Source organism: Virgibacillus halodenitrificans JCM 12304 (assembly GCF_001310895.1).
In the GTDB taxonomy this organism is placed as follows: Bacteria; Bacillota; Bacilli; order Bacillales; family Amphibacillaceae; genus Virgibacillus_Q; species Virgibacillus_Q halodenitrificans.
The window spans coordinates 55713-113074 of sequence record NZ_BAZS01000005.1 but is presented as its reverse complement, the minus strand read 5'-3'; the positions used below and the strand labels follow the sequence as shown (position 1 = coordinate 113074).

Annotated in this window: 80 protein-coding genes and 4 pseudogenes (2 of these 84 cut by a window edge); 3 read left to right on the top strand and 81 right to left on the bottom strand. The window is 34.8% G+C overall.

Going from position 1 to position 57362, the window contains the following annotated elements; translation table 11 throughout:
* The 21 genes from JCM12304_RS04795 to JCM12304_RS04700 all read right to left on the bottom strand — a co-directional run.
* Positions 1–45 carry the beginning of a hypothetical protein gene (locus JCM12304_RS04795; RefSeq protein WP_060678768.1) on the bottom strand. Its footprint begins 309 nt before the window's first position, so 45 of the gene's 354 nt are visible here — the first part of the coding sequence; its start codon is at positions 43–45; the stop codon falls past the left edge of the window.
* Between the two features lie 111 nt (positions 46–156).
* Positions 157–597 (bottom strand): hypothetical protein, encoded by a 441-nt coding sequence (locus JCM12304_RS04790; protein WP_019376139.1) that lies wholly within the window; start codon positions 595–597, stop codon positions 157–159.
* Positions 598–1086: 489 nt separating this feature from the next.
* Positions 1087–2223, bottom strand: a complete 1137-nt coding sequence (locus JCM12304_RS04785) for a serine hydrolase (protein WP_060678766.1) — start codon at positions 2221–2223, stop codon at positions 1087–1089.
* A 271-nt stretch (positions 2224–2494) separates the two neighbouring features.
* Positions 2495–3109, bottom strand: a complete 615-nt coding sequence (locus JCM12304_RS04780; protein WP_060678764.1) for a ParB N-terminal domain-containing protein — start codon at positions 3107–3109, stop codon at positions 2495–2497.
* A 244-nt stretch (positions 3110–3353) separates the two neighbouring features.
* A complete protein-coding gene (locus JCM12304_RS04775; protein ID WP_369813134.1) occupies positions 3354–3962 on the bottom strand; it encodes a biotin transporter BioY in 609 nt (202 codons plus the stop codon).
* Between the two features lie 52 nt (positions 3963–4014).
* Positions 4015–4716 (bottom strand): dethiobiotin synthase, encoded by a 702-nt coding sequence (gene bioD, locus JCM12304_RS04770; protein ID WP_019376673.1) that lies wholly within the window; start codon positions 4714–4716, stop codon positions 4015–4017.
* Positions 4717–5089: 373 nt separating this feature from the next.
* Complete coding sequence (gene bioA / locus JCM12304_RS04765) at positions 5090–6484, bottom strand: adenosylmethionine--8-amino-7-oxononanoate transaminase (RefSeq protein ID WP_019376672.1); 1395 nt, start codon at positions 6482–6484, stop codon at positions 5090–5092.
* 121 nt (positions 6485–6605) lie between these two features.
* Positions 6606–7598, bottom strand: a complete 993-nt coding sequence (gene bioB / locus JCM12304_RS04760) for a biotin synthase BioB (RefSeq protein WP_019376671.1) — start codon at positions 7596–7598, stop codon at positions 6606–6608.
* Positions 7599–8360: 762 nt separating this feature from the next.
* Complete coding sequence (locus JCM12304_RS20290) at positions 8361–8471, bottom strand: hypothetical protein (RefSeq protein WP_476691340.1); 111 nt, start codon at positions 8469–8471, stop codon at positions 8361–8363.
* Between the two features lie 347 nt (positions 8472–8818).
* The gene (locus JCM12304_RS04755; RefSeq protein ID WP_040954831.1) at positions 8819–9871 is read right to left on the bottom strand and encodes a serine hydrolase domain-containing protein; all 1053 of its coding nucleotides are present in this window, start codon (positions 9869–9871) and stop codon (positions 8819–8821) included.
* Positions 9872–9923: 52 nt separating this feature from the next.
* On the bottom strand, positions 9924–10571 hold the full coding sequence (locus JCM12304_RS04750) for a 2TM domain-containing protein (protein ID WP_256200767.1): 648 nt from the start codon (positions 10569–10571) through the stop codon (positions 9924–9926).
* Entirely contained in the window at positions 10568–10972 is a 405-nt protein-coding gene (locus JCM12304_RS04745) for a permease prefix domain 1-containing protein (protein WP_019376668.1), read from the bottom strand. Before JCM12304_RS04745 ends, JCM12304_RS04750 begins: the two co-directional genes overlap by 4 nt.
* Positions 10969–11298: a PadR family transcriptional regulator gene (locus JCM12304_RS04740; RefSeq protein WP_019376667.1), complete on the bottom strand. Its 330-nt coding sequence runs from the start codon at positions 11296–11298 to the stop codon at positions 10969–10971. Before JCM12304_RS04740 ends, JCM12304_RS04745 begins: the two co-directional genes overlap by 4 nt.
* Positions 11299–11609: 311 nt before the next feature.
* Positions 11610–11849 (bottom strand): hypothetical protein, encoded by a 240-nt coding sequence (locus JCM12304_RS04735; protein ID WP_019376666.1) that lies wholly within the window; start codon positions 11847–11849, stop codon positions 11610–11612.
* A gap of 17 nt (positions 11850–11866) precedes the next feature.
* A complete protein-coding gene (locus tag JCM12304_RS04730; protein ID WP_019376665.1) occupies positions 11867–12082 on the bottom strand; it encodes a hypothetical protein in 216 nt (71 codons plus the stop codon).
* A gap of 304 nt (positions 12083–12386) precedes the next feature.
* Complete coding sequence (locus JCM12304_RS19495; protein WP_172675254.1) at positions 12387–12623, bottom strand: hypothetical protein; 237 nt, start codon at positions 12621–12623, stop codon at positions 12387–12389.
* Between the two features lie 47 nt (positions 12624–12670).
* A complete protein-coding gene (locus JCM12304_RS04720) occupies positions 12671–13537 on the bottom strand; it encodes an alpha/beta hydrolase (protein WP_060678758.1) in 867 nt (288 codons plus the stop codon).
* A gap of 231 nt (positions 13538–13768) precedes the next feature.
* Positions 13769–14548 (bottom strand): class I SAM-dependent methyltransferase, encoded by a 780-nt coding sequence (locus tag JCM12304_RS04715; protein WP_060678756.1) that lies wholly within the window; start codon positions 14546–14548, stop codon positions 13769–13771.
* An 81-nt stretch (positions 14549–14629) separates the two neighbouring features.
* Complete coding sequence (locus JCM12304_RS04710; protein WP_060678754.1) at positions 14630–15286, bottom strand: Type 1 glutamine amidotransferase-like domain-containing protein; 657 nt, start codon at positions 15284–15286, stop codon at positions 14630–14632.
* A 318-nt stretch (positions 15287–15604) separates the two neighbouring features.
* A complete protein-coding gene (locus JCM12304_RS04705) occupies positions 15605–16138 on the bottom strand; it encodes a hypothetical protein (protein ID WP_060678752.1) in 534 nt (177 codons plus the stop codon).
* A 102-nt stretch (positions 16139–16240) separates the two neighbouring features.
* A complete protein-coding gene (locus JCM12304_RS04700; RefSeq protein WP_060678751.1) occupies positions 16241–16945 on the bottom strand; it encodes a CPBP family intramembrane glutamic endopeptidase in 705 nt (234 codons plus the stop codon).
* Between the two features lie 88 nt (positions 16946–17033).
* On the opposite strand from JCM12304_RS04700, the gene JCM12304_RS04695 reads away from it, so the two are divergent.
* Positions 17034–17774: a MerR family transcriptional regulator gene (locus JCM12304_RS04695; protein WP_060678749.1), complete on the top strand. Its 741-nt coding sequence runs from the start codon at positions 17034–17036 to the stop codon at positions 17772–17774.
* Between the two features lie 95 nt (positions 17775–17869).
* On the opposite strand, the gene JCM12304_RS04690 is transcribed toward JCM12304_RS04695, so the two are convergent.
* The 12 genes from JCM12304_RS04690 to JCM12304_RS04640 all read right to left on the bottom strand — a co-directional run bounded on the left by JCM12304_RS04690 (position 17870) and on the right by JCM12304_RS04640 (position 24688).
* Positions 17870–18349: a hypothetical protein gene (locus tag JCM12304_RS04690; protein ID WP_060678747.1), complete on the bottom strand. Its 480-nt coding sequence runs from the start codon at positions 18347–18349 to the stop codon at positions 17870–17872.
* The gene (locus JCM12304_RS04685) at positions 18350–18544 is read right to left on the bottom strand and encodes a helix-turn-helix transcriptional regulator (RefSeq protein ID WP_040954821.1); all 195 of its coding nucleotides are present in this window, start codon (positions 18542–18544) and stop codon (positions 18350–18352) included. It abuts the gene before it with no gap.
* 195 nt (positions 18545–18739) lie between these two features.
* Positions 18740–19297: a hypothetical protein gene (locus tag JCM12304_RS04680; RefSeq protein WP_060678745.1), complete on the bottom strand. Its 558-nt coding sequence runs from the start codon at positions 19295–19297 to the stop codon at positions 18740–18742.
* Positions 19298–19317: 20 nt separating this feature from the next.
* Positions 19318–20337, bottom strand: coding sequence for a DUF2268 domain-containing putative Zn-dependent protease (locus tag JCM12304_RS04675; RefSeq protein ID WP_060678743.1), 1020 nt, complete (start codon positions 20335–20337; stop codon positions 19318–19320).
* A gap of 464 nt (positions 20338–20801) precedes the next feature.
* On the bottom strand, positions 20802–20969 hold the full coding sequence (locus JCM12304_RS19305; protein ID WP_157360432.1) for a hypothetical protein: 168 nt from the start codon (positions 20967–20969) through the stop codon (positions 20802–20804).
* 87 nt (positions 20970–21056) lie between these two features.
* Complete coding sequence (locus JCM12304_RS19300; protein WP_157360431.1) at positions 21057–21212, bottom strand: hypothetical protein; 156 nt, start codon at positions 21210–21212, stop codon at positions 21057–21059.
* Positions 21213–21353: 141 nt separating this feature from the next.
* Positions 21354–21875: a GNAT family N-acetyltransferase gene (locus JCM12304_RS04665; RefSeq protein ID WP_019376650.1), complete on the bottom strand. Its 522-nt coding sequence runs from the start codon at positions 21873–21875 to the stop codon at positions 21354–21356.
* Positions 21876–21927: 52 nt separating this feature from the next.
* Complete coding sequence (locus tag JCM12304_RS04660; RefSeq protein ID WP_019376649.1) at positions 21928–22287, bottom strand: VOC family protein; 360 nt, start codon at positions 22285–22287, stop codon at positions 21928–21930.
* A 105-nt stretch (positions 22288–22392) separates the two neighbouring features.
* Entirely contained in the window at positions 22393–22788 is a 396-nt protein-coding gene (locus tag JCM12304_RS04655; protein ID WP_060678739.1) for a VOC family protein, read from the bottom strand.
* A 54-nt stretch (positions 22789–22842) separates the two neighbouring features.
* The gene (locus tag JCM12304_RS04650) at positions 22843–23700 is read right to left on the bottom strand and encodes an aminoglycoside phosphotransferase family protein (RefSeq protein ID WP_060678737.1); all 858 of its coding nucleotides are present in this window, start codon (positions 23698–23700) and stop codon (positions 22843–22845) included.
* Between the two features lie 120 nt (positions 23701–23820).
* The gene (locus tag JCM12304_RS04645) at positions 23821–24018 is read right to left on the bottom strand and encodes a hypothetical protein (RefSeq protein WP_060678735.1); all 198 of its coding nucleotides are present in this window, start codon (positions 24016–24018) and stop codon (positions 23821–23823) included.
* A gap of 229 nt (positions 24019–24247) precedes the next feature.
* Entirely contained in the window at positions 24248–24688 is a 441-nt protein-coding gene (locus JCM12304_RS04640; RefSeq protein ID WP_019376645.1) for a MarR family winged helix-turn-helix transcriptional regulator, read from the bottom strand.
* Positions 24689–24996: 308 nt separating this feature from the next.
* On the opposite strand from JCM12304_RS04640, the pseudogene JCM12304_RS04635 reads away from it, so the two are divergent.
* Both JCM12304_RS04635 and JCM12304_RS04630 read left to right on the top strand, forming a co-directional pair.
* Positions 24997–26666: pseudogene (locus JCM12304_RS04635) on the top strand (alpha-keto acid decarboxylase family protein).
* A 214-nt stretch (positions 26667–26880) separates the two neighbouring features.
* Positions 26881–27249 carry a thiol-disulfide oxidoreductase DCC family protein gene (locus tag JCM12304_RS04630; RefSeq protein ID WP_060678733.1) on the top strand — a complete coding sequence of 123 codons (369 nt, stop codon included), beginning with the start codon at positions 26881–26883 and terminating at the stop codon, positions 27247–27249.
* An 85-nt stretch (positions 27250–27334) separates the two neighbouring features.
* Here JCM12304_RS04630 and JCM12304_RS04625 read toward each other — a convergent pair whose 3' ends face one another.
* The 48 genes and pseudogenes from JCM12304_RS04625 to JCM12304_RS04415 form a co-directional block, all read right to left on the bottom strand.
* Positions 27335–27655 (bottom strand): hypothetical protein, encoded by a 321-nt coding sequence (locus tag JCM12304_RS04625; RefSeq protein WP_060678731.1) that lies wholly within the window; start codon positions 27653–27655, stop codon positions 27335–27337.
* A gap of 460 nt (positions 27656–28115) precedes the next feature.
* Positions 28116–28508: a retropepsin-like aspartic protease gene (locus tag JCM12304_RS04620; protein ID WP_019376641.1), complete on the bottom strand. Its 393-nt coding sequence runs from the start codon at positions 28506–28508 to the stop codon at positions 28116–28118.
* Complete coding sequence (locus JCM12304_RS04615; protein WP_060678729.1) at positions 28505–28753, bottom strand: hypothetical protein; 249 nt, start codon at positions 28751–28753, stop codon at positions 28505–28507. Before JCM12304_RS04615 ends, JCM12304_RS04620 begins: the two co-directional genes overlap by 4 nt.
* Positions 28754–28877: 124 nt before the next feature.
* Positions 28878–29606, bottom strand: a complete 729-nt coding sequence (locus tag JCM12304_RS04610; RefSeq protein WP_256200766.1) for a metallophosphoesterase family protein — start codon at positions 29604–29606, stop codon at positions 28878–28880.
* Between the two features lie 117 nt (positions 29607–29723).
* The gene (locus JCM12304_RS04605) at positions 29724–30320 is read right to left on the bottom strand and encodes an alpha/beta fold hydrolase (RefSeq protein WP_082387979.1); all 597 of its coding nucleotides are present in this window, start codon (positions 30318–30320) and stop codon (positions 29724–29726) included.
* Complete coding sequence (locus JCM12304_RS18965; RefSeq protein ID WP_082387978.1) at positions 30311–30571, bottom strand: alpha/beta fold hydrolase; 261 nt, start codon at positions 30569–30571, stop codon at positions 30311–30313. The genes JCM12304_RS04605 and JCM12304_RS18965 overlap by 10 nt, the downstream gene beginning before the upstream one ends.
* A gap of 117 nt (positions 30572–30688) precedes the next feature.
* Positions 30689–31504 carry a lipid II flippase Amj family protein gene (locus tag JCM12304_RS04600; RefSeq protein ID WP_060678726.1) on the bottom strand — a complete coding sequence of 272 codons (816 nt, stop codon included), beginning with the start codon at positions 31502–31504 and terminating at the stop codon, positions 30689–30691.
* 102 nt (positions 31505–31606) lie between these two features.
* Positions 31607–32116 carry a GNAT family N-acetyltransferase gene (locus JCM12304_RS04595; RefSeq protein ID WP_060678724.1) on the bottom strand — a complete coding sequence of 170 codons (510 nt, stop codon included), beginning with the start codon at positions 32114–32116 and terminating at the stop codon, positions 31607–31609.
* A 51-nt stretch (positions 32117–32167) separates the two neighbouring features.
* Positions 32168–32542, bottom strand: a complete 375-nt coding sequence (locus JCM12304_RS04590) for a VOC family protein (RefSeq protein WP_060678722.1) — start codon at positions 32540–32542, stop codon at positions 32168–32170.
* 151 nt (positions 32543–32693) lie between these two features.
* The gene (locus JCM12304_RS04585; protein ID WP_060678721.1) at positions 32694–33080 is read right to left on the bottom strand and encodes a hypothetical protein; all 387 of its coding nucleotides are present in this window, start codon (positions 33078–33080) and stop codon (positions 32694–32696) included.
* A gap of 56 nt (positions 33081–33136) precedes the next feature.
* Complete coding sequence (locus tag JCM12304_RS04580; RefSeq protein ID WP_060678720.1) at positions 33137–33682, bottom strand: DUF4871 domain-containing protein; 546 nt, start codon at positions 33680–33682, stop codon at positions 33137–33139.
* Positions 33683–33952: 270 nt separating this feature from the next.
* Positions 33953–34620, bottom strand: a pseudogene (locus tag JCM12304_RS04575) (5'-methylthioadenosine/S-adenosylhomocysteine nucleosidase family protein).
* Between the two features lie 378 nt (positions 34621–34998).
* Positions 34999–35205 (bottom strand): DUF2281 domain-containing protein, encoded by a 207-nt coding sequence (locus tag JCM12304_RS04570; RefSeq protein ID WP_060678719.1) that lies wholly within the window; start codon positions 35203–35205, stop codon positions 34999–35001.
* Between the two features lie 90 nt (positions 35206–35295).
* Positions 35296–35379 (bottom strand): annotated as a pseudogene (locus JCM12304_RS18960) (class I SAM-dependent methyltransferase); the annotation flags it as partial.
* 51 nt (positions 35380–35430) lie between these two features.
* Entirely contained in the window at positions 35431–35931 is a 501-nt protein-coding gene (locus tag JCM12304_RS04565) for a DUF4871 domain-containing protein (RefSeq protein ID WP_060678718.1), read from the bottom strand.
* Positions 35932–36053: 122 nt separating this feature from the next.
* The gene (locus JCM12304_RS04560; protein ID WP_019376629.1) at positions 36054–36890 is read right to left on the bottom strand and encodes a hypothetical protein; all 837 of its coding nucleotides are present in this window, start codon (positions 36888–36890) and stop codon (positions 36054–36056) included.
* 40 nt (positions 36891–36930) lie between these two features.
* Positions 36931–37488 carry an isochorismatase family protein gene (locus tag JCM12304_RS04555; RefSeq protein WP_060678717.1) on the bottom strand — a complete coding sequence of 186 codons (558 nt, stop codon included), beginning with the start codon at positions 37486–37488 and terminating at the stop codon, positions 36931–36933.
* Between the two features lie 197 nt (positions 37489–37685).
* Positions 37686–38171 (bottom strand): tetratricopeptide repeat protein, encoded by a 486-nt coding sequence (locus JCM12304_RS04550; protein WP_060678716.1) that lies wholly within the window; start codon positions 38169–38171, stop codon positions 37686–37688.
* Positions 38172–38236: 65 nt separating this feature from the next.
* Positions 38237–38440, bottom strand: a pseudogene (locus JCM12304_RS04545) (alpha/beta fold hydrolase); the annotation flags it as partial.
* A gap of 55 nt (positions 38441–38495) precedes the next feature.
* Positions 38496–39353, bottom strand: coding sequence for an alpha/beta fold hydrolase (locus JCM12304_RS04540; protein WP_082387983.1), 858 nt, complete (start codon positions 39351–39353; stop codon positions 38496–38498).
* Positions 39354–39440: 87 nt separating this feature from the next.
* The gene (locus tag JCM12304_RS04535) at positions 39441–39875 is read right to left on the bottom strand and encodes a GNAT family N-acetyltransferase (RefSeq protein WP_060678714.1); all 435 of its coding nucleotides are present in this window, start codon (positions 39873–39875) and stop codon (positions 39441–39443) included.
* A gap of 320 nt (positions 39876–40195) precedes the next feature.
* Positions 40196–40282, bottom strand: coding sequence for a putative holin-like toxin (locus JCM12304_RS20285; protein ID WP_367946489.1), 87 nt, complete (start codon positions 40280–40282; stop codon positions 40196–40198).
* Between the two features lie 297 nt (positions 40283–40579).
* Entirely contained in the window at positions 40580–40912 is a 333-nt protein-coding gene (locus JCM12304_RS04530) for a hypothetical protein (RefSeq protein ID WP_172675253.1), read from the bottom strand.
* 71 nt (positions 40913–40983) lie between these two features.
* A complete protein-coding gene (locus JCM12304_RS04525; RefSeq protein WP_256200765.1) occupies positions 40984–41766 on the bottom strand; it encodes a S66 peptidase family protein in 783 nt (260 codons plus the stop codon).
* 210 nt (positions 41767–41976) lie between these two features.
* Positions 41977–42417: a GNAT family N-acetyltransferase gene (locus JCM12304_RS04520; protein WP_060678713.1), complete on the bottom strand. Its 441-nt coding sequence runs from the start codon at positions 42415–42417 to the stop codon at positions 41977–41979.
* A gap of 168 nt (positions 42418–42585) precedes the next feature.
* Entirely contained in the window at positions 42586–42909 is a 324-nt protein-coding gene (locus JCM12304_RS04515; RefSeq protein ID WP_172675252.1) for a hypothetical protein, read from the bottom strand.
* Between the two features lie 196 nt (positions 42910–43105).
* A complete protein-coding gene (locus JCM12304_RS04510; protein ID WP_060678712.1) occupies positions 43106–43543 on the bottom strand; it encodes an N-acetyltransferase in 438 nt (145 codons plus the stop codon).
* Between the two features lie 127 nt (positions 43544–43670).
* On the bottom strand, positions 43671–44240 hold the full coding sequence (locus JCM12304_RS04505; protein ID WP_060678711.1) for a hypothetical protein: 570 nt from the start codon (positions 44238–44240) through the stop codon (positions 43671–43673).
* Positions 44241–44451: 211 nt separating this feature from the next.
* Complete coding sequence (locus JCM12304_RS04500; RefSeq protein ID WP_060678710.1) at positions 44452–44958, bottom strand: NUDIX hydrolase; 507 nt, start codon at positions 44956–44958, stop codon at positions 44452–44454.
* A gap of 105 nt (positions 44959–45063) precedes the next feature.
* Positions 45064–45516, bottom strand: coding sequence for a hypothetical protein (locus JCM12304_RS04495; protein ID WP_256200761.1), 453 nt, complete (start codon positions 45514–45516; stop codon positions 45064–45066).
* A gap of 165 nt (positions 45517–45681) precedes the next feature.
* Positions 45682–46134: an NUDIX hydrolase gene (locus JCM12304_RS04490; protein ID WP_060678709.1), complete on the bottom strand. Its 453-nt coding sequence runs from the start codon at positions 46132–46134 to the stop codon at positions 45682–45684.
* A gap of 70 nt (positions 46135–46204) precedes the next feature.
* Positions 46205–46675 (bottom strand): GNAT family N-acetyltransferase, encoded by a 471-nt coding sequence (locus JCM12304_RS04485; RefSeq protein ID WP_060678708.1) that lies wholly within the window; start codon positions 46673–46675, stop codon positions 46205–46207.
* 125 nt (positions 46676–46800) lie between these two features.
* On the bottom strand, positions 46801–47319 hold the full coding sequence (locus tag JCM12304_RS04480; RefSeq protein ID WP_060678707.1) for a P-loop NTPase family protein: 519 nt from the start codon (positions 47317–47319) through the stop codon (positions 46801–46803).
* A 105-nt stretch (positions 47320–47424) separates the two neighbouring features.
* Complete coding sequence (locus JCM12304_RS04475; RefSeq protein ID WP_060678706.1) at positions 47425–48201, bottom strand: class I SAM-dependent methyltransferase; 777 nt, start codon at positions 48199–48201, stop codon at positions 47425–47427.
* Between the two features lie 212 nt (positions 48202–48413).
* Complete coding sequence (locus JCM12304_RS04470; RefSeq protein ID WP_060678705.1) at positions 48414–48854, bottom strand: hypothetical protein; 441 nt, start codon at positions 48852–48854, stop codon at positions 48414–48416.
* A gap of 1019 nt (positions 48855–49873) precedes the next feature.
* Complete coding sequence (locus JCM12304_RS04465) at positions 49874–50389, bottom strand: ankyrin repeat domain-containing protein (protein ID WP_369813133.1); 516 nt, start codon at positions 50387–50389, stop codon at positions 49874–49876.
* Positions 50390–51026: 637 nt separating this feature from the next.
* On the bottom strand, positions 51027–51158 hold the full coding sequence (locus tag JCM12304_RS19935) for a hypothetical protein (protein ID WP_256200760.1): 132 nt from the start codon (positions 51156–51158) through the stop codon (positions 51027–51029).
* 71 nt (positions 51159–51229) lie between these two features.
* Positions 51230–51403 carry a DUF4083 domain-containing protein gene (locus JCM12304_RS19295; protein WP_157360429.1) on the bottom strand — a complete coding sequence of 58 codons (174 nt, stop codon included), beginning with the start codon at positions 51401–51403 and terminating at the stop codon, positions 51230–51232.
* Positions 51404–51506: 103 nt separating this feature from the next.
* Entirely contained in the window at positions 51507–51914 is a 408-nt protein-coding gene (locus JCM12304_RS04455; RefSeq protein ID WP_060678702.1) for an HIT family protein, read from the bottom strand.
* Between the two features lie 244 nt (positions 51915–52158).
* Positions 52159–52509, bottom strand: coding sequence for a DUF2200 domain-containing protein (locus JCM12304_RS04450; RefSeq protein WP_060678701.1), 351 nt, complete (start codon positions 52507–52509; stop codon positions 52159–52161).
* Positions 52510–52511: 2 nt separating this feature from the next.
* On the bottom strand, positions 52512–53021 hold the full coding sequence (locus JCM12304_RS04445; RefSeq protein ID WP_060678700.1) for a hypothetical protein: 510 nt from the start codon (positions 53019–53021) through the stop codon (positions 52512–52514).
* On the bottom strand, positions 53002–53745 hold the full coding sequence (locus JCM12304_RS04440) for a DUF5694 domain-containing protein (protein WP_060678699.1): 744 nt from the start codon (positions 53743–53745) through the stop codon (positions 53002–53004). The genes JCM12304_RS04445 and JCM12304_RS04440 overlap by 20 nt, the downstream gene beginning before the upstream one ends.
* Positions 53746–53783: 38 nt before the next feature.
* Entirely contained in the window at positions 53784–54086 is a 303-nt protein-coding gene (locus tag JCM12304_RS04435; RefSeq protein WP_060678698.1) for a hypothetical protein, read from the bottom strand.
* A 59-nt stretch (positions 54087–54145) separates the two neighbouring features.
* Positions 54146–54574 carry a hypothetical protein gene (locus JCM12304_RS04430; protein ID WP_060678697.1) on the bottom strand — a complete coding sequence of 143 codons (429 nt, stop codon included), beginning with the start codon at positions 54572–54574 and terminating at the stop codon, positions 54146–54148.
* A gap of 25 nt (positions 54575–54599) precedes the next feature.
* Positions 54600–54773, bottom strand: coding sequence for a hypothetical protein (locus JCM12304_RS19490; protein WP_172675251.1), 174 nt, complete (start codon positions 54771–54773; stop codon positions 54600–54602).
* Positions 54774–54970: 197 nt separating this feature from the next.
* The gene (gene dnaB, locus JCM12304_RS04425; protein WP_060678696.1) at positions 54971–56245 is read right to left on the bottom strand and encodes a replicative DNA helicase; all 1275 of its coding nucleotides are present in this window, start codon (positions 56243–56245) and stop codon (positions 54971–54973) included.
* On the bottom strand, positions 56242–56565 hold the full coding sequence (locus JCM12304_RS04420) for a replicative helicase loader/inhibitor (protein WP_060678695.1): 324 nt from the start codon (positions 56563–56565) through the stop codon (positions 56242–56244). The genes dnaB and JCM12304_RS04420 overlap by 4 nt, the downstream gene beginning before the upstream one ends.
* Positions 56562–57362, bottom strand: partial view of a DnaD domain-containing protein gene (locus tag JCM12304_RS04415; RefSeq protein WP_060678694.1) — the 3' portion only. The gene runs 147 nt beyond the window's last position; 801 of the gene's 948 nt are visible here — the last part of the coding sequence; its start codon lies beyond the right edge, outside the window; its stop codon occupies positions 56562–56564. Before JCM12304_RS04415 ends, JCM12304_RS04420 begins: the two co-directional genes overlap by 4 nt.

Genomic DNA, 57362 nt, shown 5'->3' with positions numbered 1-57362 from the left:
TAAAACCCAAATTACAATTAAAAATAAAATCTGCAATGTTCCCATATACTCCCCATCCCACTGTTCGGCTGGCCCGATCGTTTAAAAAAGTTTAGATCGTTCTTCCGTGAACGCGCCCTTTTCTAGAATAAGAAATGTATGTTTTCACTCTTAATCTCATTGTTCAAATGACTGAATTAGGCTTTCCAGCTCACAAATTTCGCCTTTAATAAAACTTCCCAATTTTCTTGTAAAATCATCTATTTGACTTAGGACAGTTACAAGAAAAAAAGTCGCACGAACACTATAAGGGCTTTCAAGTTTATTATCGGCAGTTACCTCAACACCTACATATCCTCGATTCCCATATAAAAAGAATCGCATAGATAGAAAATGACTCATATTTTCTATATCTTCCCCAGTAATCCACAGAAATTCCTTTTGTCTAAAGCCGGCAAAATCCATTACTCCTTCATTTAACTTTTCTAGTTCTTCATTATCTGTAAATATATTGAGGTTCATGTTGCAACAACCTGTACAGAAATCTAAACTCAGTTCAAAGAAACTATCGTTATCATCAAGCCATATCTTTTGTATTTTCACACTTGGTTGAGTCATCTTTTATTTATTCCCCTTGTTGATTATTATTTGGGTTGTGCAACAATCAATGCCCCAATTCTAGCACAAACTTTATGCGACAACTACGCCCTATTGCTTAAAGATAATAATTATTAAAAAAATTTATAACCAAAAACATAATCCATGGACTAAGCATGAGCAGAATACTTAAAACTATTAATTTACGGTTTCTCTGTAAAATGGCTATAAATCCAGCAAATAAGCCACAAAGAAACGTATACCCACAGTGACCATCGCTCCATATTCCTCGAAAAAAACCACCAATATGAAAGCAAACCAAAGATGATAAAACTCCAAAAGGTTATATAAGGAAGTTTTTCTGCCATTGCTCTCCCTCCCTTATGAAAAGTTATCTACATAACCCAAATGTAACTCAAACCCTTAATCAATTAAAAGACCCTAAAATGGTAAACTTACACGCTTTTTATCCCATTAGCGCGCCCTTATATTGAACAACCTTGAACAAGCTCAACGATCAAGAAAATTTTTTAATTTATTATCCCAGTCAGGACTATCTGTAAGCACGGCTGACTGAAAAACAGAAGAACTATTTGAAAGCTTAACTGTTTCATAGCCATAGATGTCGTTGAAAAAGACCGCCAATTCCGTTTTATTTCCTTGCTTATCTTCTGCATAGAAAGCATATGTGAGAATGTAAGCCGTTGAGCCTCCCTTACCACCTAAACTTTTAAATCGTCTTTGGTTCCTTCTTCCATTCATTGGCCACTCCATAATTGGCTGTAAGTGCTCCCAAATACGCGATGAAAAATACACCCCTTCGTTCATTCTCCGTACAATTGAAACATATTCTGAAGCCGTGGAACGAACAAAGCGTTTGGACACTAATCTATCAAATGCGATATTGTGCCACGCCTTTATGTTTACCTTATTTTTATAATCACCCTTTATATCTTGAATGAGTTTATCGTGAATTCTAATGGACTCTTCAATATACGCTGTTTGTGATATATCCTCGATATATGCCGCTATCTTTTTTGCATCCTTTTTATCATGTATATCAAGCTTCTTTTGATGTGCAATTTCATATGGAATAAAAAGGGCTGATACAAAAGGATAAATTTGCTCGTGACTCGACAACTGCAGCTTTTCAAGATTAGCATTTATTTTGTCGAGTCCAAGCCACATCATCAAGAATTCTGTGTTAGCATTTGAGCTATGAGATATCATTCCTTTTGCAATATCCACCAGTGAGACAGTTCCGTTTTGCAAACGTCCTTGCTCCTCCATTGTTTTCAACCATGCCTCATGAGCGCCGCCATCTGTCCCGGGTATATAAAAACACGCTAGATCATCTGTTTTAATTCTTTCGGCTGGATCAATTTCAGTATGCGCTGCTTGTTGAGCATATTCAATGGCTATAATAATTTTCACTGTGCTTGCCAATGATAACAATCGATTGGATTGAACATTGACTAGGCTTTTTCCGTTTTTTATAACAGACAACGAAGCTCTTTCTGGATTTTTAGCAATAAACTTTAAAACATAATCTGCATCAGGTTTTTTCGTCCAATGGCTTAACCAAAAGAATCCCATGATTAACAAAAGAACGACGATACCAATGGAAATGAATATGTATAAAAACAATAGAATCTACCTTTCAGACATTAATAACGTTGTTAAAATTTTATTGATTAAGCCCATAATGAGTACAATTCTTATTCCTGATTTGCGCCCTTTTATGGAATAAGCTTTATGCTCTATTGCTCAGAATAAAATTACTATAAACCCAATTTATAGTGTCGGTTTAAAATCATTGGCATGTTAACGTCATTTAATTTATCGAAATTCTCATTTAGTGAGGACTTTCCAGTCATGGTTTTAACTCGGAGTTTAATACTTGGTAATCCTTTAAAAGCTAATCCTGCACCTTTAATTCAGCATCATTATCTTTCATTATACCATTTCGAATTGCTACATTCCGAATTACCTCAGCTCGTTTGTCTAACATTTTATCAGCAAGATTACATAATCGGTCAAATTCAGCCTCTTCAAGGGGATAATATAGTCGAAATACACCCTTAGAGTTTAGGAATGCATTCTTTGTGGCCGCAAAATCATTATACTCATGAAACTTCAAAGTAAAATACTCAATTTTAGCGTAATCCTCGTCCATCAGGTACTTTGTAGGTATTAGCACAGAAACGAGTGCTTTTAGTCGTTCAAAACCGATTTCTCTTGATAGGTATGTTCGATGATTTCCGCCTGACCCAACTGTGAATTTCCCGTTAGGTAGTCGAACCAAATGTAGTGTCATGCGATGGGTATTTTCCCAGCCCCTTTCCTTAACTGACTTTTTTAAATAGCGCATATCTTCATCATCTTTAATATCTTTTGGGCGCAATGATAGACCAATGATATCTGCCGTATCAACCCACATTGCACCAATATCATATAGTTCGTAAACACCATACTGCTTATAAAGTTGTTCCGACTTCTTCCAGCGTTTCTTAAATAATAAATTCGATATCATAAAAGCCCCCCCTATTCTATAGATAATTATTCAAAATTGAATAACTTCATTCCTACTATCAAAAGAACGGGGGGTTGCCTTTAAGGCATTATTCTATTTTTCAAGGATAACTCTTTGTAGATTGATGCAATCTATATTTCAAAATCGCTCCCTTTTGTTGTATAATTATTTACTAATTAAAATATCAGACTATTACTAATTACTAAGTAAGCATTCTGCTAATACTAATTGATCTTTAAAAAATTTAATCTACATTTTTTGGTATTTGCATGCCAGCCATTTTATGAAAAACGTGAAAGATCCGTGGTGCAATATAGGCAGCAGCCACAATTGTTACCAAGTCTATTGGTAAGTACGCGAGCATAACCAACCATGTCCCAGTATAAGTAAAACTCTCAGAAGCATTTACAAAAAATGTTAATGCAAGATACATATAATTGGTTCCGATTATGTAATTAAATACAAGACCTACTAAAGAAGCAATTATAAAGGTCTTATATGTGGGCCTTTTTTTATATTCAATCACTTTGCCAATAATATAAGCTGTGAAAATAAAAGACAAAATAAACCCAAAAGTTGGACTAAGCAGTGTACCTAATCCTCCTTTAAAACCAGCAAAAACAGGAACCCCTGCAAGCCCAACGAAAACGTACACAATCATTGCTATTGCCCCACGCCGACTACCGAGAAGGACTCCTGATAAAAAACAAAAAAATGTTTGTAATGTAATTGGTACACCACCAACTTGTAAAAATGGAGCCCAGGCTGTTATATTTGCTCCAATACCCATTAATGCTACAAACATCCCTATCAATGTAAGATCTATTGTACGAAAAAGCCTATGTGGCCCCAAAAAATTTCCTCCTTTAACCTCCCTGAAATCATCAAGTCTTTGGTTTCAATATTCATCTTATATTTTCATAAAAATAATGGAGCGGTATTAAATCATGAATTTTTTCAATTAAATACTCATGATTGAACGTTGTTAATTTTGGAAGGACAGCTAACACAGGAATTCCTGTCATCTCTTCAATAAGATCTGGATTGGTTTCTTCTGCTATTCCTTGGTTTCCTTCTTCCAAACCGTTCAGTACGATACCAGCAATTTCAAGTCCCATACTTTTTGCTATTTGAACCGTTAACCAAGTATGATTGACCGTCCCAAGATCAACCCTTGCTATAATCAGAAGCGGAAATCCGATTGCTTTAGCCACATCAGCAGCGAGATAGTTTTTTCCGAATGGAACACCAAGCCCCCCTGCTCCTTCAACGATGAAAAATTCATGTGTTTCTTTAATTGCATTCCAGGAGTCCATGATAGCTTCCAGTGATATAGTTTTACCTTCTCTTTTTGCTGCAATATATGGCGCTAACGGTTCATTAAATTGAAAGGGTGTAATTTGTTCGTATGAATTATTATCACCAGATATTTTTTTAAGTATAGCAGTATCACTCATGGGTTCGTCTCGTTTTTCTCCACTCAACATAGGCTTAAAAACACCAACATTTATCCCTTGTTTTCTTAACGCTCCTGCTATACCCCCACCTACAAAAGTTTTGCCGATACCGGTATCCGTTCCAGTTACAAATAAACCTTTTGTTTTCATTTTATACTCCCCATTTATTACTGATTTTTGGAAAACAATAGTACATATGTAAACGATCATTTTAACTGAGCAAAGTTAACCATTGTCACTTGTGACGCGACGTAAAGCTATAATCGCAACAAGAGAGCACGCCCTCGTTAAAACAATCGCTTCTTTAATTGGCAAATGCGGCTATTGTCTTTTCTAGTTGTTTATATACTTTTAGAGTGCATGTTATTAAACGAGATCCACCATTCTCTGTTCTTTTTTCTCTATAGTCCTTATCGTGCATCTTTTACAACAGAAAATAATTAGTACAAATGGCCCCCGTTCTTCAAATGACGTTCTCGTAACACTCACCTTATACTCTTTTCTCAGGATATGAAAAATATTGTCACCCTCTACTACATCTATTTTCTCTGAGAGATGTCACATGGGAACCCTTGATTTTAGTTACTATTTGGATCGCTTCACGCATGATACTGATCATTTCACGTAGTTCTTGTTGAGAACTAGAGAGTGGTGGCATAAATACAAGTGTATCCCCTACCGGCCTAGTCAGCATTCCCAGTTCACGCATTTTCAGAGAGACCTCATAACCGATTCTTTCCTCAAAAGGAAAAGGTTCTTTAGTTTGTTTATTTAGGACTAATTCAATTCCTACCATAAATCCGATTTGCCTAATATCTCCAACATGATCAAGTTGATAGAATGATTCTAATTCACTTTGCACTATGTTTGCTTTTGTTTGTACATTTTCAACAACATTTTCTTTTTCAAATAAATCAAGGTTTGCAAGAGCCACCGCACATCCTAGTTGATTTCCTGTGTAAGAATGCCCGTGGAACAATGTCTTCATATTCTTATAATCATCGTAAAAAGCTTCATATATTCGTTCAGTTGAGATTGTAGCAGCTATCGGTAAATATCCTCCTGTTATCCCCTTTCCGACTGTCATTATGTCCGGCACGACTTCTTCATGCTCACAAGCAAACATCTTTCCAGTTCGACCAAAACCAGTAGCTACTTCATCAATAATTAATAGAACATCATACTCCACACAAAGTGCTTTGACACCGGATAAGAAACCAGGTGGCATTAAAACCATTCCCCCAGCTCCTTGCATCATTGATTCCATCGTAAGAGCTGCAATTTCATTATGATGCTTTTCCAAAGTCTTCTTTAATTCTAGTAAACATTCTTCCTTACATATTTCTGAGTCACCACTTGGATGCCTATATACATATGGAAACGGAACATGGAAACTATCAAACATCAACGGTTCAAAGATTCGATGAAAAATTTCGACTGCACCAACGCTAACAGCACCGATTGTATCTCCATGATACCCATTCTTCATAGTGATAAATTTATTTTTACCTTCAACTCCTATGTTTTTCCAATACTGATAGGCCATTTTGAGTGCAATCTCAACTGCTTCCGCACCACTATCAGAATAAAAAATACGGTCCATGCCATCTGGTGTTATACGAGCTAACCGTTCAGCTAATTCCGTAGCCGGTTGATTAGTCATCCCAAGTAGCGTGGAATGTGAAATTTTCATTAATTGTTCCTGAATAGCTTCATCTAGTTCTTTTTTTCGATGACCATGTACATTTAACCATACAGAGGAAAATCCATCATAGTATGATTTTCCTTCTGTATCTGTCACCCTAACCCCGGTCCCACTTTCAATTATTAAGGGATCTTTATCGTAATCTTTCATTTGTGTAAACGGTAACCAAAGATGTTTTTTACTTTTCTTTATTAATTCATTGTGCTTAGACAATACTATTCCTCCATACACTGTATTTATTAACCAACTGATCTAATCTAAAGCAACTAGCAACTAAATAGAAGTAGGTACTATTGCTTCTTCAGGTTGAAGTAGACGAAAACAAATTCAAGCTTTAAACAGGCATTTCGCTCCCTTCATAGTCAACCTCAAATCCTAAATCCTTTAACATTTGGTGATCCTTCGTCCCTTCTTGTCCAGCAGTTGTTAAATAGTCTCCTATAAAAATAGAGTTTGCTGCATACAAACCAAGTGGCTGTAAACTACGCAAGTTCACTTCACGCCCCCCAGAAATACGGATTTCTTTAGATGGATTAATAAAGCGAAAAAGACTCAATACTTTTAAACAATATAATGGGTTTAATTCATCAGTTCCCTCTAATAACGTTCCTTCCATTGCATGAAGAAAGTTAACAGGGATGGAATCAGCATCTAATTCTTTCAGTGCTATAGCCATATGTATGACGTCTTCTTTTGTTTCTTTCATTCCAACAATGACACCCGAACATGGTGAAATACCAGCATCCTTCGCCTTATTAACTGTTTCAACGCGGTCTTGATAGCTGTGACTGGTTGTAATAGTATCATGATGCTTTTCTGATGTGTTGATATTATGATTATACCGATCAACACCGGCTTCCTTTAGTTGGTCTGCTTGTCCAGGTTTAAGAATTCCTAAGCAAGCACATATTTTTAAATCATATTTTTCTTTTATTTCTTTGACGGCACTGGTGACTTGATTTAATTCACGGGTGGTTGGTCCACGTCCGCTAGCAACGATGCAATAAGTACCTGAATTTAGTTGGTGTGCTCTTTCTGCCCCACTTACAATTGTTTCTTTTTCCATCATCCGGTATTTTTCAATTGGATTAGTAGAGTCCCTTGACTGTGCGCAATACCCACAATTTTCTGGACAGGCTCCAGACTTTGTATTAATAATCATATTTAATTTAACTTTATTTCCAAAATACTGTTTTCGAATTAGGTAGGCACTATTAAGCAACTCAAGAATTTCCCCGTCTGGACATTCTAAAATTTCCATAGCTTCTTCCTCTGTAATCTCATAACCTTTTATGACGTCGTTTGCTAATGCTTTAAAATTCAACATTTAAATCCTCCTTGTTTTAGGCACTCACCTACTAAAAAGAGGGCTAACGTATTAAAATTCCCCCCTGATAGCAGTAATGCCATAAATAGCTTCCAGTTGATAGATTTAAAGATGCCTGCTTACATATTTTTCACATAGTTAGATTCTTCACTTTTATTGTAAACCCCTAATATATTCGGTTAACAATTAATAGGATAGCAGATTATAAAATAAAATAGCAAGTTTTTTTATTTTATAAATATGAATTTATATGTTTCATAAATTTTTCTTATTAATTTTCAATTGCTGTAAAGGATTGACATGTTATCTAAAAATTCACTGTCATCCTGAATTGTTTAATACCTATCTGTTTTCTTATCAGACAGGCGTAGCATTCACTGCCTTGCCTATAAATATATCTATACCATTTACAACGTATGATTCAGTTATTTACTTTACAAATATAAAAAACTGCACCCTATAAAAAGTGCAGTCTTATTAGCGCTATATCAATTAGATGGTTCTTATTTTTAAAGTAGGTCAGAGTATCTTTCCTCCAGAATAGCGTCCTTTAACGGAACAAACTTGTCAAACAAAATATTAAACTGTTGCCTCTTTGTGTTTGTTTTTTCATTTCCAAATATCGACTCAAAAAAAGTTAATATCATTGAAATAACCAACTTTGCTCAAAGTGAAAGATTAATACCACTCATAAATGCACCACTATAAAAATAACACCCCAGTTTGTCACAAAACCAAAAAGAAATCGGATAACAAATGCTGTTATCTTTCCTCGTATTTTTTCAACAGATAAATCAGCCATAGCACTAAAACTAAATCAACTGGTAATCCCAGGATAAAGATACTTATTACAAAAATAATTAATGACCAGATTGATTGATACTGAACACCAAGGATTTCAAAAATTCCCGCTACACCAGGAAATAAATCCCTATTAAAATTCCCATTATAAATACAGCGAATAGTGTCGTTCCGACCGGAACCCCACTTATTTAATTTAGAATTATTCCATTAAACTGCCAAATACCTATAAAAGAAGCATTACCGTTGTTGGGGTAATGCACCAGTTACTTCAATAATAGATATTATAAATACTGGAGAAAACTATACAAATTAATATTTGCTCAATTCATATATAAAAACACAGTGTTTTAAAAAAGCATCAATCTATTCATAAAGTAAGAACTACAATTAGTTTATTTCTCTTCTAAAAATCATCATTATTCTAGTACTTTAAAACTATCATACAATTCGGCAGCAATTGAAGTTGCTCCAGCTGGCATTTGATTAATCATGACAGTCATATAAATATCGTCATCTGGGTAGTGAAGCATGACTGTTTCATAGCCCGAAATACCACCAGGATGTCCGATTGCTGTTTTTTGTTGATCTTTAAATTGATAAAGGCCCAACCCATAACTTTGCCCATTATCGCCTGTCTCTTTAAATGTCATCATCTCTTCTAATGATTCTTCAGAGATGATTTTATTGTTAAAGAGTCCAATCATAAATCTATTTAAATCGGCAGGTGTAGAAACAAGGGCACCTGCTGTCCATGCAAGGGAAATATTTAAATCTTTATATTCATAGACAATTTGATCCGATGGCTGGAAATCTTGTGTAAATTTGGAATGTCCGTTGGCATAAGAAGTATTAATATAAAATGTCTTAGGAAAATATGTCTGTTTCATCAATAAAGGTTCTAAAATTCTTTTATTTATAATTTCTGATATTGTTGCACCTGTTATTTTTTCAATAATTAGCCCTAATAATATGTAATTTGTGTTGCTGTAATAAAAACCTTCACCAGGTGCAAAGCGACCAGCAGCCAGCAATGCTTCTTTAACTAAAAAATCGGGTGAAAATTGTATTTCCGGTGCCGTATCAAATTTGGATATCATTGGTTGACCCTCATTTTCAACCCAAAGGTAATCCTCCAATCCGCTCGTATGATTAAGTAAATGTTTTATAGTTAGTGTAGATTCTTGTTGCAGCACACCATCCAGAATGGCATTAATCGTTTGATTTATTGATAGTTTTCCCTCTTCTTTTAATTGCATGATAATAACTGCAATCAAGGTTTTCGTGATGCTTCCAGCTCGAAACTGGTCATCAACCTGTAACGGTTCACCTGTTTCCACACTTCGGACTCCGTACACATTTTTCCACTCAGCACGGTTTGCATCTGTCAAACATACTGATATTCCCGGAATATTGTATTTTCCACAAATATTTTTTAACCCTAAATCAATGTCTCTTATTTTTTTCTGCACCAAAATCCCTCCCTACCTAAATATGTTTAATTTGTCTTTTGAATCCCTTAATTCATAATTCAAGTTTTCTTTTATAAACGAAATAATACATACTCAATGGCCACCAAAGCACAACAAAAATTGGATAAACTGCCCAAATTACATGCGGTGAAGAAATAACATTTACACTAATAAAAAATATACTAATTAATAAACTTGCGTATATTGAGAATTTAAAATATGACTTTCTCTTTACATGATATAATGTAAGCGGCCACCATAACACAGCAAACGCCGGAAACATCACCCATGGATATCCAGGTGATAAAAGCACATTTAAAATCAAATAATATAAGATAATAATCGCACTACCTATAACTGCGACTGTCATTTTTTTTGATTGATTACCTAGATACACCAAAGTTGGCCACGCTATTAATGGAGCCACTGAAAATAAAAACCACGGATATTCAGGTGTACTCCTATAGTTCTCCACGATAAGAAACAATATAAGCAATAGGCTGGTTAATATGGAAAATAAAGTGTAATTCTTTTTTTGCCGACAGTATATGCCAATTGGGCCAAGTAATAATGCTAATGCAGGATAAATAAACCAAATATGGTGAGAACCTGTTATAAAGTTTACTACTATTAAAAATATAATAGTCAGTATACTACCTGTTACTACAAAACCAAGCTCTAATTTTCTCAAGTAACTCACCCCTTTTTCGCTTTCTTCCAGCTGAAATACATAGTTAAAGGCCACCATAAAACAGCAAATGTGGGATACACGAACCATATCACATTAGGTGTATAATAGAGATTAATAAATATAAACAATGAAATGATTAGAAAACTTCCCCAAATAGAATAACCTAAATTTAGTTTTCTTAAGTTGTTTTTAGCTGGTAGTTTTACATCAAGCTCTTTTTTTAAATCTTCAATATCACCAAACTCAACGATAGTTTTATTTATGGCGTCATCCTCTGCTTTGCCTTGCTCCATTAAATCCAAAACTTTTTCTTCAAGATTTTGCATGACTTCTTGCATGATTGTAGCCTTTTTCCCACTGTCTGGAATTTCTTTAAATAACTCATCAACATGTTTTCTTAATTGATTCAATTTAATCCCTCCATAAATAAATCAATAATTTCCTTCGTGACCTTCCATTCTTCTGCAGTTTCTTTTAAATATGCTTTTCCAAGCGTTGTTATTCTGTAATACTTTCTTTTTCCCCCTTTTGAAACACTACCATAGTAAGATTCAATTAGATCCTTCTTCTCAAGTCTCTGAAACACGGCATACAGTGTTGCTTCCTTTATTTGAAATTTATTATCAGTACGCAAACTAATCTCTTTTGATATTTCATACCCGTATCTATCCTTTTCCAAGACCAAGCAAAGAATAATCGAATCCAAATGACCACGAATTATATCACTTCTTATCAAATAAACACTTCCTTGTACGTAAACTACTCTACCTAACAGAGTAATAATAACCAAAATTACCCTATCTGTCAAAGTAATTATCGATTTAAATAGAAATTTTAGGATTGGAATTTATAAAAAATAACCCCTCAGAGTAATTCTGAAGGGAATTAACTTTATATACTCATTGATATTATTCATCGTAATCTTTATTATAAATAGAAATTATTTATGGAATGTTAACGGTAAACATTAACATCATAAAAGCAGCATTTATAATAACTAGTACTATAAAGAAAACTTACTCTGCAAAATGGCCCGATTCTCGAATACTACTGTTCACAATCGCATTCATATTCTTTAAATTTATACTGTTTGTATAGCGTAATATCTTTAAAATCATCTGTAAATGATTCATAAACTTTAATTAGAGGAGCAACATCTTTTTTAGCAAATTCCTTCACTTGCTTATCCATTTCAGTAGAAGAATCTAAAATATATTCATTCATATCCTCATATAAATCATTATGTTCACAAACATCATACGTAATCGCAATATAACGTTTTGGCATAAAAAAAACACGTCCCTTTAAGAGTTTGTAGTAAATTTCAGATGTTTATCTCCTAAGATAACAATGTTTATATTCCAACGTGGATGCATAACTAAATTGTTGTTTTCATCAAATTCCAAAGCCATATGAATTTCATCATCTTCAACTGTAAGAATTGCCATTCTTTTATTTTCAGTATCTATATACGGCTTTAAATCATCTGGCATTTCAATTTTCCAATCATAAAAACACACTATTTCACACCCCCTAAGATTTATGACTCTGTTAAATAATCTGGCCCTATTTAGGCACAATGCTTCTTCCACAACTACGCCCGTTAATTGAATTATCTTCTTTTCCTCTTTCCAATCCCTAATTACAATAAATTCTTATTTTTGTTATATGATCGCTTTAAGGAAATAAGGCTGATAAAGAACCAAATTATACTAGCACTTAGTGTTAATAATATAAGCCTTAACCATTTATCAGGTCCCTCCAATAATAAGTACACTGATATGAGAATCACAAAAAAACCAATTACTCTTATGACTAGAATTTTTAATACTTTTTATATGCCTTATCTGTTGTAACTTCAGTGTATTCTATTCCAGAAGCTACATATCTTCCTGTGATATATAGAAGGAAAATTACTATGGATATTAATAGGGCGTTAACGACTGATATATCAAAATAATTACTGTATATAATCAATCCAACCAGGAAGAGTAGGAGAATTATCGCACTTTCACCAAAAAAATATAGCATCATTTTCTCTCTATATTCATCATCAGGCAAAAAAAACGACAACCAAGATTTCATTATTATTCAATCCCTTCAAAAACCTAATCAAGCGCATTATCGATAAATGCTTCCACACGTTCATAAAACTCTTTTGTTACAGTTTCGAAGATCTCTAAATGGCCAACCTTGGGTACTAGCCATAATTTTTTATCACCACCGGCAGCATCATAAATACGTTTCCCCATTTCTGGCGGAACGCTGTCATCAGCTTTACCATGGATTATAAATAATGGTCGCGTATTTTGTTTTACTTGATCAATAGCACCTGTTTCCTCAAGTCTAAAGCCCGACTCCATTTTTGATAGTAGATTTGTTTCGCCAAGGTGGGTCAATTGCTCTTTTACCGATGTATATCCACTAACTGCAACAATACCTTTCACTTCCGGTGGCAGATTTTCACCGCTTGCTCCAAGCGCAACTGCCGCCCCCATGGATCGCCCATGTAAAATGATATTTTCCGCCCCGTAATCATTAATCATCTTATGAACCCAGCTCACCATATCTGCAACAAGATGATCATGCCAACCATACTCTATTCCATTTCCTTCACTGTTTCCGTTACCACGGGAATCGGGCATAAGAATATCGAATCCCTGGTCATAGTAAAATTTAGCTTGAAGTTCCATGCTTTTTTTTGTACCATCGAATCCGTGTGCAAGGATAGCTACATTATGTGTATCTGCTTCATTCTTAATAAACGATGCTTTTAAATTTAATCCATCAAAGGATGGAAGGTTTAGTATATCGGGATCCAAATTTTCAGACCATTCCTTTGCTTTGCTAAGTAATTGACCATTGGTGCTTGTTCCGGCAGAACTGGTCTCTGTATCTTGAAAAAAATAAATCCCAGTACCAATTAGAAGCACCCCTAAAACACCTACTGAAATCAACAATAATCTCTTTTTCATCCCTCTCCCACCTCCCCTCCCGTGTCCAAATTAAGATTGTTAGATACCCATCCTCATTTTTTTCTTCATTGCATCGTTAATTATTTATTTCCTTATACGGATGGCAAAGCTATATGTTTCACAATCTGAACCAATCCTTGAACGGTATTATACTTAAAAGGTTGTTCATCAACATGCGGGAAAGCGCATTCGTTGCATCCCAAGATATACTTGTAATCTCCTTCCCATGTATTAAGAATTTAATTTTATTGCCTTTGTAGCAATGAAGGTCTTTATGTAATTGTCTATCATTCTTGTACCAGCAAAATCATCCTCATAAAAACCGGAAATAACAAATCCAGCCTCAATCTGTCCTTGTATTTGATCTTCCAACGTATGCGCATACTCTATGGTGTTATTTGATTTAATATAGTCTTGTATTTCATCCTTTGGCAAATAATCTAATGTCGAAGAAGGTATGGAGTGTTTCACATCAAGAATACCTTTTCTTTCTTGGTTATCATCGAAAATCCATAGCAAAGGATTCGTAAATCCAGCAATTAGAATACCTTTATTTTTTAAAACCCTTGATACTTCCTTCCACACAGGTTTTACATCCTTAACAAACAAGTTTGAAACTGGATTAACAACAATATCAAAATACTCGTCCTCAAAACCACTTAGGTCCGACATATCGCCCTGGACCGTTCTTAAGCTTAGCCCATCTCGTCTAGCTACCATTTCATCTTTCTCTAATTGCTTTTTAGAAATATCAGTAACTGTTACCTCTGCTCCAGCAGCAGCTAAAACTGGCGCTTGCTGTCCACCACCAGATGCCAAACATAATACTTTTAATCCTTCTAAAACTTCAGGGAACCAATCTCTCGGAACTGATTTTTCTGTTGTAACGGAGATTTCCCATTGACCAGCTTTGCTCCTTTTAATCGTTTCACTGCTCACTTGTTGCGTATATCTAGACCCCTCATCTACCTTTTTATCCCAGGCATCACTATTATGTTTTGTTACATCCATTATCTTGCTCCCCCTAGTATAGAAATTAACCTGTTGTTTTAGCGTTTCTTTTTATCAAGCCCCATAAAATTATTAAAATAACTAAAGCGTTTCCTTTAATTTTTGTACCTTGGAGTGGGAAATTAGATATACATTGCCAAGGATGTCAGTTTTGTCACCCTTTATACGTATAGCGCAATCCTTGTTCGAAGCATATATATCCATTTCTTCCGATAAAGCAGACAGCTCGGTCTGAACCAGCGTAAAGTTATTTTCAAGATCAAAATGAGACAAAACTGAAAAATCTCCAAGGCCGATTCCATCTAAAACAGCGCTTGTTTCAACGTTAAACCCAAATCTTTTTGAGCATAACCATTTAGCAGACATGTTAATCGCACCAGCACTTGCACCCATCACAATTGCACTGCTACTTTTTATTCCATTCGACAGTTCATACTCCTTTAAAAAGTAATTTTGTTTAAGGGCATCTCCACCCAGCAAGAAAATGACTGAAGCATGTTGAACTAACGTGTGAGCATCTTCTTTCTTTACGCGATAATTAATTAAATGATATTCATCAAACATAATGCCAGCTTGGTCAAGCCAAGCGCGTTCAGTAGAACCATCATATTCATAAGAAAGTGGATTTGAGCTAATCATAACAAGCGATTTTCGATCAGTTATATCCTCCTGTAACAACCTGACCAAATTTTCTGGAAAATGATCGTTAAACCAACCTAAGTAATAGTGAATTCTCATAAGTACCCCCGTACCAAAGTATAATTGTTTTCTTAATTATTCATTCTGTTATATTGTATCTTATTAGCACGTATTCTGAACAATTAAAAATTAAAATTAATAATAATTTTTATATAAATTATCCTAACCTTTATTGTAAACGAAAAAAAATTACCATTTTCAACTTTCCTTGCCCGATTATGGTATTAGAGAACCTTTACTGAAGATTTCCATGAATTATTATCTCCATTTATAAACTCGCATTTCATTCATATACGCCGTTTGTTGAAACCTATCTTTCTGTAAACTGAAGGCAAATAAAAGAATTAACCTTCTCCTCTAAGCTTTTTTCGGCCATATAAAATTACTGATAGCAACTAGAAAATCGATACCTAATACAAGCGTCCATATTTTTAGAAATCCAGCCAATACTTCCGTTCGAGAGGGATCATTAATGAGGTAAATTAGACCGAATAATATTCCACCACCTATTAGATATGCGAGTACATGTTGTCCCCAGCTTTTAAAGTAATGTTTTGCATATTCGAGACCGTGTCTTTTAACAGGCTTTGTTCCCTGTTTCATCACATAATACTGAAATCGTATATCAGCCCAAGAGATCATACTCTTACCAAATGCAATAGAAACTCCAATATAAATAGCGGCAATACCGTGAACTTTAGTTGCGGTGGCACCACGATATAAGTCAACACTCGTAGCAATCAGTAATAGTAAATCAATAACTGGGGTAAAGGCCAATAGGAAAAGACCAAGTCTCTTTAATTTAAAAATATAACGTGTAATAAACCCTGCCAAAATTAAAACCCAAAATCCAATTTCACTTATAACAATCATCCAAGCAATAAAATCCAAATTGTCACTTCCTTATCCTTTTCTAAGCCTACATGGCATTTATTTATAATGTAAGAGCTCGTCATGCACTGTTAGAGTTTACGCTATTTTTAAGCAATGGCTTCATGCTAAACCTGTCAATAGAACCATAATCCCATTCGTTAAACCATGAATAATAACTGATGGCCATATTGAGTCTGTTCGTTCATACGCCAATGCAAAGATAATTCCACTAAAGAAGTTTACAGGCATCGCATTATATGTGGGTATATGAATAACTGTAAATATTAGTGAACTAAGCAAAATTGCTCCATTCAACCCTATGCGTGTTCGTAGCCAACGATATAAAAACCCGCGATAAAAAATTTCTTCATATAAGGGTGAGATGACTGCAGCAGAAATAAAAGCAATTAGCAACGAAAAGAAAGTTACGTTTTGCTGCATTGCTTCCGTTTTACTGTTCTCATAAGTATTACCTATCAAACTCGTAAGAACTACAATTAACACAGCACCAACCATTAAAATTACAGAATATATTATAATGATTTTCCAGTCCTTTTTGGCGAATGGTTTGATTCCTACTTCACTCCATGAGAGTTTTTTTGGACGGATGGCAATAAAATAAACGCCTAGAACTAGAATTACCGCCATGGTTAACCCTAGGAAAGTTCCAGCATATAAATCATTCTCAAACCAGCTTAAATAAATTGGGTGAACAATGAATTTAATACCACCAATTACAAATACAAATTCCAGCAACATTAAAAATATAAATTCTTTCAAACCCCATTGGTCTTTCTCTTTCCAGTTCATTTGATTACTTTCCATTCGTTACCCCTCTTCCCCTATGGTATAATCCAACTATAATAGGTTACGTAACGTTACCAGCAAGTTTTTATTTTGAGGAGGGAAGGAAATGGAGCGATGGACCACTGGGGAGTTATCTAAACAGCGAAATATATCTGTCCGTACACTCCGATATTATGATCAGATTAAACTCCTTACACCTAGTTTTAAAGATGCTAACGGAAAGCGATATTATTCTGAAGATGACTTATTTCAATTAGAAAAGATATTGATTCTTAAATCCCTTTCCCTTCCATTAGAAGATATTCGCGGGATGTTGGATAAGCTTTCCTATAAACAAATCCTAATCTCTCACTACAATTACTTACAAGAACAACTATCAGAAATACAAACAAGTATTTCCAATACAACCACATTAATCAACTTAATAGATTTAGAAGAATCTTTGTCTTGGGAACGTGTTTCCGAGCTTGTACAAAATTCACGAAAGAACCATAAAAAATGGCTCAATTATTTTCAGGAGCATGAACAAGTCATTTTACAAAACACCCTACCGAATCTGAGTAATAATGATAAAACGACACATCAATATATATCCCTGTTGCGACAAATAGAATGGTGTATAAAACACAATATTAAACCGGAATCAGAAGAAGGCGTCCAAATTGCTTTAAAGTTAATAGAAGTCTCAAATAATTCCTTTGCAGGGGATACAGCGTTAGCAGATAAGTTCTGGGAGGTTAGAAAGCTACCTGCTGAGGAAACAGGACTATTTCCAATAGAGGAAGATGTACTTGAGTTTGTGGAACGTTGTATTGCTTATGCATCAAACGAAGATCAGGACTATTAGTGGTGCTTCACACGGCAGTTCTTTTCGCCTGTCCTATAAAATAGAGAAATGGATGGGTATATACCATCCATTTCTCTATTTTTATGCTTGATGACCTAATCCTCTAAATCAGTATTTTTCTTCGCAGAACGCTTTAGGGAAATTAAATCGAAAAGGAAATATAAAAGCATGAAAACTATCGGAAGAGCAATCAGGTCGATTCCCTCACCATAGTTGCTCGGAATCCCTTTAACGATGAGGAGAATGATAAAAAATATAACACCCACTGACAAAGCACGCTTGCCAGCAACACGCCGTTCCTTTTTATAGCTTTGGTTATTCGATACTTCTGTATGTTCTATTCCTGAGAAGATGTATCGGAAATATGTATATCCCGCCATAAGCATTGGAACCATCATGAGAATAAAAGTTACTTCAGTTGCTCCAAAATTCCACTCTAACCAGTAATTGTTTAAAGCAGATCCCAACATCAACAGTGCACCAATTAGAAATGCTGCTTCAGCCATAAAATATAAAACCCGTAAACGTTTATATTCATCTTCTGGTAAAAAAACATTTAAAAATGAATGTATCATTTAATCACCTTCCCAAAATAAATCATCTAATGTTTTATTTAATGCTTTGGCTATTGCAATACACAAATTCAAACTGGGGTTGTATTCTCTTTTTTCAATTAATCCAATTGTTTGCCTTGTCGCATTTACTTGCTTTGCAAGTTGTGCCTGGGTTAGGCCTGCTTCTACTCTAGCCAGTTTCATTTTACTTACCATATACTCACCTACATAATGGAATATATATCTAACATATTGTTATATTAATCTTACATTTAAACTTGCTAAAATACAAGATAAATATTACATGAAATATAAAAAAGCCAACTTCTTATAAAAGAAATCGGCTTCTGCTTACCTGCATATGCCCTATACGATATTGGCTTACGGAAGTGCACCCAACCCTTAGAAAGGTCACTGGATTAACACTTCTATTTCATCTTTATTTTCTTTCACCAACTCCTCCAGTAAAGCATCACCTTTTTCATTTAATTCATCCAATGCTGTTTCATCCTCAACGTTTTCAATTCCTGTCTTTTCTTCTAAATAAGTAACCATATAGGCATTTTGTTCATTGATTATCTTGGCATATTGTTTTTGAAATTCTTCAGGCTTCATGTTTAGCTTTTTTGCTTGTGATTCAGCAAACTTACGAATTTGCTTTCCGCCTTGATCTTCTGTGTTTTCAGGTGGAAGTTGACCAAACCAGTCATCGTCCTCACCAACACTTAGCTTGTCAGAAATATCAACGTTCATTTCCTCTATTTCTTGCTTTACCAATTCAACTTTTATAGCCCAATCCAGATAATCTAGTGCTTTATCGTCAGGGTATAAAAAACGCAGCTCACCCACTGTAATCTCCTGTTCTTTTATAATGGCTGCTACTTCATTATCATCATATTTTGACATACTGCTACAACCTGCTAACAAAATTAAAGAAATTAAAACAGAAAACAGTAAAGACCTTTTCAATAAAATGCCTCCTCTATAAATCAATGTTTTTCTGCATACTTACTTTTCTCAAGAATTTCATTTGCTGGCATATCTGTCCAGTCGCCAATGGTAATATTTGGTTTTTCCTCGATAAAACTCTCCATTATTTTGTTCCCTATTTTATAATTCGCCCATTGAGGTAACCCTTTACTTGTATTACCCAGGAAGAAGTCATCTTGAATGGAAGGCATAGCGGAGGTCATATTTTCCTTATGCACTTTCCATGTTTGACTTTCATTTTCCTCCGAAGAAAAATTGCTCCATGGCATCTGAATATCTGGATATATTATCTTTGCAAACGTGTCTGCCTTCCCTTCAATCAGGACAGATTCTAATAAGGTATAACTCAATTCATTCTTCTTAAAAAAGACGGTATGATGATACTCGTGTGCAACTGCCTGTTTTAAACTTTTCTCTTCAAAATAAGGAGGAGCAATTTGAATGGCAAAGAAGTTTTCACTCCATGCAGAAGCTGCCACACCCTCCATTGTTTCCATAACGTGATTATCCTCTGGATTTGCAGGAAATACATATACGTATTTATCAGCTCCTGGTTGGAGTTCATTCGCTGACTTTTTCAATGAATCTGTAATTATTTTATGTATTGTATCTTGATTATCTATTAATGATTTTAGATATTTTTCTAAAGTTTCTAGTTCCCTAGGTGTTCCGAAACCCCACCCTTTTGACAGCCGGATCCCCCTCTCTTCTGCTATTGGATTAATAATTGTTTCTATATATAAACCATTTAAATTTTCAGGTTGCTGTTCTGCCTTTTCGATATACTCCAGGAAGCTCTTATAATAATAGACAACTTCAAATTGTTGATCCTTATATGTAAATGAAAAAGAGCTTGGGACTTCTTCCTTTGTTGTATCTGCTTCCGTCGCTGAGCTATGGGCTGATTGTTCGGAAGCTTTCTTATCATTATCCTGAGAGGAAGCTGGATTATCCGAATCATAACTACATGCAGTAAGCGCTATCAAAAATAAAAATAAAAGAAAAGGTAACTTTTTCATCCCATATCCTCCCATAACATCGTATATTAAACTATTACATCGTAGTATAGATACTATTTATGAACGTTAAAAGACTTCCTCCCTCTTCAATCAGCCATCTTCATTTCTCAAAGAAATTAATATATTTTTCTTCACTGCTTAGCTCAACTAAAAAAGGGAATAGCGACATAGCTAAAAGGAAGAAAATAAATAGTAATATCAAAACATGGATGCCTGGTTCGTAAAATATATTCAATAGCAAGGGTAATAGAATGATAGGAGTTAATAATGCACATTTTGTTTTTGACCTTTGGGTTTGGTGGCAAATCATAGCGGGGTCTAAGGTGGTAGTTTTCTTGATCGTTTGTTTCCAACTCCATTTGTTCTTACAGTTCTGGCAAACAGGCACTCTTTTAATCCCCCCTTCTTTTTACGCACTTCAGGGAAACTTTCTATAGGGTGCTGAAAAATATACTTTCACATACTTAACGAAAGAAAAAAACATATATTACAATAGCTATCACTATCACAAAAAATGCTATTCCAAAGTTCTTCCAGCCTAAACCAACTACTGTGTCATAATGCTTTTTTCTCTCTATGTCATTTCTCTGTTGATCCATTTTTTCTTCAGTAGTTTTATTATCGATACTCACTTTATACCTCCTATAAAATAAGTTCTAAGTTGATAATTAAGTTGATATTCAAGGAAATTTGTTATAAGAAAAATCCAGATTATTGCTTTATACTCTTTTTCTCTTGTATAAAATAAGTGAAATTATAAGACCAATCAGCAATGCAGCAAAAGAACCGATTAAACTTTGGAAAACTGCTTGGGATGTTATATAAATTCCGATAAATGTTCCGATGGCTAAACCAACAGGAAGGGTCCAGTTCATAAAAAGCACCTCCTTTTTTCCTGCTTTTGAATCTTCATACTTAATATTTTCCTTGTTATGAAGAATTCAAACAAATATCTACATAAGCAGGATGGAGAATACAAATCATTTTTGGACGGACTTTCGTTAACCTAATAACAATTAAACGAGTTTATACATTAAGACATCATCAACATATTCCGTGTCACTTATCTTGAACTCTCTAACTTTTCGCCCTTCTTCTATGAATCCCATCTTTTTATATAAAGCTATTGCTCTTTTATTTGTTGAAAAAACACCTAAAGAAACTTTTTCAATACATGGATTTACTTCCGCCCAATCCAATATACCGTTTATTAATAATTTCCCAATGCCCATATTCCTAAAGTTTTTTTCAATCATCATTCCAAAGGAACCGGTGTGAGATAACCTTATTCTGTTTTGTGACATAAACACGATCCACCCTACTACTTGCCCGGAATATTCAGCAACCAGCATCGTTTCTCTATCGTTATGTATCATATTTTCTATCCAATCACTTTGCTGATCTACTGTCTTATCAAATTCTTCTAATGAAGTTATCAAAAAAGTCTCTTCTGACACGACTTCACGCTCAATTTGTAAAATTCTTGGTGCATCTTTGGTATTTGCTGTTCGGATAACTATTTTTTCTTTTGGCAACATATTCATCCCCTAATAAAACGTTAATTAAGTGTTATATCAATTTAATGTTCCATCATTTCCCTACTAACACAAATACATTGTCGTCTGGAGCCTTCATTACTGCCACATGTCCACCTAAACTATTAGGAAATGGGGTGCGAATCCATTCAACTTCAGTATCAAATTTTAAAGCTTCATAGATAGCCTTAACATCTTCAACTACAATCTCCGTCTCAGCAAAGTTTAAATCCGGATTGTTTTTTAACACTAATTCAGAATTACCATCGGGAAATCGCATACCTACAAGTTGCCATTGTTTTTCATCATCTTGGTATGCTTCCCACGCTTTTGTTAACCCAAGTGATTGATAAAAATTAATTGATTTACGAATATCGTTTGTATAAACAGCAAGACATTCTATTTTTCTCCACATCTGTTAATACCTCGTTTTCTAATTCCGACCTTCATTCATATTTTGATTTAAGTTAATTTTAGCACAATTTATATTACAAAGATTTAATAAATCGGGTTTTTTTCGTTAAGGTGCCACAAGCTCTACTTTTATTCTATCAGGATCTTCAAAGTAAATAGCATAATAATCATCTCCGCCAGCAAATGGATGCTGGTCTTGATAAAGTATGGTGACTCCTCTATTGTTTAGCTTCTCGGTCATCTCATCTATGTGTTGTCTGGATTCAGCGTGAAACGCCACATGATTTAAACCTACCCGCTTTCTATGGTACGAAACATCAAGAAAGCCTTCCTCTGTTTGTACAAAAACAATATATGTATCTTCTATCTTCCAGCTTTGTCCATACTCCCATTTTTGATAGGAGCGGTACCCTAATTCTTCGAGTAGCCATCCCCAAAACTCAGCAGATTTCTTTAAATCAGAAACGTATATTTCTATATGGTGAAGTAACCCTTTTGACAAACAATTTCCCCCTTTCCCACTGCTCTTTATTTATGAAGTAAGACGGGTTGTCTCTCAGATTAACATCCTTTTTAAGATAGAAAGATTTTCTTCAAGAAAAGATGCATTTTTCTCCAAACCGCGCCGCTTACACCAGCCAATACTATTAAAAGCATCGGTAAATTGATAAAAGGGTAATACGACCTCTAAATCTAGTAATGGTCTTATGTTCTTATAGCCCTCTTGATATGACTGAAACAACTCATCATCAAAACTTAAATAATCACGATATATTTTGGTGAAATCAATTTCTGTTGAACCAAATCGCACGCTCTCAAAGTCTATGACCCCAGAGACTTTCTCTCCATCAATAATTATATTTGCCGGACGAAAATCCATGTGTATAAAACTTGGACCATCAGAAGGTGGGAGCTGTAGTTTCATGTTTTCAAACTTTTTCAAAGCCTGTGTGTATAAATTTTCATTTATCACTTTCTGTACATCTTCAGCGAAACTATAAAATTGGCGCTCCACAAAATTTGCCCAGTTCGGAAATTCATTTCGTATTCCACTTAACTGCGAAGATGGCTGAATTTGGTGCATGGAAGCATGAAGTTCTCCAACTTGAAAAGCTACTTTGGGTAAATCTTTATTTGTTAACGGCTTCCCCTTTAACTCAGAAAGTAAGAAAGCGCCTGGACACGTTTCATCCCCAGACCAGTAATCTAACATTTGCGGAATGGAAACTTTATCTTTTAATATCTGATATGCTTCCAATTCACGCTCATACTTCAATTTTGTGTAAGGAATCTTCAAAAAAATAATTTCACCGTTAAGTAAATTACATTTATACACTGTGGAACTACAGGAATCTTCTACCTCATTAACAGATAATACCCTAAGATTAAATTGTTGAATGACTCGAGTTAACACCTAACCTCCCCCTTCTTTCACGTGTCATAAAGCAAGGCGTGTGTAACGAAAGATTTGTACACACAATATTATTGGAGTCCAATTCACATTCAATAAATTTCCGCCCTAATAATATTTATTCTAATGCTTTTTATTCCCTTCACCTGCTATATTTATTGTTTTCACTTTAGGTGTATGAAACGCATGCCATTCATATTCAAGATCATATTTTTTATCTTCTTTTATTAAGCTCCACGTGTTTTTATCTTCTACTACTACCTTTTCACCATTAACAAATAAATAATAATCTTCCTTACACAGTATCTTTTTATCGTTCACATTCACATGCTCTTTTGTTGTACAATCTACCTTTTTTACTTCTACATCCTCAACAGCTTCTGTATGATGATAGAATAAAACCCATATGCGATTAATAGCAGAATTACTATTATTGAATTTGTAAGATATTTAACGATATGTTTAGAATTCACTGTCTTTCCTCCTACTAAAATATGAACGAGTCTGCTTTATATTTTAAAAAATCCCACTAACCATACATCCTCAACTATTACTCGTCCTTCTCATTATCAATAATTTTTTTCATAACCTGCTTCCAGGTTTCCTCGCTATCCGGCCCCATCGTTTCAAAGATGGCATTCATTTTGCCACGTTGAACATTGCTTAATTGCCTCTCAAGCTTTTGCCCTTTTTCTGTTAAACAAAGCTCTCGGACACGTCGATCATATTCCGCGGGTTCACTTGTTATATATCCCATCTCAATTAGCTGTCGCATTGGAGCGTGCAATGCTTGTTTGCTTACTTCTAATGTTTTCAAAAGCTCGTGCACACTTATGTTTGGGGTTCGAGCTACAAAAAATAAAATGCGATGATGCAGACGTTGGATTCCATGCTCTTCAAGAATGCGATCAGGTTCATTTGTAAATGTGCGGTAAGCGAAATAAAAAAGCATTAGTGTCTCATTTAATTGTTCTTCACGTTTTTTATCCATTTAGTTTGTACCTCCTGATAAAAGAATAACAAAATCTCAACATCTTTTGTATTAGCATCCCCTTTAGAGCGAGGGGTTATATATAAAATAACTCACTTAGGTCAATAAAGTTGACCTATATTCCATCTGGTGTTACCATTTTATTTAAGGTCAAGTTAGTTGACCTAATAACAGCGTTGAGTTTTTAGTTTTAATTAAGTTCCGTTGGTCTAATTTCTTTTAATTAAGGATGTCTCGCCAGCCATCGTATAGAAAAGTTATATATGTTAAATCTAAAAACAGAAAAATACTGATTTGAGGTGCGATTAATGAAACATGAATATACAGTTGGAAATTATCTATTGGATCGTTTATCTGAACTAGGAATTCGCCATATGTTTGGCGTTCCTGGTGATTATAATTTGGCTTTTTTAGACAATGTTATTGATTATGAAGGAATGGAATGGGTTGGAAATCGTAATGAGTTAAATGCCGCTTATGCTGCGGACGGCTATGCGCGTATTAACGGATTTGCTGCCTTAATCACGACTTTTGGTGTTGGTGAATTAAGTGCCATCAATGGAATTGCTGGGTCCTATGCTGAACATGTACCTGTCGTTAAAATTACTGGCGCGCCAACAACAAAGGTGATGGACAATGGTCTATATGTTCATCATACATTAGGCGATGGCAAATTTGATCATTTTTCCAGAATGTTTCAAGAGGTGACGGTAGCTCAAACCTTGTTAACCCAAGAAAACGCTGCACAAGAAATTGACCGTGTATTGCTTGCCAGTATGACAGAGAAGCGCCCTGTTCACATTACCTTGCCAATTGATGTATATGATAAACCCGCAAACAAACCGGAAAGTCCCTTACATGATGAAGTAGCGACAAGTAATCATGAAGCGCTCAGCCAAATGCTTTCTGAGCTAACTCCAATGATTGACAAGGCAAAGCAACCTGTTATTTTAGCAGGATACGAGGTAAACCGTTATGAAAACCGGGAAGAATTACTCGCGCTCGCTGACAAAACAGGAATCCCTGTCACTATTTTAAGTGGAGGAAAAGGCGCTTTTAACGAAGAACATCCACAGTTTATTGGTGTCTATAATGGCGAGCTAAGTGCTCCCTATTTACAAAAACGTGTAGATGAAGCGGACTGTATTATTCAAATTGGTGCTAAACCGACCGATTCAACGACAGGTGGCTTCTCTTATAACTTTTCTGATAAAGATCTGATTCAGATTACACCATTTTCTGTAATTACTACGAAACAAAAGTATGCACCAATTACAATGAAGGATGCGCTATTAGCACTTAGCGAAAGAGTTACACAAAAAAATTCAGAGGAACTTAATATACTTCCTCTTCAGTCACAGCTAAATCAAAATGCTTTTGAAGTAAAAGAAGAAAACATAAAACAAAATCGCTTCTTTGAGCGTCTATCTCATTTTATGAAAGAAAAAGATGTATTGTTGGCAGAACAAGGAACTTCTTACTATGGTGCCGCAACGATGGCCATACCGAAAAATACCATGTTTATTGGGCAGCCACTTTGGGGATCCATCGGTTTTACTTTTCCGGCATTATTAGGTTCACAGCTTGCCGATATGAACCGACGTAATATTCTTCTAATTGGAGACGGTTCGTTCCAATTAACAGCACAAGAGCTTTCAACCATGCTCGATCAGAAAATCAAACCAATTATTTTCTTAATTAATAATGACGGCTACACCGTTGAACGTGCCATTCACGGCGAAAACCAAGCTATAATGATATTCCGATGTGGGATTACAAAAAGCTGCCTGAAGTATTCAGCCCTGAAGGAAAAAGCCTGACATACAAAGTGCAGACGGAAACGGAACTGGAAGAAGCATTAAAAGCAGCGGAAAATAATCATGATTGTCTAACGTTTATTGAAGTTGTCATGCATCGTGATGACAAACCTGAATTACTAGCACAGCTTTCAAAACGATTCGCAAAACAGAACGGTTAGTGTTGGCGGAGAAGCTTCTTTTTTAAGGGCTTCTCTTTTTTCTTAACCGAAATCTCCTTTAAGGATTACTAATTACTTCATTTTTAATTAGCCAAAAGCCTTCTGTATTTTTCAAACTATATGATTTGCAATGGTCACTGAAGGGAAAATGGAAGATGAACTCATTCAATAAAAATAGGAAAAGCGGAAAGAACCAGAAGGGAGTAATAACCGTATGAATAAGCATATTGTATTTTTCGATGCTGAATGCCCTCTATGTCGTACAGTGAAAGCTGTACTGAAAAGATTGGATTGGAATAACGCCATTTTCTGGTACCCTGTTCAGGAAGTAAGTGATTCGATTAAAGAAAGAGTCAATAACTATAAAAATATGTATGACGAAATTTATATGTATACAAAAGATAAACGGGTGCTAACAGGATTTAATACTGTGCGCAAAATTCTTTCTTTACTGCTCGCTACAATGCCTTTGGCTTTTTTGCTCTATCTTCCTTTTGTGAAAAATATAGGGGATCCTGTTTACCGTTTTATTTCCACTCGCCGTTATGAATGGTTTGGCAGAGTGCCATATAATAAAGAGTGACTACTGGATCAGGGGGATTGTAATGCAGATCCCCCTGAGCGCTTAAAATTCAAAGTACTGGATAAATGATCTATGTTATTACATCCTAAAAGAAATAGTCTACATAAATAAACAAGATCGCAAGTAATCCGGCCAACGCATAAGTTACTGAAACGATGAAGGGAATATTAGGAGAAAACTTAAAATTTTTGTCACTTTTATCATTTGCTGGATTTCCCATGGCCAGGTCTGTATACTTCGTAGTAAAACCTCCTGAAGAAGAAAAAAACATGATAATGAGAGAAATTACTATACCGACAAACAACATAACATCTATAAAATGAGTGTCAGTCAGATCGTTTAAGATAATATTAATAATTATCAAAAACAAAACTGTAATTACGCCACTAATGAAATTCTTCAACATATGCTACCACCTTTATTTATTAGTTATTATTTCAGTACTAATCCAACATCTTTATATTAAATAAATGTGCCTCCCTCTTTTTATATAGATGTACGATTATAAAAAGGAAATGTTTCAAATTATTTCCATAATTGAAAATTTATTTTTAAAAAAGCATAAAAAGACCGAAGATATGCTAATATCTCCGGTCAGCAATGAATCGCTCCTCTTCAGGAGGGTCCAGCGCGAGCAAGGAATAGACCTCACTAGGCTGCTAAATGAAGGGAGGTCTATTTTTTATAGTCTATAATTCATTATATATTCTATATTTTATCACTTACCTAATAAGTTTAAAGAATAATTTTAATTCTCATGCGGTAACTACTTAAAGTAGTAATAATATGGAGGGTTCCTATCTGGAGTAATTGATGTGAGTGTTTTGTCTAACAAAAAAAAGGTTGGATTGGGGTATACTTTTATACTAATCTTTTTTTTCAATCATAGAAGGATACAATTCTAGGCTTCCTAAATCAATAACAAAATTATATTGTTTTAAAACATCTAATCCGAGTAAGGCGCTATGATCCTTAGGCAATGTTCCAACATCTATTTGGAAGTCTTTCATAATGTATGAGTCTATCCGTATTTCGTCCATTTTTTTAGTATAAAATGGAACACTGCCGCCAATCTCATATGCTTCATAAATCGTGTCTCCATTTTCATATGTCACACCAATTGTTTCTAAAACGTCTGGGGAAATAACGGTATGAGAGGAACCTGTATCCACTACAACATCATCTATTCGCAGAGTTTTCCCACGAAATATAAGAGTTAAAGAAGTCGTTATAAGCTGTCCCTCATAAAATAGATTCAATACCTTCTTCTCACTTTCATAAAAGGATCTTTACGTATGTGAATTACAAAATCTGTATTCCCAGTATGGTAAACCATCGTCCCTTCCTCCGCATTAAAAAAAGCTTTATTCGCTTCTTCGTCTTTGATTGCTCGTATTGGGGCTACCTCATCAACTATTTTTTTGTTACCTTCATAATGATAATTTAAAATGGAAACTAAAAGTAACTGATTAGGAAATAACTCCCGGGCTTCTTCCCATTTCATCTTATATCCCTCCTTACCTTCATTATAAATCAAAATAAAATATCGGACTATTTAACTGATTACGTAAAGACAACTTTTAATTAAACAATATTCGCAACTAACCGCGAAACTTGAATTATTTAAATTAACATAACCCAGTATTATTCGTATATCCGCAATACAACATCTTTACGTGGAAATCAATCTTTCTTAACTCATTGATATACACATCTAATTCATAAGGTACATATTGTTGCATAATATGAAATCCATTTTTCTCGATATCAATTATTCCATACCTTGCATACGGTTCATTAAAACAACCCAAAGAACCACTATTGTAAAATGTCCTGTCATTCCATTCAAAGTGATGCTCTTTGTGGTCATGTCCAAAGCAGATTAAAGAAAAATGACTGAGTCCAGAGACATTTGAGAAATTTTTTGGTGAAGGAGTGCCAACCAAATCAAAAGGATCTTTGCTTATATGCGCCTTATACATTGATGGATTCATAGGATAGTGAATTAGATGGAAGTTTTGACCATAAAAAGTTGGAGTTAATATTCGTGATAAGCTTTCTAATGCAGTTATATGATGGATTTTTAGTTTTTCTGAAATCCATTCGTGGTGTGGAGTAACATTAATTCTGCTTTTTGGATAAGGTTCATTCTTTAAAACTGCTAATACTGATTCATCGTGATTTCCAGTAATCATTTGGATATTTTCTAACTCAAATAAGGCATCCAAAACCTCCGTTGTAAAAGGTCCAATCCCAATCATATCACCGAGACAGTAAATGAAGTCCACCGATTTTTCTTTAGCGTTTTTTAATACAGCATTTAGCGCGTATATATTTCCATGAATATCGGATAAAATTGCAATTCTGTAAATTTATGGCCACTCCTTTCTCTATATCTTTTTGCATTTTAAATAATACAACTGAAACACTTATTTTCTGGAAAAGCTTCCTATTACGAGAAAATGTGAAGACGTCTATTTACTAAACTTACTATCTATAAAATTCATAATGGTATTTTTATACTCTGACTGGTTTTCAATGTAGGGATGGTGAGCACTTGCTAGCATGACTTCAGTAGAATTTTTAAATCCAAACAATTTATGGTGCGAAGGCCCAACCGCATCATCATATGCGCCTGCTATGACTAGCGTAGGGCTGGAAATCTGGTTTGTTAATGTAGTAAAATCCTGAAAAAACTCCTCTGATGAAAAAATAAATCCTTGAAAATCAGGATCACTATTTAAACCTATCTCGTCAATTATGTCTATTGCTCTCTTATTTGCTACATCAACGTATTGAAAATTAAAATACTGATTAATCTCCATTAATTTTCCAACAACTGAAAAGTAATCCTCTATAAATGTACTTATACTTTTTGCTGATAATTCCTTTATTTCTGTTCTCAATATTTCAGATCCTTTTTTCATTTGGTGAGCAAAGGAATCGTACATATTAAGTGTTACATTAGATAGGATTAATCCTTTCGTTTGCTCGGGGTATTGGTTTGCATAATTTACTGCAAGTATCCCGCCAAATGAGTGTGCCATGACTATCCACTCATTTATTCCCAAAAAACTCTCAACTCCTCAATATCATTTACTAATTTATTTAAAGAATAATCCTTGCGGAGGCTATGTCCTGAACGGCCGCAACCCCTTTGGTCTAAGTAAATCATATTAAGCTTCTTTTCCAAGAGTACTTTAGAATAGTGATGAAATGATTTGCTCCAATACCCTGGCCCCCCATGAAGGAAAATGCAAGGAATTCCTTTTCCTCCTATATCAAAATATAAGTCTAGTCCGTCATTTGTTTTAAATTTCATATTCTTATTCTCCTATTTTGAAAACTGTTATGAAAAGTATAATCACTTGCCAGAAAACTATCACCATTTTTCTCTTGCAGATAGACTCCTTTCAAAGAGCTCTCAATAGAGTAACCATCAAACAATAAACTGCGTAAACCAAGCAATATATTTTGCCCCAGGGATAAAGAACAGTTGAGCCAACAATGTGCCTAACAATCTTGAGGTAACCATCATCAAGGAAATATTTTTTAGAGTTTGATAGCTTCCTCTCTGATTAACAACATCATCAGCAACTACAGAGACTTTCGGGTCAACGAAAATAACCAACAAGATTGTTGCCATCCCATTTATTAAACCTGAAGCCATGATAGCCGTGGATGCTCGCTCAGGTGCTAATAAAGCAGCATATAGTGCTGACAGTACGCCAATTGTGTATATTGCTGTTATTATCATATTTATTAGGAATAATCTTATTGGAATATCCTTTATCTTCGTATCTCTTAGATATGAAAATTTAGGTAAGCTAAAATGGGTCACTCCACGCCTAATATACTGTAGAGAAAAAATCCTTTTAAATAAGGATGGAACAGAACCCTTCTCTTCTGATAAATGTATGATTGCCCTTGAAAACAAGGCTATAAAGGTGGGGAGCAATAGTAATCCAAATATAGTTCCAATCGTTGAAGCTCCTATAAGAAAACGAAATTGCGTCGCTACAAATTCCTGTGCATTACTAGTTGGCGCAGTATCTATTAAGCTACCAGTAAAAGGTTGCTGCATCATATTTGCCAATCTCGAAACCATTACCATTATATTAAAAAGGGATAATGCCGAAGCAATCATTTTTACTCTTGCACCCGATAATCTTACTGCATAGGCAAGCGTTTCTATAGAATGAATAATAAAGATAAATAAGGCTATGTATATTAATTTCTCTGTAATAACTTCCACTATAGTACCTTCTTTTGTTTATTTTTGATCAACTATAAGAATAAAATGCTGTTAATACGAAAGAATCGCAGATATATACTTGTGGCAGCGAGAATGAAAGGATTATTTTTTTATTTCTTTTGTATCTTTCCAACCATAAACAAGCTCATATAACCACTTACCTGAAATCTCTATCCTTTTCCTATCTATTTTCTTTGCTCCAAGATGCTCATAAAATAGCCTTGATTTATTTTCTTCCAATACGGATACGGTCATTGAATAAATATTTTTATCTTTTAATTTATCAACGACAGAGTTAAGCAATAATTTTCCTATACCTTTTCCTTGGTGTTCCTTAAGGATATAAATTGCATATAACTCACCCGTATAATCAGGATATTTACCCGTTCTTTCTTCACCGGCATTGGAGAAGCCAATTATTTCACCCTTATGTTCCGCAACAAATACATCCTGTCCAGAAAGAATATCCTTCCACTTTATCGCTCTGTTTTCATAAGTCATCTGTTCTAAATACTCATTTGGTACAATATTTTTATATGTAGTTTTCCAACTATCCACCTGTACTTTCGCAACACCTAAAGCGTCGTTTAAATTAGCTTTTCTAATCTCCATACCACACCTCAGTTTAAAAGTATTAAAACGAAATAGGACAATTTTTTTATCTCACCAATGTACTTGAAGCTTATTACCGTTTGGATCATAAAAGTGGAAATAGGCATGGCCGTTATCTTCTTCAATATCTTCTACCGTAACTTGATTATCAATTAATTGTTGATGAAATTCAGTTAATTTTGAGCTAGTAAAACCAATGCTAAAAGCTTGTTCATTATCAATTGTAAAATGTGCAAAAGTTTCATCATCAGTAGGAACCAAGATAAGTAAAAAAGGACCTTCATTTACTTTAATAATCGCCAAAGGGTCATCTGTAATGCTTAATAACTGAAGGCCTAGTACATCTCTATACCATTGTGCAGACTGCTCTAAATTTCTTACAGGAATGCGAATATAATGTACTTGTTCGATAAATGGTTTACTCATAATTTTTTCTCCTCTATATCAGATGGTAGATCAAATACAGCCTATGTACCTTTTAAAAAATAAGCGAAATTACTGTTATAATTTTTTTGAATAGAGTAAATTTAATCCGTTCAGTTTTCCTTTCAGATAAACCCTTATTTGCCGTTTTGCCTCATTTATTACTAACAATAATTTTAGTGGCGACCATTTTGTTATTCGGGTTATTATTCCACTTACCCTTCACCAGAATTTCTACTTTCTGATCAACTTTAAGTTTTGAGAATTTATTAATAATCCCTACAATTTTCGTTTGATTATCAACAAACACTTCAAAGGCTGGATATGATGCTTCGGAATCCACATTATCTGTCCCAACAGTAACACTGGATTCATTAATTTCTAGAATAACACCTTGATAATCAGTGGAACCTTCATTAATTACATTATTAGGATTGTTAGTCTTGTCATTAGATGGATTAAGATTTGAATTATTATTATCACAACCTATCAATGAAACACTTACTAATAAAATATGAACCAAAATAATGATTCCATTCATTGGTTGCACCCCTCAGATTTAAATCTGCCTAAAATCAAATTTCCTAGTTAGAAAATTTATTCAACCTTTACAATAATTGTATCGAAAAGTTCTTCTTCGATATATACGAGGAGTTTCCATGTTCCTGTTGATGGAAAGCGTAAACGCGAGGGCATATTTACACTTTCAGGACTTACCTCAGCACTCTCGAAAAAGGTACCCGAATAGACATCAATACTATCTTCTTCTCCTTTTTTTATAGCTTTTATTTTTACAGGTTTATCATAGATATTCTCTGATCCAAAATAAAACCACATATATTTCTGGCTATCTTTTGCCATAATTGGAAATGGTCCTGTAATTCCCATTCCGTCTTTATTTCCCCTAATCTCATAAGAACCTTTTTCTCCGCTTTCATATTCAACAAAATGAATAAATTCAGGAGATAGTTCCCAGTTCTTTTCTATTATCGTCTCATCATTCCTACTCGAAATTTTTTGTACTTCACTTTCTTCCTTTGAAACTTCTAATTCGTTGCCTGACTCGTTATTCGAATTAGAAGAACAAGCGACCAGTAAACCTACCATTATTATTAGGGATAAAACTACGAGATGCTTCTTCACATAGAACACTCCCATTAATTTTATAGGTGCAATTAATGCATCCTCTGAGCAGATTCTTATTTGGAACATAACCTAGACAACTGCATTCACTATTTTAGTAAAGTAACTTCTAAGTTGGATTATAGTCTTTTTCGGGTCCATCTCGAACTCAACAATTAGACCCAATTCCCGCACATTACCAAGCAACTAAAAAGCTCTGATACATAAAAAGACAGCGATGACATACCTTTCATTAATAATACACATGATTTTTATTAACTTTACAATTAGTTATATAAATCTCTTTAAATATTCTCCAAAAATTTTTTTCATAACTTTAGGGGTGTTTTCTAAATAGATATTAATTTGTTCCATGTTCGATTCATATTTATCGGAACTGCTTTCATCCGTCGAGAAATCGGAGATCCCTTTTATAATAATGCATTCAACATCATTCTTCTTACATATGTAAGCAATTGCTCCAGCTTCCGTATCTGCAATTGTTATTTCGTTTTCTTTCAGTTCCAAATAGTCCTTCCACATTACTACTGCTTTATCAGCGGTACCAATTACTCCAGTATGAAAATCACTACCGTATTTTGATAGATCAATATCGACTGTGAAGGATTGTTTGATTAAAGGCTCAACTTCTTTTACTGTGCAATCATATTGAACGGCTTTATAAGGCACAAAAATATCTAGATTATTATAGCTATCATCTATACCTGCACATGTACCAGCAACGATCACTTTAGATAAGTTGAATTTTGAAATCATTGATTGCCACCAACACCATTTACTTTTCTTACACCAGTGCTGTAAAAAATAAGTTCAATGTCACTAATTGTTCTTAAGAAATACTCACCGTAGGGATAACTTAAGCGTTCATTATCCTTTATGCCAAAGTACTCTAACGTCGCTTCATACTCCCATTTCGTCGCAATACTTATCCCAATCATCCGCTTCTCACCCTAAATATGTATTTTGTCATATGCATTTTTTTATTACGGTTACAACCCTATTCTCAGGTACATTATCAAGCTCTTTAACAATTCACAGCTACTTGCAAATTCACGACAACAGATTTTGCAAGAAATTTTTTTGAGGGAAAAAAACTTTTTTCCGTTTTATCTAAGATGCAATAAGCCATAAGGCATGGCATGCTGAATAATATTAATATTGGAATAATTTTATTTCTGAAACCGCCCGCTATTCATTCCAAGTAATTATTTAAATTTCGTTTTTCCATCCTGCTGCATTATAAATAGCTTATACTTTAAAACTGGACATTGCTTGTATGTGTTCAATTCACTTAATAAGCTGATTTTAAAACAATGTCAACTTAATAATACGTTGTTCCAAACCTCGTCATCGATGTCATTATCCCAAAAATCTAAGCTACTCTCACTAGCTTTTGTTAAATCTTCAGACATCCTTTTATCTCTTTTAGCCTTTAAATACTCTGCAAAATCCAAAATTTTACCCACTTCTTGTTCAGGTATTTCATCAATAATTTTAAGTAAACGTTCCTTAGCTGTATCCATATAATGATCACCTTTTCCCTGAATACTTTAATTTATTATAACATTTCACGTATCACCATATACGTAGTATCAAAAGCTGCTAATCTTCGTTTATATCTTTACAGCGTCAACTATCAAGGATGGAAATATAATCTGCTGCCCTTGATTTCTTGAGTCATACTTTTTTGATCTGAAATCACTCCTTCTTTCACAACCAAATATTGGTACAAATATTTTTGCTAAAAACTATTCATTTATTTCATATATTAATATGTCAAATAATTCATTATCCGTATAAAGTAGCATAGCCCATTTTCCTGGCTCTGGTATTTTTACTGAAGTTGGTGTATGTGCATCTGCACCATTGTTTGCTCCACCAAGAGATACGGACCATCCATTTGTTAGTATTTGATGAACGGTTCCTGTTTCTTTATGAAAACCAACAACTGTTAGATCTGTGTTTACAGGATTTTCAATTCCCCAAAGATGCCACATCCACTTTTGGCCATTTAAGCTGGGCATATCTACACCAATCACACCAGATTTATTTTCATTTCCAATAATATTTCTATCCCCGAATTCAACTGCTTCCTTTTCCCAATCAATTTTGTCAAAATCAGCTCTCGTTACAAATTCAGGAGCATCTTTTGGGAGAGTAATCTCTTTTTGAACTGCTTCATCTGATGTGCAAGCAGCCACAACAAAAAGCATACTGAATAAAATTAATATTAGAACAATTTTCTTCATAAAATCACCTCAGTAATTTCATTGAATTTTAATATCTTTTTAATTCTTAGTCTTCCAAGCGGAAGGTGGAGGAAACATGCCAATTAAAAATAAGTACACTTTTGAAGAGCAGTGTGTTAAATTCATATAACCATGTTTATAATTTTAGCTAACCACTCAGGGTTCTCATCAATATTTAATTTATAACAAAGAGAATGATGTACTTTTTTAAATTCATGAGCTATACATTTCATGACATTTAAAATCTCTACTGGATCCCGTCGACAATCCCAACTTTTGAGAAGCGACTGCTGCCATTCTTCTAAATTACTTCTTTCACCTTCATATCTGGCCCAATCACCAAACGTATTTGGTTGAACTCCGATTTCCATATACCATCCAGCGATAATTGATAACCTTAAATTATCTATACATTTCATAGCATAAAAATACTCTTTTCTCATAACTCTTCTATATGCCTCATGAAAATGCGCAAAAAATTTCGTTCTCCATAACTCTAATCCGTCTAGGGATAGCTCATAAGTAAGTAACATTGAGTTGTCTAAAATCTTAGCCATCATTTTATCCGTATCTTTTATAATTTTAATATTTTGCAACCATAAAGAGGGGTGGATATCACTAGGGATATAATAAAAAGTATCAACTTTAATAAAGCAATCATAATGAGCAACAGTGTAAACTGATAAGGGGTTTACTTCTTCAAAATAAAGGACGTTCCCCCATTCTTGAGCTCGATTCCTTTTATTAACAACGTATTCCTTTATTTTTTCAGGCTTTACAACTACTCTTAGATCAATATCAGAATATTCATCTGTATTTTCATTTCCGATGGAACCACCATAGAAGAGAGCCATTACATTGTCGTCATTTAATAGATCTGTCTCTATTGAACTTAATATCTTTTTGCGATAATTTGGTAACTCTGAATCTCTTGCCTGATGATTACTTACAAATCCCACACATTCAAAATCACTCTCCCTTTATAATAATAAATATTAATTATCGATATTCATCGTGATTAGGTGTAAATAAGTTGTCATCTGCATTTCTGACCACAGAAAAATTATCAACATTATAGTGTCCATGAAGTACTTCATTGTGGTGGGCGATAATCTGCTCAGCAGTTAAGGATTGTGAAGCTGTTGTGGAATGGCCATCTCCTACTAAAGTCACGTCGAGTCCATTTACCGTTGCCGTTCTTACTGCAGTATCAATGCAATGCTCTGTCTTGCAACCCATAACAACAAGGTGTTCGACCATGTTATCACGCAAAAACTCTAATAGTGTCGTTCCATAAAACGAATTTGTTGCTTGTTTATCAAATATCTTCGCTTCTTTGGGTATATCAATTTCGGAATGAATTTCAAATCCTTTCCCTCGGCCTTCCGCGACATCTTTATCTCTTATAAAAACAACTAAGCTACACGAGATTACTGCTTTATTTACCACTTTATTAATATTATCCAACAAATTATCTTTATTGCATACACTCTTTTCGTTCGCATTACCATCAATAAGTTCTTGCTGTGCATCAATAATTAGCAAAGCTTGTTTCAATAAAATTCTCCCCTTATAATTTGGTATAATTTTCACGCCTCTGATACAGTGTTCAATGACCTACTCATATTGCTTCTTTAACTCTTCTAAAAATTAATCCAATTTTTAATTAAGTAATTTATCATTGTGATTTTTGTTTTTTATAAAAACGATTACGCTGCACAAAAATCAAGTTTCATAATATTCATTAAACACAATCACTTCCAAATTTCATCTAATTTATCAGAATAGAACTTAATAGCCTTTTTATAACTAATAATTTCATCATCAGAAGTTGTATCTACCAAGCATTTGAGCAACAGCTCCATTGCTTTACTATGCTCCTTCAAGTTGTATAAGGTCATCGCATAGAACGTTTGAATAGCTTTATTATTTGGAAAGGCTTCAATTCCTTTTTGAAGGGTTTCTTTTGACTTTTCGTATTCTCCTAATGTTCTATATGTACTGCCTAATCCTAACAGCGCTCCCTCCAGTTCATTTAAAGCCAACCCTAATCTGATCGATTTTTCGTAAAAAGGAACTGCCTTAGACTCTTCTCCTAATAAATCAAAGCTCCAAGCACAATGATAATTAATCGATGCATTGTCGGGAAAGTCCAGCACCAATCTCATTAGCAGCTCGTTCGACTCTTTATGATTGCCACTTTTTCGTTTGGCAATAGCCCGCTCTAATTCTTTTTCCATCGTTATCACCCCCAAACCTAACTTTTCCGTGCAGTTCTCACAATATTGCTTAGTTGCTCAAAAACTATGTCTTGTGCTGAATCCTCAAAAAAATTGGAAAGGTCTTTTTCTCCCGATTTCCCATGACCACGTAAATCTGGAAGAATCACTTTATATTTTTCTTTAAAATATTCTCGTTGATATTCGAAATCTGTCATACCCGTTTGCAACCCAGTATGGAGGAATACGATGGGCTCCCCATCCCCAAAAACTTCAGTATGTAAAATCAATTAAACACCTACTTTTCAGTTTTTTGTCTAGATAATCAAAAAATAGCTGTGAGCACTACTGAAGATATTCCTTTATAAATAATTTATATTCTTTCTTAAATCGTTCTGCTTCTTCCAGAAAAGGATAATGATTGCTTTTCTCAAAAATAACTAATTTTGAATTAGCAATCCCATCATGCATTTCAATTGAGTATTTAACCGGACACTGGACATCATATCTTCCACAAATTATTAAAGTAGGACATGATATTAATTCCAACTTTTTCGTTACATCATATACCTGCACCTCTCTATTAAAGAAATCCATACGAATTGCAGATATTCCCTTAATAATGTCTCGTGAGAAAAGTGCATCATAGTTTTCAGGTTCATATAACGATAACTTTGTCCTCTCAGTTTTTAATGCATTTCTTTTGTCTAATGTTAGATCTGAACATTTTAAGGTTTCGTTCAGTTCTTGCATTCTGAAAAACTTAGGATGATTAGAATTATAAATGCAATCTTTTGAGAAGGTCATATACTCTCTTGCCGCTGCTCCTACAATGAGGTTAAAACTTAACCTATTTGAAAAATATATTCCGTAAATCATCCCTAACATTCCACCAGTCGAATGGCCTGCAAATCCCCATTCATCTAATTCAAGTTCTTCACGGATAGCTTCTAAATCAAATATGGTTTCCAGCATGCTTAATTGATAAGGCTCTTTTGCTTCCTCTGAATTACCTGTTTCTCTTAAATTAACTAAAAATACTCTATTCGCATTTGTGAGTGATTCTGCAAAATAGTCACCTGTTTGGTTAAAAACAGAGTAATGATGAGCAACACATACTGGTCTTCCTTCACCTTTTATAAATATTTCAAAAACACCACGAGTTGTATTAAGTAACTTTCTTTCCCAAATACCCACTGACATTTTCCTTTCTTGCTTAACTAGCTGACCAGTTTTTACAAGGTTGGTCTCATTTTCTTGTGCTTTGTTGCGTTCGACTGCCATGTATTTTTATAATCTTTTTTCAAGAATTATCTTCGGTTCGCCTTCATTATCCGTATATGTTCCGATCACATCAAACCCACTTTTTATAACCAAAACGAGCATACCACGCCATTTATTTTTAGTTTTTGTTTGAACGATTTCATAACCTTTCTCTATTAAATACAGATGTTGTTGATCCATTAGTTTGGAAGCTACACCTTTGTTTCTATGACTTTCATCAACCCCACCAAGCCAACTATAGAAAAGGTTCGGTTCTAACTCGTAACCAATTTTGTAACCAATAATTTCTTCATCCTCCAAAGCTAAATTAAAGACTACTTTTGACTTATTTTCAGCTTTGCTAATCAGTGTGGCAGCGTCCTTAAATATGCTATCGTGTAAATTCAAAACTTTATTTAGTAACTCTGCATTAGGAAACCCATCAATATTAAGCAGTTTCAAAGAAAGCTCTCCTCCTTTCCTATAAAAATAAGCTTACCCGGTGTCAGAAGGCTACATAAGCTTATTCAGAAAAGCTGAAAGTATGGAAGTTAAATTAAAGCGCTCTCAAAAATTTGCCATGCACACGCAATTTTTAACCCCAGTCTTGTTTGCAAATCACTTTTTCGTGTTATAATAAACATAGAGAGAAGAAAAAAAGCATAAGCTAAGAAAGACCGAAGATACGCTAATATCTCCGGTCAGCAATGAATCGCTCCCCTTCAAGAGGGGTCAGCGCGAGCAAGGAATAGACCTCACTAGCCTGGTAAACTAAGGGAGGTCTATTTTTTATGGTCTATAATCGTTATAACGAGTGTTGCAAAAGCGATCATTAGAACCAAAGTCTCAAAAACAGACAAGGGCAACACCTCCTTCCGTTATAGCGTATCGTATGACACTACAACCGATAGGAATGCGCCGACCTCCCTTAAAGAAAATGCGATTATTGCTTATTTCCATTATATCACTAGCCTTAGAAGTTTAAAGAATAATTTCAATTTTCCTTACAACCTATTTGACTAATAAAAGCTTGTTTTCTCAGGGCTTATTTTAAGAAAGTATATTAAACTAAATTGCCCGGTTGGGAATACTTTTTCTCTTGGAGAGTCTGAACGGAGTAAGATATTCAATGAGCATACCACGTCATTTATTTTAGTCTATGTTTTTTAATGTGAATTTGAGTTTATCTTATTTCTATAAGCAATATAACCGCAAATAATATAAAAAATAAAGATGGTAATTCCAATCGGTATTTCATTTATTATTTGTCCTGTATCTCGTGTTCCCATATAAATTATATGAATTGCAGGCAACAAACCAAATGAACTTCCCCAAAAGTAATTCTTACTCAAAATAAAACCACTAATTACAAACAAGCCTAACCATATAATAGCTATACGCAAATCAACTAACTCACCACTAATTACTAATACTCCATAGAAAAACCCAAAAATTATAGCCGGTAGATAAAATATAATTTTCCTCAGATTTGAAGGCATTTTTTCATCTCCCTATTTTTCTTAAGTCTAACTTGCTTAATAACTTAGACTGATTCTATTGTTAAAAAAAATTACTTTACTCCTGACTCAATCAACAATTGAGGCGGCGCCGTGGTGAGTTTTGCGTTTGTTCCTAATGGTACCCCATAATTAGGTTGGCAATGTCCGATGTGAAATCCCCTCACAACAGGATAAGACGCACAAGCGAAGAAATCTTCCAGTACGAGTTCAATCTTCTTACTTTCTTCTGCATCCGCTTGTAGTTCACCTATGACCACACCTTTGACTTCATCGAGCACCCCAGCCTGTTTGAGATGAGTAAGCATCGCATTAATCAGAAAGGAAGGCGCTGCAACTTCTTCAATTAGTAGAATAGCCCCTTTTGTATTTATTTGAAAAGGAGTGCCTAGCCCCTTGGTAAGCAGCTCTAAATTCCCTCCAACCAATCGCCCTTCTCCAGTGCCATGAGCTATGGGGATAAGAGGAGATTTATAAGAATTATAGGTCATGGGCTCTCCAGTGAAAAGAGACGAAAATGAAGATTCTGTCTCGGCTGATCTTACTTCGTCATTCAAATCAGTTGCCACCATTGGCCCGTGAAAGGTAACTAAGTCACTATATTTTTGAATTGCGTTAAGCAGATATGTAATGTCACTGTATCCCCAGAATATCTTAGGATTTCTATTTATCCTTGCATAGTCAATCATAGGAGCAATTCTTGCTGTTCCAAATCCTCCAGTAGCACAAAAGATACCGTGGATAGTAGGATCAAAAAAGGCTTCATGCAAGTCTGCAAGCCTCTTTTCGTCGTCTACGGCAAGCCTATCCTCCACATCCAACACATGTCGGCCGATGATGACCTTAAGTCACATATTTTCCAATACAACTATACCCTGTTTGAGTTTCTCTTCGTCTGCTGGCCCAGCAGGAGCAATAACTGCTACCCGATCGTCCTCCTGTAAGGCACGCGGTTTAATCATAAGCTTTCTTCACCTTTCTATCTTTTCCAGTCTTCAACGTAATTTTTCCAAAAAAGCGCTTGTTAGACTAAATAGTAGATTTCTCTAAATATCTTTTATCATCATTACATTAGTAGTTTGATAACCAAGTTTTTCGTATAAGCCCCTCGCTATCCTGTTATGACCAAATACATGAAGTCCTATTTTCTTCAAACCTAATTCTTTACCTACCATCTCAATTTGTTTCATTGCTTCTTTACCATATCCAAGCCCCTGATATTTTTCAAAAACTCTAACGTCACGAATAAATCCATTTTCATTGCTCTTTTTCTCAAGCCAAACTATACCAATTGGTTGATTATAGAGGTAGTTTTTTTCAGTGTCTTTACCTTTTGGTAACAGTTTTTCATATTCAGTTTTTGCTTTAATAATTGACTCTTCTTCATTCCAATTTCCTGCAATTACTTTTTCTTTAGCATAATTTTCAGTAGCTAAATTAAAATATTCTTGAAACTCACTTGAATTCATTAATCTTAAAGTAACCATTAACTTCCCCCCCTCCTTTCTATGAAGAAACAAGCATTACCAGCAGCTGAATATTAAAGAAGTATTTAACAAAGTAAGGTTTTCATTCGAATTTCTTCTTAAAAATAGGGTCTTTAAAATATGCCATTTTCTTAGAAAACTTGGATGATAACTAATAGACGGACTAATTCACCTTGCCTGAGTCATGTACCAGTTGTAAGCATCTTTGTCCAACGTATCCAAAGAATAGTTATTGATTTCTTCAATTCTGCAATATGGTCTACTATAGTTACCGTAGCCACATATACAGTTATTTCTAATTACAACTTTTGTTAGTAAATACACCATGCCTTCTTCACTGTATAAGGCATAGGTTACCGATTCTGATGTATGCTTCTTAATAAGCATTATTTCCTGGAATGGTATTTCATAACTTTTATATTCAAATATTTGATATGGATCTTTAGAATTTTTTACTTTAATAAAATATTTCATATATACCCCCATTAACATTTTCGTCTATTAATGCAATCCATAAAAATTCCTTGCATCCAATAAAGAGTGCATCTTTATTCATTTTCAGGTAACTAAAGATAAAATTACATTATTCAAACAACCGGATTATTAGTATGTATGCTATGCTCTGCGTTTTCAGCTAATGTATTTCTTATTATCTTTCAATCTTTCATTAATTTTCACCAGATGCTTTCTAGTTGTTTGTGTCTTTAGTCCATCCCATTAAATACTCTTGTTTATTCGTTGGCTCATCTGTTAATTCTTTTTTTATAATAAATTCATTCTTTTCGTAAAAACGTACTGCTGAGAAATTTTCTTTGTAGACTTTTAACTGAATTTCATTTCTTTGTCTCTTTACAAATTTCAATAACTCTTTTCCAGCACCATTATTTTGATATGCAACATCAATAAATAGTGCTGCCAAATAATCCTCTACCATTGAAACAAAACCTATTATTTTTGTTTGCTCAGTTATGACATATGTTTCTGACATTGGAATATATTTATCCTTCATCTCTTTAATTTGAGATTCCCAATAAGCAGAATCAATAAAATCGTGTGCCTGTAATGAACCTTTGTACCAGATGTCCACCAATGTATCAATATCGGTATCCTTATATTCTCTTATCATAATGTTCCTCTTTCCGTTTAACCCGTAATCCCAGAGATTTCAGTACTTCCGGTGGCAGTATACGGATATTAACCAACTATAGTTTTATAGATCCGTGAGATATTTCCCCACAGAAGGTAACCTAGATTTATCTTGTCATTCTACTCAACAACTTTAAAGTCATTGCTGCTTCCATATTAAATTTCTTCTGTTCCAGTTCTCCTTCAGACGATAAAGAAAAGTCCGTATGCCCTTTTACTTTGTAATAGCCAGGAGGAAAACCATCATTCTTTAAAAAATCATCCGTAAATTGCTCGTAATCCTGTGTCTCATTTTCTGGGTTGTAACCAATATTTTTTGTATATTGTTTTTGATAAGGGCTCCCTAATCTATAAAGTGTTGTAGTTAATCCGATATCTTTTACAGCATAACCTATTTCGTATCCTCTTGTTTCTTCTCGTATATTAAAAAAGATAGCAGAGGAAGCATGGTTAATATTAACTTCTTTTTTATCGCCTTTATATACAATTTCGCCGTACAATATAACCTCTTCCCCTTTTTTATACTGGTCCTTTTTGCTCACCAACCGGAAGAGAAAGTCATCTTGAACGGTTTCATCCTTTGTCTTTTTCACTTCAATTTTTTCTAATTCTTTACTATCAATCTTATCTGAGGTACTACAGCCTGCAATAGGTAAGACAAGCATTAGTACAAGCATTATAAAATATTTCCTTATTTTTAATTCCTCCCTGCACAGCAATGTCCCTTGGAATAATAATTGAAGAACTAGTAACTTTTCGTCAATTGCGTACGATTGTTAATAATATGTCCTAAGCTTAAAACCATTTATTCCGTTCTCGACAGCTTTATTAAAATTTGCCAATTAGTTTTTCCGTATAATCGTCTGTTAGTAGTATAAGCCAGCATAGTTAATACAGCGAAAAATTATCTAACCACTTCTCGTCCCACTGAAAATATACTTCCTTATTTTCGTCTGGCAAGAATAGCGATTTTGGGTACGGCAAGGCTAGTTCAGGCATGTCTTCTAAACTAAAATAACGCAATTCAGTAGTTTCTCTATCTATTGGGTTTTGAAGACCGCTTTTTATTTCACACTCAAAAACATAGGTATTATATTCTACTAGATGACCGTTAGGATATTCATATCGAAAATCCTTGCCTCCAAATACTCCTAATAATTTCTTAGGAACAACAATCAGACCTGTCTCTCCCCAAACTTCACGAGCAATGGCTTCTGCTGGTACCTCTCCAACTTCTATCCCTCCAGCTGGAAGACTCCACTTCTCCCCGGTTCCTTTGTTCTGAAATAAAATTTCTCCTTTAACATTTCGAACAACTCCTGCAACACTAGGCATAAGTAATAATTCATTTCCTACCTTTTCTCGAAGGTTTTTATAATAATCAGACATACCCATCTAAAAAGTACTCCCTACTTTATTTCTATATTAAATTCTCTTTTACCTATTGATTTATCTTTACTTCTTATGACTATCTTCTCAAATGTACCTACTCACACTCTGTTATTGAACTTCTATGGCAAAAGCATAGAAAGCATCACCGTGAGATAAATTTTCATTTTCTTCATCCAGCCACCTAACACTATACACATAAAAATAAGTACCTTTTTTATCAGGCGCTTTAAACTGATTATGCTTTAATTTAATTTCCTTCTCACCAACATTTTTCATCTGTGAAAGATAAATTTCATTAGGTTTTGGTGTGTACTCCATGTTCAATTTGATTTGCTCACCAGCTTGTACTTGTACAGGGGCTTTATCATTCAATAGCTCTACTGGTCCAACGGTATCCACACAGTTCCCATTCCAACAATATGTACCTAGTCTGGTATCATATTCTTTATTATCAATCTTTATAGAGACCACAGGTGGCTTGCTCCCAGATAATCCATTATTGCAGCTACTAAATATAAAAACTGACAATAAGATAACAACGACAACAGTAATTCCCCTCATTTATAAGCCCCCTTGCAATGCACAATATGGCTCTTTACCCTTTTTTAAATATTGACTAAAATTCTTATTACGGATTATCGTCCTTTTATGAAAGTTTGGAAATATATATTGAGAAGTATCTTCTAAAGCCTAATTATCTATCTGTGGAGATAATGTAAATCTAAGCTATTTACATAATTCTTCAATGAAAGGATCTATGTAGCTACGATATTCTTTAGTTAATCCCTCAGGTAAATTCTTAATACCAAAGTACTGCACGTCGTATGATTCAGTTGGATCATATTCAATCTTAACTTTTATATTTCTTGTTACATAAACAGCAGTTACAGAATATAATTCATCACCATTAGAAACCTTAAAGTAGTAGTCTTCACCAGAAAATACTCCTAACAATTTAAGCTCGTCAATCTCAAGGTTTGTCTCTTCTTTTACTTCTCTTCTCGCAGTATCTTCTAAGCTTTCTCCTAATTCCATTAATCCTCCTGGCAATCCCCATCCCCCATCAGTTCTATGCTGTAATAATAACTCATTGTTTTCGTTTAAAATAAGAACCACCGAACCAGTTAATATTAAAGGTCTGTGACCAACCAGTTTTCTTATCTCACCTACATAATCCACTTAAAAATCCCCCCTTTAGCATATAACCAACCTGATGAACATTGCTTTTAATAATGAAGTACTCGTTCGCTTAACAAGATTTTTTATAAAAAACAAGCGTCGTATTATCATTTATAATTCTGCGTACTCCTGTTTGGCTATATCCCATTTTTTCATAAAGGTAACAATTTCGAGCTTCTTCTAATATTGTAGATAATTCCCAACTGGTGGCTTCAGGGAACATTTTTTCCATTAAAATCATTGCCTTCTGAGCTATTCCCTTACCTTGATAAGAAGGTAAAATAAACATTGGGCTAATCCAAAACCGTACATTCTCTTCCCAAAAGATGCACATAGCACCAACAATTTCACTGCCAACTAATATCTTGTAAAAACCTCCATTAGGTCTATTTATTCTCTCTACTACTCTATCAATAGTTTCTTTTGCAGGATTTACATCATAATCATTGTACTTCTCTAACAAGGGTGTAAATGCCTTTACTTGTATATCAAAAATAGCTTCTGCATCATTTTCTGTTCCTTTAACAAGACTAACTTTCATACATTCACCTACCAAGTTATTTTAGACTTTTTACAGCGTCACCTAAAAGATGATTATATGTGACAATCCAGTTCAATTGCGCACTGCCCTTATTCAAAAACTGCGACCGATTCCGAAAGTGCTCTTTAATTGAAGTATTTCTTAACACTGTTTGTTGTGCTGTTAAGAATTTCTATTTTATTTTTATGTATGCCATATTTATTAAAAAAATTAACCTTTCCTACTTCCTCAAAATGACGATTCCATCTAAACATTTTAAAGAATATATGTACTGTTGGTTGGTAATTTGACTTCTCCAATCGAGGTTTTTGTTTAAAGAATCTCTTAATAATCCGGTATATTCTAATAGAGTATTTTGTATCCAAAAAGATAATCAAATCAGCACTTTGAAAACAATTGCTAACCCAATCCTCTTGATGAACTCCTTCTAGGATCCAACTGTCGGATTGTAATATATTATTTAAATACCTTTCTCTCTCTTGTTCAGTCCTTCTTATATCTCCAGAACTATGCCTTTTCCAAACTACATTATCTAATTCATAATATGGGATATCGAATTTAAAAGATAATTCCTTTGCTAAAGTTGTTTTACCACTTCCAACAGAACCAATTATATGGATTCTTTTAGGAGTTGTCTTTTTCAATAAAAACACCTAATCCTTCATGATTTTCTTTATCAAATTATATAATTTTCAGTCGATTATTACGCTATTACTTCATTCCATCCCACTTTGGCTAAAAGCTACTAACTATTTCACTGCTTTCCAAATTGTCCACCTGTCTTTTTCAATTAAATCTTGATCTGTTGATATTGATTTATCAATATGAGCTATTAACGATTTCAGTTCTTCATCGTCTAACTCATGCAAAATGCTTCTTCCTGTTCGTTCACTCAAATCTTTAAATAACTGCTCTTTATTTTCATACACTTTTCTTACTTCCCAAAACTTTTCTTCTTTGATATGTTTAAATCCTGCTGCCTTAAGTGTGTTAATTACAAATTGACTATGAAATCTACGTTTAGTCTCCTTTTCAATTAGTTGTGGGAAAAGTTCAAAGAAATACCCTCTGATATGGTTCTCATCACCTTCTAGTAAACAATCTTCAGGAGTACGATCTTGAATAATATAAATCCCATCATTTTGTAAAATCCTATATGCTTCTTCAAAACACGGTTGTAAATCTTTAATATGATGTATTAATGCTCTCTCAAGAACTAAATCATAACTATTATCATCCAATCCTGTTTCTAGAGCGTTTCCATACCGGAGTGAAATGTTTTCGTATCCCTCACAATATTCTTTAGCCCCTTCAAGCATCGCCTCAGAAAAATCAACACCAGTAACAGAGGTTACACCGACGTCCGCCATTGCCTTCGAATAAATTCCTCCACCACATCCAATATCTGCAGCCTTTGAGATATCGTTAATGGATATAAGTTTGCTTATTGTTTCAATCCATGATTTGTTAGCTTCCCGTGTGGTATAAGTTAGACGATTCTGTTGGTTATGAAAGTCCATCCTCATGTCGCATCCACCCTCTCGAAATTTCCCATTTTTCTGTCTACTTAAATTATACCTGGAAGTAACTATAATTAGAAATACTATTTTCCAATATAAATAGATAAATTTTAGTTATCATTTTTTTCTGGTACTATATTGAAGGAAACATTGGTTTAAGTAGTGCGTCCTATTCTGAAATATGCTCTTAACTAAATCACCCGTTTATTTTTGTGGAATTAAACGGCTATTTCATCCTTCTTTTTAAAATAAATTGTTAAACCGAAAATAATTCCATAAAACAATGACATTAACAAGGAGTATGACCCGTAACTTAGGTCGAATAATATATTTCCTCCAAACACTGGCGTGATAAAAATCAAGTAAAAAGGATACTGCAATGATGCTATTGAATCTAAAATGATATTATCAAACATAGCGTGTTCAAATGTTGTAATGAAGAATACAAGAATACCTGAAATGACTCCTAATACTGCAAACACCTTCAATTTCTTACTTCCTCTTCTGGAGTACAAAAGTAATAAGAACATAAACAATAAAGTTACCAGCAAATTGAAACCATCCACCTTCAAGTCTGGATGCATTATCGAAGGCATTAAATTTACTGAAAAAGCCAAAATATATGACGCTATTAAAAATAATAAGTGTTTATATTTCATACTAGCCCCCTTGCTGAGTCACTGCCATTTTGAAAACGGACGCAACCTTTTGTCTACCTTCCGAGATCGAGTCAGACTGTTAAAGTGTATTGCCTCTCAAATCTATTAATTTTTTTAAAAATACATCATAGCGCTAATTCAAAGCCCTGATGTTTATTGGTTTATATCTTTAAAGTTCCTAGCATTGTGAATGTTTTTCATCAGATTCTGCCCACTTTAATTCAGCTATTTACCTAATTTCTCCTTAACTACTTCATGAGAAACAAATTTTTCAGCATTCAGCTCTTTAATACCTTTATCTATTTTTTTGCTCCTGCATAATATCATCGATGGTTACATTCTCCGGTAAATCCTTAATTAGTTTAATTACTTCTTCTTTCGTGCTCATGTAACATACCTCCTTATTAAGGTGTTATATAATATCAACACGCTTTCTTATTAAAAAAGGCCAGTTAAATTAATATGATATAACTCGACTATGACTGTGATTTCTTAACTTTCTTCCATTGAGTTAGCATTTCAAAGAGGGATATAAGTAGCACAATCCAAAAGCGGAATTTCCAAGAAGGGGGGTGGCGCCTATGGATATAATAAGCGTTCTAATGCTGATGGTTTCATTTGGCATGTTAAATGCGTTTATCATGTCCGATAAAAATAAAAAATAATCCCTCATGTGGTTTGCACGGCCTTTGAGGGATTACTTTCCTGAATGCGCCTAACCCCTCTTGATGGGGTTCGGTCTATTATGACCGTTCCATGTTTCAGTATGGAACGGTCTTTACTAGTGTATGCATCAATAATCTTTCTATGTTCAGTATACCACGAATTCACCGTTTGTACACACTTTCATCTTCGTTATTTCATTTTTCAATTAAATCCACTTGCTTAACAAAGGGCTTCTCATTCATGGAAAGCATCCTATTATTGAGATGATTTTTTATGCTATAAAATGCGTATAACGAAAAAACAAGACACTTTGTTATTCCGTTAAGGCGTCCAATTCTGGAAGACAATTTTTGTTATTTAGAACCGACAAACTGTTTTAATTGCTCTGCCACTTGGTTATTCCCCTGCTCTATTGCCAATTCCATTGCAGTTTTCCCTCCATCAACCTTTGCATCAACAGAAGCCCCATGTTTAATCAGTAGATTAATTAATTGTGTATTATCATCATGGAATGCAGCAGTATGCAAAGCTGTATGACCATTGCTATCAAATATATTTGTTGGGGCTTCATTTCCTAAAAGAAGTTCAATAACCTCTAAATTTCGCGAACCTGCGATGGCAGCATGAAGTGCTGTATTTGAAGGAATATACTCTACTTTAGAATGAGAAACCGCATTAATATCTGCATGGAAATCTAAAAGTGTTTTTACAGCATCCTTATTACCTAAATGTGCTGCAAAACCTAGAGGAGTCAATCCCTGTTCATTTTCTGCATTTGCTAAAGACGGGTCGGAGGTCAGGCTCTTTTGTAATGATTGGACATCATTTGATTCTAAAGACTGAAATACCTCATTTACATTTGAATTCACAATTAAATCCCCCTTTATAATTTTCAAGCTAAGGCTCATCAGTTAAATTCTACTTAACCTTTTGGTACTCCTGCTTATTCCGTTAAATGACCCGATTCTGGAACAGTGTTTGGTGTCCAACACCTGCGTTTTAATGAGTGTAAAAAGCATTTTAACTTATTCCCCTCGCCCTAAAAGAAGATAAATTAAAACCAGAGCAATTGCACTTAAACCATACAAAGTGATCTTTTGCCCTAGTTTACTTTTGTGATAAAGAAATACAAATAAAAAATATATAACGGTTGCTGCAAAGTAGAATACCAACCCTGAAATAATTTTCTCTTTACTGTACTCATGAGCATAAGCTACAAAATAAACGATTACTGATAGTATTGATCCCAAGCCAATTATATTTAAAAGTCTATATGTATTCATTTCACACCTATTTCCTTTCCCACTCCATTCGTTTTTAGAAATCCACAGAATTACTGGCTCAGTGAAGCCCTTCTGATGAAAGGTAAATTAATTTTCTATACAAGTAGAGAAATTCAGCCAATCTTCCATACAAAGGACTTTTTTCCTTCCAGTGTGTCTAATTTAACCTTTTTACCAATGGCCAGTGGAGTCATGGAAAGGTTATGACACGGATCGAACTTAGCTAAATTGGTATTTCTAATCCGTCCAATTGCTCTTTTAGTAAATCTAGTGGCTGTTTAGCTGTAGTCAAGTCATGGTATTGCTCATGTTTTCCTAGAGTAATTCCAGCAACTTTATCAAAAATATCTTGCACTCTTAATCCTCATCCTCTTTTTAAAATTCCCATGATAATTAACTACCTAAAAGTTTCACATATCAAGAAAATCAATAATCCTTCTTACGTTCATTTAGATCCTCTAACTTCTTTTCGATTCGATTCATTTGGTTTGACCGTTTTACCCATGTGCGGATGGCATAGATAATAAATGCAGTAATTACTAGCAAAATCACGAGAAACCCAAGCTGAATCAGTACATCTCCCCATACGATATCATTCATTAGAAAGCCCTCAAATCTATTAATTTGTTTAACACTTCTAAATAGAACGGTACTTCTTTATTTAGTGAGCGGCTGGTTATATTTTTCAAATACGATAAACAAGCTACTTCCCAGCTTTTCTCTGATTTGCTTCTCCTTTAAACATATACCGGATTCCTTTTCCTGCAAGCGACTCATCTTTGTATCGTGGTAAAACATGAAAATGTGCATGGAAAATATGTTGACCTCCGACTTCCCCACAATTCCAGCCAAGATTGTATCCATCAGGGTGATGCTTCTTATCGATGTATTGTTTAACTTCTTGAAGTAAGCGGTATGTGGCAATCCATTCTTCTTCTGTTAAATCAAATGCAGTTACCCGATGCCTTTTGGGGACAATTATTCCTGCTCCTTCTAAGTTTTTTCCTTTTATTTGCGAGCTTTCCAGCTGTAAAAACAGACAGTGTTCATTGCTAAAAACGATGTTTTGCCCTGGTTCTAAATCTGGTTTGCAGAATACACAATTGTCCATATTCAGTCTCCTTCAATACAGTCAAAATTACTTTGCTTCATCATCATGATCTTTTTCTCTAAGTGTTTTTACATAGGCTAAAAAAAGGATTAGGAAAGTGATACCCATAACGGTCGCAACAGTGACTAGAAAATCCAATGATGGGCCTCCTTCTAATTAAAATGTACAAATTGCTGTTTACTACATGAGGTGTGATGTACTTTTTATTAATTAAAATCTAAAAACTAGTTTTACATTCGTTGTTTTACTTCCGTAATATTTTATCCATTGATTTGCCTTTTGCTAATTCATCGACTAGCTTATCCAAGTAACGAATTTCCTGCATGGTTGGTTCTTCGATGTCCTCCACACGCACACCACAAATTACACCTTTGATTGCTTTTCGGGAAGGGTTCAATGCAGGAGCTTCTTCAAAAAAGGTCTCAAAGTCCGTCTCGTTTTCTAACAAGCTCTCCATTTGTTCCTGACTGTAACCTGTCAGCCAATGAATAATTTCATCGACTTCTGATTTAGTTCGCCCTTTTCTTTCTGCCTTGTTAATATAATGTGGATATACGTTTGCTACTGGCATCGTATAAATTTTATGTTTTGTCATTATTAGTCCTCCTCCTTTTTTCTGCTCCAATGTCTTTGCTGTTTCTCTTCAACTCTAATTTTCGAAACCAATAAAGATACATGAAAATAGATAATTGCTGCTGCCACTCCCAATATAGAAAGTGGTAAAACTTCTTCTGAGCTAATTGTACCTCCAAAAAACAAACTAAATACAAAGCCAGCAAGAACACCAGCCAAGGAATATAAGCCAAACTGAATAAAGTACTTCTTCCAACCATAATGCTTCCCGAGTACACGTGCTAGCCTATCAATAATAATGGATGCAGGTAACCCTACCAGAAAGTACACAGGTCCCGAATAGATAACGACAAATAGAAATGTTTCTAAAAAACCAAAATAGTAAACATTTGGTTCACGTTGGGAACTTGGGACATATGATATTGCAGAAAACAATGTGGCAAAAATAATAATTGCTAGAATTGTTGTCAGCAGTCTCTTCATCACCTTCATCCATACACGAAAATAGATCTCCTCATTCGTAAATATACTCATTTGCTGCCCCCACCTCATATAAACCGCTTTCTTTTAGAAATTGGGTTAGAAGGTGAACATGTGCAGAACCGATGATTAACAGTGTACGATCAGATGATTCTTTTGTAATTTCTGCTATATTGGAATAGATAGTGAGATTTCGTTGATACCACCAGCTTAACCAGTCCAACCCTATATATTCTGTCTCCTTCTGAAGTCGGCCAACCGCCAAATACATTTCATGATCAAGTTTGTTTCTTCTAGGATCATTACACATTTGAATCAAATTAAATATGTTTTCTTCTTCTGGAAACTCTAATTTCGGACGATAGTATTCATTCAATTGCTTATAAAGTTCAGGTTTTTCGGTTCGAGCCCATTCAAAAACGGAGCCCAAACCGCGATTACTTCCATTCCCCATCCAATCGACTGCGTAGACGTTCTCATGATGTAATTCAGCCGCTGCTCGGAACCCAAATTGGTGCACTTCATTTACTTCCAGAGCCAATTCCCCATGTAAAAATTGGTGGTATTCTTCATTTAAAGCAGCTTGGTTTTCCTTTACAACTTCCACCGCAATTTTTGTTGGATTGAATTTTTGTATAGCCATTAATACTGCTTTTATTTCATTCTGTTTTTCCAAATTTGAAATGGAGTGAAGATCCACACCCTCTAAATCGGGTGTTTGTCGCATATGAAATGTTCCTAAAATCATTACTCGTGGCTTTGGGTTTTCATTAACCAAGAAATTCCTCCTATTCTTTGGGGGGGTTTGTTATGTATTTACTTTACTGTTTTGATGAAGGTGATCGCGTTTAATAAAACAGTAACACTCAACAGCACAACCGAGGCGAAAACAACGGCTCCTGTAGTATCCAAGAGTGCAGCCCAATCTTGTATTTTTACCAGGTGGTAGTTATAGATAATTTGAAAACAAAGAGCTAAAGCACAGGCGGTAATGCTGAGGATGGATAGTACCAGCCACTTTTTCACTTTCGTTTTGTCATAGCTTAACAAGCTAATTGCCGGGAGTACCCACGCAACAATTCCTAGTATCACACTTCCGATATTCAATAAACCCATCATGTATTCCCCTCCTCTCACCTATTTTTCAACATACCGTTAAAGCAATAATGCTAGAATTATTATCTTTCCAGAATGCTATAATCCTTTGTTTTTTCTACTGCTACCTGATTTTCTTTAGCAAATGTAAGGAGGTGATCATATGCCGTTTTCGGTTCTAGAACGGCTAAGCGAACGTTCAACCCTTTATTTACTTTTATGATGGCAGCTTTTGTTGCCCAGTTTACACGAATAAATTTCAATCGCTCAATTTGATGGGGATAGATGTGTTTCTGCAGCACACGTATTTTCATAAAGCTAACTTTGTAGATTAATTGATCTTCATTAATTTTGAAATGGAAGTGAAAGGATCCGAGAACAACGGCTAACAGTAAAAATGCGAGTAGCAACAGATAGGAAAAATCGTAATAGTCTGCAACAATATTCCAGCTTATTACAAGAAATACGATTACTAACATACGAAGCCTTTGATTGTCTAACTTATACTCCATTTTCCTCCCCCTTTTATCTATGTAATCACTTCTGTGGAAAAAGTTTGTTACCTAGCAGCCCACCAATAAGTGCCGCTCCTCCCGCAACGAAAATCGTTATTGGGAAAGGAGGGTTTTTAATCAAGGATTCCATTATAAGTATAACTATCCCCACAAAAACCCCTGTGAACAATGCCCAATCTAGACGCTCAAACCTCATACTCTCCCTCCAATGTTTCTAAAAAATGTCTCCTCACTTTTCATACGTTTCGTTTTATGGTAGGTTTCAATTAAATACCTAATAATTCCAATTTTAGACTTATTGTATCATACTATTCTGTGAATGAATGGATGATTTAGGTTAGAAAGATCATTTATAAATTTTTAACAGAACTATGATGTGTCAAAAACTTGTTCCTAACCTGACTCTTCCCTCTTCGCATCTACAAATCTCCCATACTCCTTGTGAAAAGGAAGCACAATGGTACCTGTTGGGCCGTTGCGCTGCTTGGAGATTATAATTTCCATATTTTTATTCGTTGTATTTTTTTCATAATAATCCTCCCGGTACAGAAGAAAAATGACATCTGCGTCTTGTTCGATGTTGCCGGATTCTCTAAGATCAGACATCAGTGGCCGCTTGTTCTGCCGTGCTTCCACACCACGCGAAAGCTGGGATAGGAGCACAATAGGTATATTCAGTTCCATCGCAAGTAATTTTAACTCTCTTGTGATTTCTCCTACCTCCAGATCTCGACGCTCCTTGTTTCCAGTAGGAATGATTAATTGCAAATAATCGATGATGACCAGATGGTTATCTTCTGGGTGGTCATGCACATATCTTCGGATTGTGGATCGAATATCCAGTAATGTCCGTTTCGTATCAAAGATGGTGAGCTTCCAGTCAGCAATCTCTCCAATTGCGTGGATAGCCTGTTCATAATCCTGTTCCGAAAAAAGCATGTCCTTCCATTTTTGCCCATCTATAGAGCCCTCTGATGAGATAATCCGTTTTAATAAAGGCTTTGTTCCCATTTCCAAACTGAAGACGGAGGATCTTCCATGATGCTTGCAATGTCCGGCTGCAAGGTTTAATGCAAAAGCTGTCTTTCCCATGGATGGTCGTGCAGCAATAATAAGTAATTCTCCAGGCTGCATCCCACCTGTCATTTCATCAAGCGAGGAAAAAGTGGTAGAGATTCCAGTCGGCTGTGTTTGCTCAGCTAGCAGTTCATCTGTAATTTCAAGCAGATAATCATACGTCGATTTATCCTCTGTAACCCTACCTGTTTCGCGTATCGTTTGCAGTTGGCCAATGAGAAGATCAAGATTTTCTTCCGTTGGTTGTGTACTATACGCTAATGTAAACTCCTTTGCCTTCCGAAGACGAAACGCGTCAACAACTAATTGCTCATAATGCTTCAAACTTGCAGTACTGGCAACAGACTCCACTAATTTCAGTAAATAAATGGTGCCACCAACCTGGTGAATATCATTTCCCAGCATAGTTGTAACAGTTACTGCATCAACAAATTCCCCTTTGGCCGCTGTCTCTTTCATTGCCTGAAAAATTAAGCGATGCTGCTTGTAATAAAAATATTCTTCGTTGAGCTGGAGACTGTTAAACAATGTGCCTTCAAGCAAAACTGACCCAAGTACAGCCGTTTCCGCTTCATAATTTTCGAGTTTCATTTTACTTTTTCATTGCTGAGCTGTTTAAAAGCTTGTGCAAATGCCTCTTTTTTTGCCTGTGAGACGTTTGCAGCTTCTTTTCGCCATTTATTTATTTTTCTCGTGTGCACATTTGTTTCCGGTAAATAGACAGCTATCTCTGCGATGGTTGGAGGATAAATATGATTCACAGTAAAATCTGCTAGCTTTTCATTGACCCCTTGATATTCCATCTTCATTAATTTCGGGACTAAAAGTCTGGCTTTTGTAGGATTCAACTCAAATTTCGGATAGACAGCTTCAATTGTTTCCAATATGGAAATCGCCTCCTCCTGTGTCATACAACGAATACCTCCTTTCGTAAGTCATCAAATAAGTTTTTAGTTTTTGATGATGTACTGGAATAGGTGTGCCGCTCATGCTTCATTGATTTTTCATCTTCATATTTCTTCACTTGATCAATGGTTTGCAGCTCTTTATTGCTCCATTCTTTAAGAATCTTTTCGACATAACCAAAAGTACGCCCACCGAATTTCACTGCTAATCGCATTGCTTCAAGGACAATCTCATCACCTAGCTCTTCCATCCATCCCTGTAATTCCTCTATGATCATCGGTTTTAGATTTCCGATATTTTGTTTATAAAATAAAAATAGAATTTCCTCCTGACGTCCTCTTCTTTCTTGTTTCTGTTTCTGTTTAGGTATGGCCCACTTTTGTGCCTTATATTGGCTATCTTTTACGTGTTCTTTTAAGCTTTCTCCTCTATTTAAGCCCTCTTTATGGGTTTCTTTTGCACCCTCGATTAAGACTTCTTGTATGTTTCCTATTAACTGGTTCTGTTCCAAATTTGAATGTATTTGCTCGTTTTCCTTCATCTGGTTTCCTGGTAAACAAGCGTTGTTTAGTTGGTCTTTCGGAAGTGGCAGTTCTTCTTTTTGATTTAGATGGAAGGGTGGTTTTTCGTTCATTGGTTGATGATGGTTCGTTTGGTCGATTCTCCAGTTGGAAAGAGAACACATCTCATAAATGGGAGCACGCCCGCGGCTCCCTTTTTCAAAATGAATCAGCTTCTTTTCGAGTAAGTTTCGCCGGGCCTTTTCCACCCCTGTTTTGGATAATCCAGAAAGAACTTGTAC

Bases quoted from the DNA above. Each gene is read 5' to 3' on its own strand.
- JCM12304_RS04570 (WP_060678719.1), bottom strand. From the start codon at position 35,205: ATGGATACAGCTAAGGAACGTTTACTTAAAATTATTGATGAAATACCT.
- JCM12304_RS04675 (WP_060678743.1), bottom strand. From the start codon at position 20,337: ATGAAAAAGTTACCTTTTCTTTTATTTTTATTTTTGATAGCGCTTACT.
- JCM12304_RS04520 (WP_060678713.1), bottom strand. From the start codon at position 42,417: ATGGTTACTTTAAGATTAATGAATTCAAGTGAGTTTCAAGAATATTTT.
- JCM12304_RS04430 (WP_060678697.1), bottom strand. From the start codon at position 54,574: ATGGAGTATAAGTTAGACAATCAAAGGCTTCGTATGTTAGTAATCGTA.
- JCM12304_RS19295 (WP_157360429.1), bottom strand. From the start codon at position 51,403: ATGAATGATATCGTATGGGGAGATGTACTGATTCAGCTTGGGTTTCTC.
- JCM12304_RS04715 (WP_060678756.1), bottom strand. From the start codon at position 14,548: ATGGATGTAACAAAACATAATAGTGATGCCTGGGATAAAAAGGTAGAT.
- JCM12304_RS04710 (WP_060678754.1), bottom strand. From the start codon at position 15,286: ATGAGAATTCACTATTACTTAGGTTGGTTTAACGATCATTTTCCAGAA.
- JCM12304_RS04515 (WP_172675252.1), bottom strand. From the start codon at position 42,909: ATGTTAATGGGGGTATATATGAAATATTTTATTAAAGTAAAAAATTCT.
- JCM12304_RS04475 (WP_060678706.1), bottom strand. From the start codon at position 48,201: ATGAGGATGGACTTTCATAACCAACAGAATCGTCTAACTTATACCACA.
- JCM12304_RS04485 (WP_060678708.1), bottom strand. From the start codon at position 46,675: ATGAAAGTTAGTCTTGTTAAAGGAACAGAAAATGATGCAGAAGCTATT.
- JCM12304_RS04685 (WP_040954821.1), bottom strand. From the start codon at position 18,544: ATGGTAAGTAAAATGAAACTGGCTAGAGTAGAAGCAGGCCTAACCCAG.
- JCM12304_RS04630 (WP_060678733.1), top strand. From the start codon at position 26,881: ATGAATAAGCATATTGTATTTTTCGATGCTGAATGCCCTCTATGTCGT.
- JCM12304_RS04665 (WP_019376650.1), bottom strand. From the start codon at position 21,875: ATGTTGCCAAAAGAAAAAATAGTTATCCGAACAGCAAATACCAAAGAT.
- JCM12304_RS04550 (WP_060678716.1), bottom strand. From the start codon at position 38,171: ATGGAAAAAGAATTAGAGCGGGCTATTGCCAAACGAAAAAGTGGCAAT.
- dnaB (WP_060678696.1), bottom strand. From the start codon at position 56,245: ATGAAACTCGAAAATTATGAAGCGGAAACGGCTGTACTTGGGTCAGTT.
- JCM12304_RS19300 (WP_157360431.1), bottom strand. From the start codon at position 21,212: ATGAACTGGACCCTTCCTGTTGGTTTAGCCATCGGAACATTTATCGGA.
- JCM12304_RS04445 (WP_060678700.1), bottom strand. From the start codon at position 53,021: ATGAGTATATTTACGAATGAGGAGATCTATTTTCGTGTATGGATGAAG.
- JCM12304_RS04585 (WP_060678721.1), bottom strand. From the start codon at position 33,080: ATGAATGGAATCATTATTTTGGTTCATATTTTATTAGTAAGTGTTTCA.
- JCM12304_RS04735 (WP_019376666.1), bottom strand. From the start codon at position 11,849: ATGCCAAAACGTTATATTGCGATTACGTATGATGTTTGTGAACATAAT.
- JCM12304_RS04595 (WP_060678724.1), bottom strand. From the start codon at position 32,116: ATGGAGATTAGAAAAGCTAATTTAAACGACGCTTTAGGTGTTGCGAAA.
- bioB (WP_019376671.1), bottom strand. From the start codon at position 7,598: ATGTTGAATTTTAAAGCATTAGCAAACGACGTCATAAAAGGTTATGAG.
- JCM12304_RS04695 (WP_060678749.1), top strand. From the start codon at position 17,034: ATGGAGCGATGGACCACTGGGGAGTTATCTAAACAGCGAAATATATCT.
- JCM12304_RS04790 (WP_019376139.1), bottom strand. From the start codon at position 597: ATGACTCAACCAAGTGTGAAAATACAAAAGATATGGCTTGATGATAAC.
- JCM12304_RS04615 (WP_060678729.1), bottom strand. From the start codon at position 28,753: ATGAAATGGGAAGAAGCCCGGGAGTTATTTCCTAATCAGTTACTTTTA.
- JCM12304_RS04500 (WP_060678710.1), bottom strand. From the start codon at position 44,958: ATGGGTATGTCTGATTATTATAAAAACCTTCGAGAAAAGGTAGGAAAT.
- JCM12304_RS04420 (WP_060678695.1), bottom strand. From the start codon at position 56,565: ATGACACAGGAGGAGGCGATTTCCATATTGGAAACAATTGAAGCTGTC.
- JCM12304_RS04435 (WP_060678698.1), bottom strand. From the start codon at position 54,086: ATGATGGGTTTATTGAATATCGGAAGTGTGATACTAGGAATTGTTGCG.
- JCM12304_RS04470 (WP_060678705.1), bottom strand. From the start codon at position 48,854: ATGAAATATAAACACTTATTATTTTTAATAGCGTCATATATTTTGGCT.
- JCM12304_RS04565 (WP_060678718.1), bottom strand. From the start codon at position 35,931: ATGAAGAAAATTGTTCTAATATTAATTTTATTCAGTATGCTTTTTGTT.
- JCM12304_RS04450 (WP_060678701.1), bottom strand. From the start codon at position 52,509: ATGACAAAACATAAAATTTATACGATGCCAGTAGCAAACGTATATCCA.
- JCM12304_RS19490 (WP_172675251.1), bottom strand. From the start codon at position 54,773: ATGAGGTTTGAGCGTCTAGATTGGGCATTGTTCACAGGGGTTTTTGTG.
- JCM12304_RS04625 (WP_060678731.1), bottom strand. From the start codon at position 27,655: ATGTTGAAGAATTTCATTAGTGGCGTAATTACAGTTTTGTTTTTGATA.
- JCM12304_RS04455 (WP_060678702.1), bottom strand. From the start codon at position 51,914: ATGGACAATTGTGTATTCTGCAAACCAGATTTAGAACCAGGGCAAAAC.
- JCM12304_RS04540 (WP_082387983.1), bottom strand. From the start codon at position 39,353: ATGTCAGTGGGTATTTGGGAAAGAAAGTTACTTAATACAACTCGTGGT.
- JCM12304_RS18965 (WP_082387978.1), bottom strand. From the start codon at position 30,571: ATGAAATTTAAAACAAATGACGGACTAGACTTATATTTTGATATAGGA.
- JCM12304_RS04530 (WP_172675253.1), bottom strand. From the start codon at position 40,912: ATGCCTTCAAATCTGAGGAAAATTATATTTTATCTACCGGCTATAATT.
- JCM12304_RS04720 (WP_060678758.1), bottom strand. From the start codon at position 13,537: ATGAAAAAGAGATTATTGTTGATTTCAGTAGGTGTTTTAGGGGTGCTT.
- JCM12304_RS04660 (WP_019376649.1), bottom strand. From the start codon at position 22,287: ATGTGGAGAAAAATAGAATGTCTTGCTGTTTATACAAACGATATTCGT.
- JCM12304_RS04640 (WP_019376645.1), bottom strand. From the start codon at position 24,688: ATGGATAAAAAACGTGAAGAACAATTAAATGAGACACTAATGCTTTTT.
- bioD (WP_019376673.1), bottom strand. From the start codon at position 4,716: ATGAAAACAAAAGGTTTATTTGTAACTGGAACGGATACCGGTATCGGC.
- JCM12304_RS04700 (WP_060678751.1), bottom strand. From the start codon at position 16,945: ATGGAAAGTAATCAAATGAACTGGAAAGAGAAAGACCAATGGGGTTTG.
- JCM12304_RS04505 (WP_060678711.1), bottom strand. From the start codon at position 44,240: ATGCTTGTACTAATGCTTGTCTTACCTATTGCAGGCTGTAGTACCTCA.
- JCM12304_RS04495 (WP_256200761.1), bottom strand. From the start codon at position 45,516: ATGAGGGGAATTACTGTTGTCGTTGTTATCTTATTGTCAGTTTTTATA.
- JCM12304_RS04690 (WP_060678747.1), bottom strand. From the start codon at position 18,349: ATGATACATTCATTTTTAAATGTTTTTTTACCAGAAGATGAATATAAA.
- JCM12304_RS04510 (WP_060678712.1), bottom strand. From the start codon at position 43,543: ATGATAAGAGAATATAAGGATACCGATATTGATACATTGGTGGACATC.
- JCM12304_RS04590 (WP_060678722.1), bottom strand. From the start codon at position 32,542: ATGAGTAAACCATTTATCGAACAAGTACATTATATTCGCATTCCTGTA.
- JCM12304_RS04780 (WP_060678764.1), bottom strand. From the start codon at position 3,109: ATGATATCGAATTTATTATTTAAGAAACGCTGGAAGAAGTCGGAACAA.